The organism is Streptomyces xanthophaeus (genome assembly GCF_000725805.1).
GTDB lineage: Bacteria > Actinomycetota > Actinomycetes > Streptomycetales > Streptomycetaceae > Streptomyces > Streptomyces xanthophaeus.
This window is the reverse complement of the sequence record NZ_JOFT01000049.1, coordinates 1-57,671: the sequence shown is the minus strand read 5'-3', so window position 1 is coordinate 57,671 and position 57,671 is coordinate 1. Positions and strand designations below refer to the sequence as shown.

49 protein-coding genes and 2 pseudogenes are annotated in these 57,671 nt (G+C 71.2%); 35 read left to right on the top strand and 16 right to left on the bottom strand.

Annotated elements, in window-relative coordinates; genetic code table 11:
* Positions 1-12 precede the first annotated feature (12 nt).
* Both IO30_RS0126335 and IO30_RS0126330 read right to left on the bottom strand, forming a co-directional pair.
* Positions 13-2,418, bottom strand: a complete 2,406-nt coding sequence (locus IO30_RS0126335; protein ID WP_078904827.1) for a helix-hairpin-helix domain-containing protein — start codon at positions 2,416-2,418, stop codon at positions 13-15.
* A 158-nt stretch (positions 2,419-2,576) separates the two neighbouring features.
* Positions 2,577-3,560, bottom strand: a complete 984-nt coding sequence (locus IO30_RS0126330; RefSeq protein ID WP_031146786.1) for an aldo/keto reductase — start codon at positions 3,558-3,560, stop codon at positions 2,577-2,579.
* 101 nt (positions 3,561-3,661) lie between these two features.
* Between IO30_RS0126330 and IO30_RS0126325 the strand changes: the two genes are divergently transcribed.
* Both IO30_RS0126325 and IO30_RS0126320 read left to right on the top strand, forming a co-directional pair.
* Entirely contained in the window at positions 3,662-4,711 is a 1,050-nt protein-coding gene (locus IO30_RS0126325) for an LLM class F420-dependent oxidoreductase (protein ID WP_031146784.1), read from the top strand.
* Positions 4,712-5,090: 379 nt separating this feature from the next.
* Positions 5,091-5,879, top strand: a complete 789-nt coding sequence (locus tag IO30_RS0126320; protein ID WP_031146782.1) for a hypothetical protein — start codon at positions 5,091-5,093, stop codon at positions 5,877-5,879.
* 28 nt (positions 5,880-5,907) lie between these two features.
* On the opposite strand, the gene corA is transcribed toward IO30_RS0126320, so the two are convergent.
* Entirely contained in the window at positions 5,908-6,900 is a 993-nt protein-coding gene (corA, locus tag IO30_RS0126315) for a magnesium/cobalt transporter CorA (RefSeq protein WP_031146780.1), read from the bottom strand.
* A gap of 54 nt (positions 6,901-6,954) precedes the next feature.
* Between corA and IO30_RS0126310 the strand changes: the two genes are divergently transcribed.
* From IO30_RS0126310 to mshC, 4 genes are all read left to right on the top strand, one after another.
* Positions 6,955-7,656, top strand: coding sequence for a histidine phosphatase family protein (locus IO30_RS0126310; RefSeq protein ID WP_031146778.1), 702 nt, complete (start codon positions 6,955-6,957; stop codon positions 7,654-7,656).
* Between the two features lie 94 nt (positions 7,657-7,750).
* Entirely contained in the window at positions 7,751-8,341 is a 591-nt protein-coding gene (locus IO30_RS0126305) for a DUF3090 domain-containing protein (RefSeq protein ID WP_031146776.1), read from the top strand.
* The gene (locus tag IO30_RS0126300; protein WP_051902600.1) at positions 8,305-9,147 is read left to right on the top strand and encodes an SCO1664 family protein; all 843 of its coding nucleotides are present in this window, start codon (positions 8,305-8,307) and stop codon (positions 9,145-9,147) included. The genes IO30_RS0126305 and IO30_RS0126300 overlap by 37 nt, the downstream gene beginning before the upstream one ends.
* Positions 9,148-9,257: 110 nt before the next feature.
* Positions 9,258-10,487 carry a cysteine--1-D-myo-inosityl 2-amino-2-deoxy-alpha-D-glucopyranoside ligase gene (gene mshC / locus IO30_RS0126295; RefSeq protein ID WP_031146772.1) on the top strand — a complete coding sequence of 410 codons (1,230 nt, stop codon included), beginning with the start codon at positions 9,258-9,260 and terminating at the stop codon, positions 10,485-10,487.
* A 132-nt stretch (positions 10,488-10,619) separates the two neighbouring features.
* Here mshC and IO30_RS0126290 read toward each other — a convergent pair whose 3' ends face one another.
* The 5 genes from IO30_RS0126290 to IO30_RS0126270 all read right to left on the bottom strand — a co-directional run bounded on the left by IO30_RS0126290 (position 10,620) and on the right by IO30_RS0126270 (position 16,868).
* On the bottom strand, positions 10,620-11,621 hold the full coding sequence (locus IO30_RS0126290) for a PAC2 family protein (protein WP_031146770.1): 1,002 nt from the start codon (positions 11,619-11,621) through the stop codon (positions 10,620-10,622).
* 127 nt (positions 11,622-11,748) lie between these two features.
* A complete protein-coding gene (locus IO30_RS0126285; RefSeq protein WP_031146768.1) occupies positions 11,749-13,356 on the bottom strand; it encodes a glycerol-3-phosphate dehydrogenase/oxidase in 1,608 nt (535 codons plus the stop codon).
* Between the two features lie 40 nt (positions 13,357-13,396).
* Positions 13,397-14,923 (bottom strand): glycerol kinase GlpK, encoded by a 1,527-nt coding sequence (glpK, locus tag IO30_RS0126280; RefSeq protein WP_031146766.1) that lies wholly within the window; start codon positions 14,921-14,923, stop codon positions 13,397-13,399.
* Between the two features lie 79 nt (positions 14,924-15,002).
* Positions 15,003-15,785 carry an MIP/aquaporin family protein gene (locus IO30_RS0126275; protein WP_031146764.1) on the bottom strand — a complete coding sequence of 261 codons (783 nt, stop codon included), beginning with the start codon at positions 15,783-15,785 and terminating at the stop codon, positions 15,003-15,005.
* Positions 15,786-16,100: 315 nt separating this feature from the next.
* On the bottom strand, positions 16,101-16,868 hold the full coding sequence (locus tag IO30_RS0126270) for an IclR family transcriptional regulator (protein WP_031146762.1): 768 nt from the start codon (positions 16,866-16,868) through the stop codon (positions 16,101-16,103).
* Between the two features lie 267 nt (positions 16,869-17,135).
* Between IO30_RS0126270 and IO30_RS40825 the strand changes: the two are divergent.
* The 4 genes and pseudogenes from IO30_RS40825 (at position 17,136) to IO30_RS0126250 (ending at position 25,083) form a co-directional block, all read left to right on the top strand.
* Positions 17,136-20,445: pseudogene (locus tag IO30_RS40825) on the top strand (homocysteine S-methyltransferase family protein).
* Between the two features lie 112 nt (positions 20,446-20,557).
* Complete coding sequence (locus IO30_RS0126260; RefSeq protein ID WP_031146760.1) at positions 20,558-21,259, top strand: HAD family hydrolase; 702 nt, start codon at positions 20,558-20,560, stop codon at positions 21,257-21,259.
* 568 nt (positions 21,260-21,827) lie between these two features.
* The gene (locus IO30_RS0126255) at positions 21,828-23,432 is read left to right on the top strand and encodes an ABC transporter substrate-binding protein (RefSeq protein ID WP_031146758.1); all 1,605 of its coding nucleotides are present in this window, start codon (positions 21,828-21,830) and stop codon (positions 23,430-23,432) included.
* A gap of 73 nt (positions 23,433-23,505) precedes the next feature.
* Positions 23,506-25,083, top strand: a complete 1,578-nt coding sequence (locus IO30_RS0126250; protein WP_031146756.1) for an ABC transporter substrate-binding protein — start codon at positions 23,506-23,508, stop codon at positions 25,081-25,083.
* 100 nt (positions 25,084-25,183) lie between these two features.
* On the opposite strand, the gene IO30_RS0126245 is transcribed toward IO30_RS0126250, so the two are convergent.
* Positions 25,184-25,858, bottom strand: a complete 675-nt coding sequence (locus IO30_RS0126245) for a response regulator (RefSeq protein WP_031146754.1) — start codon at positions 25,856-25,858, stop codon at positions 25,184-25,186.
* A gap of 60 nt (positions 25,859-25,918) precedes the next feature.
* On the bottom strand, positions 25,919-26,869 hold the full coding sequence (locus IO30_RS0126240) for a RecB family exonuclease (RefSeq protein WP_031146752.1): 951 nt from the start codon (positions 26,867-26,869) through the stop codon (positions 25,919-25,921).
* Here IO30_RS0126240 and IO30_RS0126235 point away from each other — a divergent pair.
* The 3 genes from IO30_RS0126235 (at position 26,868) to IO30_RS0126225 (ending at position 30,019) form a co-directional block, all read left to right on the top strand.
* The gene (locus IO30_RS0126235) at positions 26,868-28,271 is read left to right on the top strand and encodes a site-2 protease family protein (RefSeq protein WP_373316422.1); all 1,404 of its coding nucleotides are present in this window, start codon (positions 26,868-26,870) and stop codon (positions 28,269-28,271) included. The two genes, IO30_RS0126240 and IO30_RS0126235, sit on opposite strands and share 2 nt — an antisense overlap.
* Positions 28,272-28,289: 18 nt before the next feature.
* Positions 28,290-29,186: a tRNA (adenine-N1)-methyltransferase gene (locus tag IO30_RS0126230; protein ID WP_030233594.1), complete on the top strand. Its 897-nt coding sequence runs from the start codon at positions 28,290-28,292 to the stop codon at positions 29,184-29,186.
* A gap of 218 nt (positions 29,187-29,404) precedes the next feature.
* Positions 29,405-30,019, top strand: coding sequence for a hypothetical protein (locus IO30_RS0126225; protein WP_031146747.1), 615 nt, complete (start codon positions 29,405-29,407; stop codon positions 30,017-30,019).
* A gap of 4 nt (positions 30,020-30,023) precedes the next feature.
* Here the strand turns inward: IO30_RS0126225 and IO30_RS0126220 are convergent, their stop codons facing one another.
* On the bottom strand, positions 30,024-30,344 hold the full coding sequence (locus IO30_RS0126220) for a ferredoxin (RefSeq protein ID WP_031146746.1): 321 nt from the start codon (positions 30,342-30,344) through the stop codon (positions 30,024-30,026).
* Positions 30,345-30,608: 264 nt separating this feature from the next.
* Between IO30_RS0126220 and arc the strand changes: the two genes are divergently transcribed.
* The 6 genes from arc (at position 30,609) to prcA (ending at position 36,779) form a co-directional block, all read left to right on the top strand.
* Positions 30,609-32,375 (top strand): proteasome ATPase, encoded by a 1,767-nt coding sequence (arc, locus tag IO30_RS0126215; RefSeq protein ID WP_031146744.1) that lies wholly within the window; start codon positions 30,609-30,611, stop codon positions 32,373-32,375.
* 248 nt (positions 32,376-32,623) lie between these two features.
* The gene (dop, locus tag IO30_RS0126210; protein ID WP_031146742.1) at positions 32,624-34,135 is read left to right on the top strand and encodes a depupylase/deamidase Dop; all 1,512 of its coding nucleotides are present in this window, start codon (positions 32,624-32,626) and stop codon (positions 34,133-34,135) included.
* 171 nt (positions 34,136-34,306) lie between these two features.
* The gene (locus tag IO30_RS0126205) at positions 34,307-34,519 is read left to right on the top strand and encodes a ubiquitin-like protein Pup (protein WP_030233608.1); all 213 of its coding nucleotides are present in this window, start codon (positions 34,307-34,309) and stop codon (positions 34,517-34,519) included.
* Between the two features lie 117 nt (positions 34,520-34,636).
* Positions 34,637-35,149: an endonuclease VII domain-containing protein gene (locus IO30_RS43785; RefSeq protein WP_078904391.1), complete on the top strand. Its 513-nt coding sequence runs from the start codon at positions 34,637-34,639 to the stop codon at positions 35,147-35,149.
* Complete coding sequence (gene prcB, locus IO30_RS0126195) at positions 35,101-35,940, top strand: proteasome subunit beta (RefSeq protein ID WP_031146737.1); 840 nt, start codon at positions 35,101-35,103, stop codon at positions 35,938-35,940. Before IO30_RS43785 ends, prcB begins: the two co-directional genes overlap by 49 nt.
* 74 nt (positions 35,941-36,014) lie before the next feature.
* Positions 36,015-36,779, top strand: coding sequence for a proteasome subunit alpha (gene prcA / locus IO30_RS0126190; protein WP_031146735.1), 765 nt, complete (start codon positions 36,015-36,017; stop codon positions 36,777-36,779).
* Positions 36,780-36,837: 58 nt separating this feature from the next.
* On the opposite strand, the gene IO30_RS0126185 is transcribed toward prcA, so the two are convergent.
* Complete coding sequence (locus IO30_RS0126185; protein WP_031146733.1) at positions 36,838-37,833, bottom strand: LacI family DNA-binding transcriptional regulator; 996 nt, start codon at positions 37,831-37,833, stop codon at positions 36,838-36,840.
* A 159-nt stretch (positions 37,834-37,992) separates the two neighbouring features.
* Between IO30_RS0126185 and IO30_RS0126180 the strand changes: the two genes are divergently transcribed.
* The 13 genes and pseudogenes from IO30_RS0126180 to IO30_RS0126120 all read left to right on the top strand — a co-directional run bounded on the left by IO30_RS0126180 (position 37,993) and on the right by IO30_RS0126120 (position 50,691).
* Complete coding sequence (locus tag IO30_RS0126180) at positions 37,993-39,255, top strand: MFS transporter (RefSeq protein WP_031146732.1); 1,263 nt, start codon at positions 37,993-37,995, stop codon at positions 39,253-39,255.
* Between the two features lie 129 nt (positions 39,256-39,384).
* On the top strand, positions 39,385-40,746 hold the full coding sequence (gene pafA / locus IO30_RS0126175; protein ID WP_030016332.1) for a Pup--protein ligase: 1,362 nt from the start codon (positions 39,385-39,387) through the stop codon (positions 40,744-40,746).
* Positions 40,747-40,873: 127 nt separating this feature from the next.
* A complete protein-coding gene (locus IO30_RS0126170) occupies positions 40,874-41,815 on the top strand; it encodes an FKBP-type peptidyl-prolyl cis-trans isomerase (protein ID WP_031146729.1) in 942 nt (313 codons plus the stop codon).
* A 28-nt stretch (positions 41,816-41,843) separates the two neighbouring features.
* Complete coding sequence (locus tag IO30_RS0126165; protein ID WP_031146728.1) at positions 41,844-42,239, top strand: FKBP-type peptidyl-prolyl cis-trans isomerase; 396 nt, start codon at positions 41,844-41,846, stop codon at positions 42,237-42,239.
* 128 nt (positions 42,240-42,367) lie between these two features.
* Entirely contained in the window at positions 42,368-43,324 is a 957-nt protein-coding gene (locus IO30_RS0126160) for a helix-turn-helix transcriptional regulator (RefSeq protein WP_031146726.1), read from the top strand.
* A 160-nt stretch (positions 43,325-43,484) separates the two neighbouring features.
* The gene (locus IO30_RS0126155; RefSeq protein ID WP_031146724.1) at positions 43,485-44,453 is read left to right on the top strand and encodes a helix-turn-helix transcriptional regulator; all 969 of its coding nucleotides are present in this window, start codon (positions 43,485-43,487) and stop codon (positions 44,451-44,453) included.
* 14 nt (positions 44,454-44,467) lie between these two features.
* Entirely contained in the window at positions 44,468-44,695 is a 228-nt protein-coding gene (locus tag IO30_RS0126150; protein WP_031146722.1) for a CpXC domain-containing protein, read from the top strand.
* Between the two features lie 26 nt (positions 44,696-44,721).
* Positions 44,722-44,922: a hypothetical protein gene (locus tag IO30_RS0126145; RefSeq protein WP_031146720.1), complete on the top strand. Its 201-nt coding sequence runs from the start codon at positions 44,722-44,724 to the stop codon at positions 44,920-44,922.
* A gap of 183 nt (positions 44,923-45,105) precedes the next feature.
* On the top strand, positions 45,106-45,402 hold the full coding sequence (gene tatA, locus IO30_RS0126140; RefSeq protein ID WP_031146718.1) for a Sec-independent protein translocase subunit TatA: 297 nt from the start codon (positions 45,106-45,108) through the stop codon (positions 45,400-45,402).
* 47 nt (positions 45,403-45,449) lie between these two features.
* A complete protein-coding gene (tatC, locus tag IO30_RS0126135) occupies positions 45,450-46,415 on the top strand; it encodes a twin-arginine translocase subunit TatC (protein ID WP_031146716.1) in 966 nt (321 codons plus the stop codon).
* A 28-nt stretch (positions 46,416-46,443) separates the two neighbouring features.
* A pseudogene (locus IO30_RS40820) lies at positions 46,444-47,009 on the top strand (sphingosine kinase); the annotation flags it as partial.
* Between the two features lie 100 nt (positions 47,010-47,109).
* Positions 47,110-49,950: a DEAD/DEAH box helicase gene (locus IO30_RS0126125; RefSeq protein WP_031146714.1), complete on the top strand. Its 2,841-nt coding sequence runs from the start codon at positions 47,110-47,112 to the stop codon at positions 49,948-49,950.
* Between the two features lie 90 nt (positions 49,951-50,040).
* Positions 50,041-50,691 (top strand): TetR/AcrR family transcriptional regulator, encoded by a 651-nt coding sequence (locus IO30_RS0126120; RefSeq protein WP_031146712.1) that lies wholly within the window; start codon positions 50,041-50,043, stop codon positions 50,689-50,691.
* A gap of 8 nt (positions 50,692-50,699) precedes the next feature.
* Here IO30_RS0126120 and IO30_RS0126115 read toward each other — a convergent pair whose 3' ends face one another.
* The 3 genes from IO30_RS0126115 to IO30_RS0126100 form a co-directional block, all read right to left on the bottom strand.
* The gene (locus IO30_RS0126115) at positions 50,700-51,665 is read right to left on the bottom strand and encodes a pseudouridine synthase (RefSeq protein ID WP_031146710.1); all 966 of its coding nucleotides are present in this window, start codon (positions 51,663-51,665) and stop codon (positions 50,700-50,702) included.
* A 358-nt stretch (positions 51,666-52,023) separates the two neighbouring features.
* The gene (locus IO30_RS0126105; protein ID WP_031146709.1) at positions 52,024-52,869 is read right to left on the bottom strand and encodes a siderophore-interacting protein; all 846 of its coding nucleotides are present in this window, start codon (positions 52,867-52,869) and stop codon (positions 52,024-52,026) included.
* 48 nt (positions 52,870-52,917) lie between these two features.
* Positions 52,918-53,823: a 5'-3' exonuclease gene (locus IO30_RS0126100; protein WP_031146708.1), complete on the bottom strand. Its 906-nt coding sequence runs from the start codon at positions 53,821-53,823 to the stop codon at positions 52,918-52,920.
* Positions 53,824-54,176: 353 nt separating this feature from the next.
* Between IO30_RS0126100 and IO30_RS0126095 the strand changes: the two genes are divergently transcribed.
* Both IO30_RS0126095 and IO30_RS0126090 read left to right on the top strand, forming a co-directional pair.
* Complete coding sequence (locus IO30_RS0126095; protein ID WP_031146707.1) at positions 54,177-54,725, top strand: helix-turn-helix domain-containing protein; 549 nt, start codon at positions 54,177-54,179, stop codon at positions 54,723-54,725.
* A complete protein-coding gene (locus IO30_RS0126090) occupies positions 54,722-55,450 on the top strand; it encodes a helical backbone metal receptor (protein WP_031146706.1) in 729 nt (242 codons plus the stop codon). The genes IO30_RS0126095 and IO30_RS0126090 overlap by 4 nt, the downstream gene beginning before the upstream one ends.
* Before the next feature lie 13 nt (positions 55,451-55,463).
* On the opposite strand, the gene IO30_RS0126085 is transcribed toward IO30_RS0126090, so the two are convergent.
* Positions 55,464-56,582, bottom strand: coding sequence for a TDT family transporter (locus IO30_RS0126085; protein ID WP_031146705.1), 1,119 nt, complete (start codon positions 56,580-56,582; stop codon positions 55,464-55,466).
* Between the two features lie 70 nt (positions 56,583-56,652).
* Here IO30_RS0126085 and IO30_RS0126080 point away from each other — a divergent pair, with 70 nt between their 5' ends.
* Complete coding sequence (locus IO30_RS0126080; RefSeq protein ID WP_031146704.1) at positions 56,653-57,576, top strand: LysR family transcriptional regulator; 924 nt, start codon at positions 56,653-56,655, stop codon at positions 57,574-57,576.
* The last annotated feature ends 95 nt before the right edge of the window (positions 57,577-57,671 follow it).

The window sequence follows — 57,671 nt, the reverse complement described above, 5'->3', positions numbered from 1 at the left end:
GGGCCACGGCCGTCACTCCGGCTGTTCCCGGGCGGAGGCCACCAGGGCCTTCAGCAGGCCCGTCAGCCGCGTCGTACGGGGCTTCGGCAGGACCTCCGCCACCGCGCGCGGCAGCGCCTGGTCCACGCCGTGCACCACGGACAGGTGCCGCTCGGCCCGCCCGAACGCCGTGTACACCCAGTCCCGCGACAGGGCCTCGGCCGCGTCCCCCGGCAGTACGACGACCACCGCGGGCCAACGCGCCCCCACGGCCTGGTGGGCGGTCACGGCCCAGCCGTGCCGGACCCGCGCCTCCACCTGTTCCTTCGGTACGACGGTCCGGGCGCCCGCACGCTCCAGGTGCAGCCCCTGCGCATCGGCCGACACCACCCGGGCCGGCACCGCCCGCCCGGGGGAGGGGACGTGGACGACCCGGTCGCCGGGGTCGAAGCCGCCGAACCGGCCCGGCCCGGGGTTCAGGCGCTCCTTGAGGGCGGCGTTCAGCGCCCGGGTCCCCGCCGAGCCGCCGTGGCCCGGGGTGATCACCTGCACCTCGTCCGCGGGGATCCCGAAGGCCCGCGGCACCGACTCGGCCACCAGCTGCACGGTGCGGTGCACGGCCTCCGCCGCATCCCGTACCGGAACGATGACGACCTCCTTGCCGGGGGCCTCCACCTGGTTCAGCTCCCCGATCCCGACCCCCGAGACGAGCTCGCCGACCGGGCCCGGGTCGGGGGTGCGGGAGACCACCTGGGGACAGGCACGGGCCGCCAGCACATCCGCGAACACCCGCCCGGCCCCGGCGGATCCCAGGACACCCGGGTCCCCGCTGAGCACGAGCCGGGCCCCGTCCGGCACCGACTCCACCAGGGCGGCGGCGGTCTCCACGTCCAGCTGGGGTGCGTCGAGCACCACGAGCAGGTCCAGCGCGAACTGCCCGTCCGCGTCCCGGCCCGGCCCCTCCGTCCCGGACAGCAGGCCCGCCACCGTCACGGAATCCGGTCCGCCGGGGGCGTGCGCGGCCAGGCAGGTCCGCAAGCCGAGTTCCCCGGCGGCCGCGAGCAGGGCGGCCGCTTCGGCGCGGGCGGCCTCGCCGCCGGTGTGGGTGACCAGGCCGTGGCCCGCGACGGCGCGGATCAGCTCCGCGGCGGAGGGGTTCGGCGCGGCGCCGACGGCCTTGTCCCAGTCCGCCAGGGCGTCGAAGGCGTTGGCGAGCCGGGCCAGGCCGTCGGCCAGGCTCTCCTCGGCCATGGCGGAACCCTCCAGGCCCACCAGGATGCGGACCGGCTCCTCCTCGCCCTCCTCGTACTGCGCGCCGGGCGCGCCGAGCGGTTCCTGGAACACCAGTACCGCCCCCTCCGCGATGGCCGTCTCAAGGGCCCCGGCCGGGTCCGGTACGGCGTACTGGGCCAGCGCCGAGCGCAGTACGGGCGCCTCCAGGGCGGTGTGGCCCTTGAGCGCGGCCTGGAGCAGAAGCCAGCCCACCAGGGCTCCGGTGCGGCGCTCGTCCCCGGGACCGGCCCCGGCGCCCAGCAGGGCCCGCGCGAAACCGTCCGCCTGCGTCGGGCGCACGGAGGCCACGGACAACAGCCGCCAGGGGTTCTCGGCGAGGGCCTCGGCGGCGTCCTCGCCCAGGGCCGCGGCGGTCTCGGCGGCGAGCGCCTCCGGGGCGCCACCGCGGGCCAGGACGACCCGTACCTCCTCGACGGTGCCGGGGGCGACCGCCACGGGCCGTGGGGCCGGGGTGCGCGGCTGCGGGGGCGCGGGGGCGGGCCTGCGGGGCGCGGCGGGCGCCTCGTCGAAGGTGGCGGCGGGGGGCTTCGCCCCGCTCTCGACGGCGCGTACGGCGGCCAGCAGGTCGGCGGCCTTCCCGCTGAGCTTCGCCCCGGCGTCGACGGGGGCCTCCCGCTCGGCCTTGCGCCGGGCGATCCGCTCCCGCTCGACCCGCTGCGCAGCCAACTCGGCCTGCGCCTCACTCAGCCCCGCAGGAACAACCCCGTCGACCGCAGCCCCGGCCCCGGCGTCGGCGCCGGTGCCAGCCCCGGCCTCAGCCCCCGACTCGGCGTCCGCCCCGGCCTCGACGTCGGCTCCGGCCTCAGCCTCAGCCTCGGCGCCAGCGTCGCCCCTGGCCCCAGCGTCGGCCTCGACGTCGGTCCGGGCCTCAGCGCCAGCCTCGGCCCCGGCGCCAGTGCCGGCTCCGGCCCCGGTGTCGGCCCCGGCCTTCGCGTCGGCTCCGGCGTTGCCGCCCGCTCCGGCCTCAGCCTCAGCCTCGGCGCCCGCTCCGGCCTCAGCCTCAGCCTCGGCGTCCGCTCCGGCCTCAGCCTCAGCCTCAGCATCGGCCCCGGCGTTGCCCTCGGCATCGGCATCGGGCTCAGCATCGGCCCCTGCCTCGGCGTCCGCTCCGGCCCCCGCGTCAGCTCTGGCCTCGGCTTCGGCCACGGTGTCCGGCGCTTCCGGCTCGGCCTCCGGTGCGGCCGGGGTGTCGGGGGTGGCCGCCTCGGGGGCGGGCTCCGTTTCCGGATCCGCCTCGGCGGGGGTGCGGGCCTCCGCTTCTTCCGCTTCCTCCGCGGCAGCGGGCTCGGCCTGACGGTCCGTACTCACAGCGTGCTCCAGTCCTGATCGGGATAGCGGTGCACCGGCGCCGAGACATCGTCCAGCGCCCGGCAGATCTCCTCGGGAAGACTAAGGGCCTCCACCGACAGGGCCGCCTCGAGCTGTGCGGCCGTCCGCGCGCCGACGATCGGGGCGACCACCCCCGGCCGGTCCCGGATCCATGCCAGGGCCACCTGGAGCGGGGTCACGGCCAGCCCCTGGGCCGCGGTCGCCACCGCGTCCACGATTAGGCCCGCCGTCTCGTCCAGGTACGGCTCCACGAACGCGGCCAGGGTCTGCGAGGCGCCCCTGGAGTCCGCCGGGACGCCGTCCCGGTACTTGCCCGTCAGCACCCCGCGGCCCAGCGGCGAGGCGGGCAGCAGCCCGATCCCCAGGTCCAGCGCGGCGGGCAGCACCTCTCGTTCCACACCCCGCTGGAGGAGGGAGTACTCCATCTGCGTCGACGCCAGCCGGGTCCGCACCCCGGGGGCCGCCAGCTGCCAGGTCGCCGCCTTCGCCAGCTGCCAGCCGCAGTAGCCCGCCACCCCGGCGTACCGGGCCCGGCCGCTGCTCACCGCGAGGTCCAGGGCCTGCAGGGTCTCCTCCAGCGGGGTCGACGGGTCGAAGGCGTGCACCTGCCAGAGGTCCACGTGATCGGTGCCCAGCCGCTCCAGGGACGCGTCCAGGGCGGCCAGCAGGTGCCCGCGCGAGCCGTCGAAGCGCCGGTCCGGGTCGCGGACGCTGCCCGCCTTGGTCGCGATGACCAGGTCCCGGCGCGGGACGAGCCCGCCGATCAGCCGGCCGAGGAGGTACTCCGCCTCCCCGCCGCCGTACGCGTCGGCCGTGTCGACGAGCGTGCCGCCCGCCTCCCAGAAGGCCTTCACCTGTTCGGCGGCGGCCTCCTCACCGGTGTCGCGGCCCCAGGTGAGGGTGCCGAGGCCGATCCGGGAAACGCGCAGTCCGGTGCGGCCGAGATGCCTCTGCTCCATGAGCGCTGAGACTACTGGGGCACTGACGCGGAGCACCCGGGCGCGCTACAGTCCCCCGCAGACCTACGTTACTGATCGGTAAACCGGTAAGGGGACGACACATGCGGCTCGGCATCAATCTCGGCTACTGGGGTGCGGGCATGGACGCCGACAACCTCGCCGTCGCACAGGAGGCCGACCGCCTCGGCTACGACGTCTGCTGGGCCGCCGAGGCCTACGGCTCCGACGCCCCGACCGTCCTGGCCTGGGTCGCCGCCCAGACCGAGCGCATCGACGTGGGCTCGGCCATCCTCCAGATCCCGGCCCGCCAGCCCGCGATGACGGCCATGACCGCCGCCACCCTGGACTCGCTGACCAAGGGCCGCTTCCGGCTCGGCCTCGGCGTCTCCGGCCCGCAGGTCTCCGAGGGCTGGTACGGCGTCAAGTTCGACAAGCCGCTCGCCCGGACCCGCGAGTACGTGGAGATCGTCCGCAAGGCGATGACCCGCGAGCGCCTCTCGTACGCGGGCGAGCACTGGACCCTGCCGCTGCCGGACGGCCCCGGCAAGCCGCTCAAGCTGACCGTGCACCCGGAGCGCGAGCACATCCCGCTCTACATCGCGGCCATCGGCCCGAAGAACCTGGAGCAGACCGGCGAGATCGCCGACGGCGCGCTGCTGATCTTCCCGGCCGCCGAGCACCTGGAGGCCACCGCGCTCACCCACATCCGGGCGGGCCGCGAGAAGGCGGGCCTGACCATGGAGGGCTTCGACGTCTGCCCGACCGTGCCGCTGGCCCTCGGCGAGGACGTGAACGCCCTGGCCGACATGTTCCGCCCGTACACCGCCCTGTACGTCGGCGGCATGGGCAGCCGGAAGCAGAACTTCTACAACCAGCTGGCCCAGCGCATGGGTTACGAGAAGGAAGCCGCCGAGATCCAGGACAAGTACCTGGCGGGCGACAAGGCGGGCGCCGCCGAGGCCGTCCCGCACTCGCTGATCGACTCGACCACGCTGCTCGGCCCCGTGGAGCGGATCGCGGACGGCATGCGGGCCTACGCGGAAGCCGGGGTCACCACGCTGACGCTGGCCCCGGCCGGATTCACCCTGGACGAGCGGGTCGCCGCCCTGCGGGCCGGCACCGAGGCCATGGAGCGCGCCGGACTGGCCTAGGCGGCCAGGCCGGTTACCGAGGCCATGGAGCGCGCCGGACTGCCACGCAAGTACGTCCAGTACGAGCCGTGGCCCTCCGCCTTGCGATGCACCGCACCGGACACCGCGACCCGGCAAACCTTTCCGGCCACAGCACTAGGCGGCCCGGGCCCAGGTGCCCCGGGTCCGCGGACCCCGCAGTGCGGGGTCCGCGTCCGGGCGGGGGGCCTGCGGCCGTGGTGGGGGCTCGGGGGGTCTTCCCCGCCACGGCCGACACCCGCAACAACGCCCGGAGCGCCCCCGGGGTTACGCACCCGGCCGCCGCCCCCGGTTCGTTCATTCGGACGAGTAGTGCGACCTATCGGTTGCCCCGTCCGGCGAGCGGAGTTTGACTCGGTGCATGCTCTCTGCCCGCAGCCTGTTCCAGGAGATCGTCGAGCACGACGACTCCTTCCAGCTGTTCTGCTCCATCGCCGCCAGCGGGGAGTCCCAGGGCGGCTGGGAGAACGCCCGCATCGCGGCCCTGGTGCCCGCCACCATGCGCGATCTCGCCCCCAAGATCACCCGGCACGGCGCCGACGAGGACAAGCACGGGCGGATCTTCAACGCCCTGCTCCGCAAGCGCGGCCTCGAACCCGTCCCCGTACCGCCCGAGACCGACTACACGATGCTGCTGGAACGGCGCGGCATCGGCCTCGCACACGACAAGCTGCGCCGCGAGGCGCCGCTGACGGAGCAGGACATCGTCGTCTACCTCTCCCACAGCCGCGTCACCGAGCAGCGGGCCGCCGACCAGATGGACATGCTGGTGCGCAACTTCGGCGAGCACCCCGAGCTCGGCAAGGCCATCCGGATGATCAGCCACGACGAGGACAACCACCTCGCCTACTGCCACGAAGAACTGCTGCGCCTGGCCCGGCAGGGGCACGGCCGCACCATCCAGCGGGTGCTGCGCGAGAGCGCGCTCGCCGAGATCGGCGTCTACCGCGACGTGAGCCTCGCCGTCATGGGCCACATGGGACGGCTGCTGCAGTGGCCCGCGCCCAAGGCCGCCGCCCTCGCCGCCGGCATCCGCGGCATGTACGCGTACGAACGCTTCAGCGGCTGGCACCGGATGATCAGCCTGCGCATGCCCGAACGGCGCGACGCACTCGGCGGCGCACCGGTCCCCGAGCCCGAGTTCGTCTAGAGGCCGGCCCGGCGGGGCCGCCGGGCCGCTACAGCCAGCCCCGGCGCTTGAACATCCGGTGCAGGCCCGCGCACAGCACCGCCATGAGCACGAGCAGGGCCGGGTAGCCCCAGGGCTGCCTGAGCTCCGGCATGTGATCGAAGTTCATCCCGTAGATCCCGGCGACCATCGTCGGGACGGCCGCCATCGCCGCCCACGCCGAGATCTTGCGCATGTCGTCGTTCTGCCGGACCCCCATCTGCGCCAGGTGCGCGGAGAGGGCGTCCGACAGCAGCCGGTCCAGGCCCTCGACGTACTCGTTCGCCTTCGTCAGGTGGTCCGCCACGTCGCGGAAGAACGGCTGGGCCCGCTCGTGCACGAAGGGGACCCGTCCGAAGGCCAGCCGGTCCATCGGCTGGAGCAGCGGGCTCGTCGCCCGGCGGAACTCCAGCACCTGCCGCTTGAACCCGTAGATGCGGGCGGCGGTGTTCTTGGTGTCCGAGGCGTTCGGGGCGAAGACGTCGGCCTCCAGCTCCTCCAGGTCGGCCTGGAGCTCGGCGGCCACCTCGATGTAGTGGTCCACCACTGCGTCCGACACCGCGTACAGCACCGCCGTCGGCCCGTGCCGCAGGACGTCCCGCTCCTGCTCCAGGCGGTGGCGCACCGCGGCCAGCGGGGCCCCCTCGCCGTGCCGGACCGTGACCACGAAGGAGTCGCCGATGAACACCATCAGCTCGCCGGTGGTCACCGTGTCGCTGTCGTCGTCGTACAGGACCGGCTTGAGGACGACGAAGAGGGAGTCGTCGTACACCTCCAGCTTCGGACGCTGGTGCGCGGTCAGGGCGTCCTCCACCGCCAGTGCGTGCAGCCCGAACTCCTCCCGGACGTAGTCGAATTCCTTCTCCGTGGGCTCGTACATGCCGACCCACACGAAGGCGTCGCCGGTCGCCCGGGCCTGGTCGAGGGCGTCCGAGAAGTCCTCGGGTCCCTCGGTGCGGCGGCCGTCCCGGTACATCGCGCAGTCCACAATCACGCGGTGCATTCTTCCCTGCCCGCGGCCCGCCCGCACGCGCGTGGCACCGCATACGCTGGCCCCATGGCCACGCTGATCCTCGTACGACACGGGCGGTCCACCGCCAACACCGCAGGGCTGCTCGCCGGATGGACCCCGGGGGTCGCCCTCGACGAGCGCGGCGCCGAGCAGGCCGCCGCACTGCCCGGACGGCTGGCGGGGGTGCCGCTCGCCGTCGCCGTCTCCTCCCCGCTGCAACGCTGCCAGGAGACCCTCGCACCGCTGCTGGCCGCCCGCCCCGGGCTGACCGTGCACACCGACGAGCGGATCGGCGAGTGCCACTACGGGGACTGGTCGGGCCGCAAGCTCTCCGAGCTCTCCGAAGAACCCCTGATGAAGATCGTCCAGCAGCACCCCTCGGCCGCCGCCTTCCCCGGCGGGGAGTCGATGCGCGCCATGCAGGCGCGCGCCGTGGACGCCGTACGGGAGTGGAACGCACGGATCGAGGAGGAGCACGGCAGCGATGCCGTCTTCCTGATGTGCTCGCACGGGGACATCATCAAGTCCCTTGTCGCGGACGCCCTGGGCATGCACCTGGACCTCTTCCAGCGGATCCACGTCGACCCCTGTTCGGTCACCGCCATCCGGTACACGCCGACCCGCCCCTTCGTGTTCCGGCTCGGCGACACCGGGGACTTCGGCTCGCTGGTCCCGCGCGCGCCGAGCGACAAGGCCGCCGAAGACGGAGGCAACGCCGTCGTGGGCGGCGGCGCGGGCGCGGCGTGATCGAACGGCGCAGTAGGGTGGACTGGCCCTAACCAACGCGCGCAGCCGTACCCCGGGCAGCCCTGCCCCTGCCGCCGAGACTTGGAGACTGGACGTGCCCCGTCAGGTGTTCCTCTACGACCCCCCGGACCGCTTCGTGGCCGGCACGGTCGGTCTGCCGGGACGCCGTACGTTCTTCCTGCAGGCCTCCTCCGGCCCCCGGGTCACCAGCGTCTCCCTGGAGAAGACCCAGGTCGCGGCGCTGGCCGAACGGATGGACGAGCTGCTGGACGAGGTCGTGCGGCGCACCGGGGGCAATGCCCCCGTACCGGCCGTCGCCCCCGCCGAGGCCACCGACACCGCGCCCCTGGACGTCCCCGTCGACGAGGAGTTCCGCGTCGGCACCATGGCCCTGGCCTGGGACGGCGAGGAACAGCGCATGATCGTCGAGGCGCAGGCCCTGGTGGAACTCGAGGCCGACTCGGACGAGGACCTCGCCGAGGCGGAGGAACGGCTCCTCCAGGACGAGGAGAACGGGCCGCCGATGCTGCGGGTGCGCCTCACCGGCGCCCAGGCCCGCGCCTTCGCCAAGCGGGCCCTGGACGTGGTCAACGCGGGCCGCCCGCCGTGCCCGCTGTGCAGCCTGCCGCTGGACCCCGAGGGCCACGTGTGCCCGCGCCAGAACGGCTACCGGCGCCAGGCGTGAGCGCAGCGGGGGGAATCGAAGAGCTGCTCGCCCTGGGTGAGCTCACCGTCGTCGGCCGGATCCGCGAGGCCTCCAACGCCGTCCTGCTGTGCACCGTCACGCACGAGGGCGTGAGCGCCGACTGCGTCTACAAGCCGGTCAAGGGCGAACGGCCGCTGTGGGACTTCCCCGACGGGAACCTCGCCCAGCGCGAGGTCGCCGCCTACCTGGTCTCCGAGGCCACCGGCTGGGGCCTGGTGCCCGCCACCGTGCTGCGTGACGGGCCCTACGGCGAGGGCATGGTCCAGCAGTGGATCGAGAGCGCCCCGCAGGAGCAGCCCGGGGCGGGACTGCTCGCGCTCGTCGAGGGCGAGGAGCCGGGCGAAGGCTGGAAGCCGGTGGCCTTCGCCGAGGTGGGCGAGGGCCGCACCGCCCTGCTCGTGCACGCCGACGACCCGCGGCTGCGCCGCCTCTCCGTCCTCGACGCAGTGATCAACAACGGTGACCGCAAGGGCGGTCACCTGCTGCCCGCCCCCGACGGCCGGCTCTACGGCATCGACCACGGCGTGACCTTCCACACCGAGGACAAGCTGCGCACCCTCCTGTGGGGCTGGGCGGGGGAGCCGCTCACGGACGAGGCCCGCCAGGTGCTGGCCTCCCTCGCCGAGGGCCTGGCCGCGGGAGCGCCGCTCGCCACCCGTCTGGCCCAACTGATCACGACCGTCGAGCTGGCCGCCGTACGGGAGCGGGTGGCGCAGCTGCTGCGGACGGGAACCCACCCGGAGCCCTCCGGACAGTGGCCCTCGATCCCCTGGCCGCCGGTCTGAACCAGCCATGGCCGATACGCATAGTTCCGGCCGGACCGCAAGAGTGCCGATCAAGACAACAGTGCAGGTCCGGTTCGTTACCGGAACATCCGTCCGGTTAGGCTCGACACATGCATGCCTGGCCCGCTTCTGAGGTCCCCGCCCTTCCTGGCAAGGGCCGCGACCTCAAGATCCACGACACCGCGACCCAGGGGACGATCACCCTCGCCCCCGGTCCCGTCGCCCGAATCTACGTCTGCGGCATCACTCCGTACGACGCGACCCACATCGGTCACGCGGCGACCTACAACGCGTTCGACCTCGTACAGCGCGTGTGGCTCGACACCAAGCGGCAGGTCCACTACGTCCAGAACGTCACGGACGTGGACGACCCGCTCCTGGAGCGGGCGCTGCGCGACGGCCACGACTGGACCGAGCTCGCCGAACGCGAGACGGCCCTCTTCCGCGAGGACATGACCGCCCTGCGGATGCTGCCGCCGCAGCACTACATCGGCGCCGTCGAGGCCATACCCGGCATCGTGCCGCTGGTCGAGCGGCTGCGCGACGCGGGCGCCGCCTACGAGCTCGAAGGCGACGTCTACTTCTCGGTGGAGTCCGACCCGCACTTCGGCGGGGTCTCGAACCTCGACGCCGAGGCGATGCGCCTGCTCTCCGCGGAGCGCGGCGGCGACCCCGACCGGCCGGGGAAGAAGAACCCGCTCGACCCGATGCTGTGGATGGGCGCGCGCGAGGGCGAGCCGAGCTGGGACGGCGGCTCGATGGGCCGCGGCCGGCCCGGCTGGCACATCGAGTGCGTGGCCATCGCCCTGGACCACCTGGGCATGGGCTTCGACATCCAGGGCGGCGGCTCCGACCTGGCGTTCCCGCACCACGAGATGGGCGCCTCGCACGCGCAGGTCCTGACGGGCGAGTTCCCGATGGCCAAGGCGTACGTGCACGCGGGCATGGTGGCCCTGCACGGCGAGAAGATGTCGAAGTCCAAGGGCAACCTGGTCTTCGTCTCCGCGCTGCGCCGCGCCGGGGTGGACCCGGCGGCGATCCGCCTGGCCCTGCTCTCGCACCACTACCGGGCCGACTGGGAGTGGACGGACGCGGTGCTGGCCGACGCGGTGGCCCGCCTGGAGCGCTGGCGCGCGGCCGTGTCCCGGCCGGACGGCCTGGCGGCCGACGCACTGGTCGAGGAGGTCCGCGAGGCCCTGGCGGACGATCTGGACGCCCCGGCCGCGCTGGCGGCCGTGGACCGCTGGGTCGAGTGCCAGCTCGCCTCGGGCGGCGACGACGAATCGGCCCCGGGCCTGGTGTCGCGGACCGTGGACGCGCTGCTCGGCGTGGCCCTGTAGAACAGCGAAACCGGAGGGGCCGGGTTGCGCGCGAAGCGCAATCCCGGCCCCTCCGGCGTGTGCGGAGCGGGACGGGGGCCGAGGCCCCACGAAGCCCGGGCGCACCTGCGCGGCGCCGCCGCACCCGGCCGGCTAGGCCTCCGGCGGGGTGTCGTCCTCCTCCGGAGGAGCCACGGCCGGAGGCTGCGGATCCTCGCCCGAGACGTCCGGCTTGCGCTTCGGTGCGCGGGGGAGCCCGCTGGACGGGTCCCGCAGGTACGAACCGTCACCCGCCTCCGGCGCCGGGCCCGCCGCCGGATCCCGGCGGCGCAGGTACCGTTCGAACTCCCGCGCGATGGCATCGCCCGAGGCCTCCGGGAGGTCCGCGGTGTCCCGCGCCTCCTCCAGCGTCTGCACGTACTCCGCGACCTCGCTGTCCTCGGCGGCCAGTTGGTCCACGCCCAGCTGCCAGGCCCGTGCGTCCTCGGGCAGTTCGCCCAGCGGGATCCTGATGTCGATCAGGTCCTCCAGCCGGTTCAGCAGGGCCAGCGTCGCCTTCGGGTTCGGCGGCTGCGAGACGTAGTGCGGCACCGCCGCCCACAGCGACACCGCCGGCACGCCCGCGTGCGTGCAGGCCTCCTGCAGGATCCCGACGATGCCGGTCGGGCCCTCGTACTTCGTCTCCTCCAGGTCCATCGTCCGCGCCAGGTCCGCGTCCGAGGTGACCCCGCTCACCGGCACCGGCCGGGTGTGCGGGGTGTCCCCGAGCAGCGCCCCCAGGATGACGACCATCTCCACGCCCAGTTCGTGGGCGAAGCCCAGGATCTCGTTGCAGAACGACCGCCACCGCATGGACGGTTCGATCCCCCGGACCAGCACCAGGTCGCGCGGCTTGGCGCCGCCGATGCGGACCACCGACAGCCGTGTGGTCGGCCAGGTGATCTTCCGTACCCCGTTGTCCAGCCACACCGTCGGCCGGTTGACCTGGAAGTCGTAGTAGTCCTCGGCGTCCAGAGCCGCGAAGACCTCGCCCTTCCACTCCCGGTCCAGGTGCGCGACCGCACCGGAGGCCGCGTCACCCGCGTCGTTCCAGCCCTCGAACGCGGCCACCATGACCGGGTCGATCAGCTCGGGCACGCCCTCAAGCTCGATCACCCAGGTCTCCTTCCGAAGTTCCCTTGTGTACGTGGGTCAGCCTAAGCCTTGTTGAGGCACCGGCCACAGCCCACGGCAGAGGGGCGGTTCCCCTCGGAACCGCCCCTCTTCCCCACCTGCGTGACAGCTATGCCTTGCGGCCCAGCATCTCCTCGACCCGCGCGCGTACGGACGCGTCGTCCAGACCGCGGACCGTCACCGTCGTGCGCCGGCGCAGTACGTCGTCGACGGTCTGCGCCCACTCGTTGTCACGGGCGTAGGCGACCTGCGCCCAGATCTCCGGACCGTCGGGGTGGATCCGCTCCGCCAGTGCCGGGTCCTCGTTGGCGATGCGGGCGATGTCGAAGGCGAGCGAACCGTAGTGCGAGGCAAGGTGGCGGGCCGTCAGCGGGTCCATGCGGGCGCCGGGCTCGCGGTCCACCAGCAGCCGGTGCGCGACCGCGTTCGGGTTGGCGACACCGGGCAGCGGGATGCGGCGCACGAGCGACTTCGCCGGCTCCATGTCCTCGGTCAGCGGGCTGCCCGGGAGCTTCGCCAGCTTGTCCATGACCACACGGCCGATGTGGCGGTACGTCGTCCACTTGCCGCCGGCCACCGACAGCATGCCGCCCGCACCCTCGGAGACCACCGTCTCGCGCTTGGCCTTCTCCACGCCGCCGGGGCCGCCGGGCAGCACCCGCAGGCCCGCGAAGGCGTACGTCATCAGCGAGCGGTCCAGATCGGCGTCCTTCACCGAGAAGGCCGCCTCGTCCAGGATCTGCTGGATGTCGGACTCGGTGGCGCGCACGTCGCCCGGGTCGCCCTCGTACACCTCGTCGGTGGTGCCCAGCAGCAGCTGGTCCTCCCACGGCAGGGCGAAGGTGATGCGGTACTTGTCGATCGGGGTGGCCATGGCGGCCTTCCACGGCGACTTGCGCTTCATCACGATGTGCGCGCCCTTGGAAAGGCGGATGGACGGCATCGAGTGCTTGTCTTCCATGCGCCGCAGGTGGTCCACCCACGGGCCGGTGGCGTTGAGCACGACGCGCGCGTCCACCCCGAACTCGGTTCCGTCGAGACGGTCCTTGAGCTCGGCGCCGCTGACCCGGCCGCGCGTCGTGCGCAGGCCGGTGACCTCGGCGTGGTTCAGGACGACCGCGCCGGACTCGACGGCCGCGCGGACCGTCATGACGGCGACGCGGGAGTCGTTCATCTGGTGGTCGTAGTAGACCGCGACGGCCTTGAGGTTGTCCGTCTTCAGGCCCGGGTTGTCGGCGACGGCACGGGCCGGGGATATGACCTTGCCGATGCCGTCACCGAAGGCGGAGAGCGCCGAGTACGCGAACACGCCCGCGCCCAGCTTCGCGGCGCCGACCGGACCGCCCTTGTACACCGGGAGGTAGAAGGTGAGCGGGTTGACCAGGTGCGGGGCCACGTCCTTGGCCAGCACCCGGCGCTCGTGGTGGTTCTCGGCCACCAGCTTGACCGCGCCGGTCTGCAGGTAGCGCAGACCGCCGTGGACGAGCTTGGAGGAGGCGGAGGAGGTGGCGCCGGCGAAGTCGCCGGCGTCCACCATGGCAACCCGCAGACCCGACTGCGCGGCGTGCCAGGCCACCGAAGTGCCCAGGATTCCACCGCCGATGACCAGCAGGTCGTACGTGGCCTTGGCCAGCTGCTCGCGGGTCTCGGCGCGGCTCGGGTTCGAACCGGCGGTCGGGTGCGCGCCCAGCGCGGGGACGCTCTGCAGGCTGCTCATATCTCTCTTAGCTCCTCGTCGATTGACTCAGCTGGTGCGGTCAGCTGGCGTCTTCGTCGTCGACCCAGCCCATGGAACGCTCCACGGCCTTGAGCCAGCTCTTGTACTCGCGGTCCCGCTGCTCGGCGGGCATCCGCGGGGTCCACTCCGCCGCGCGGCGCCAGTTGGCGCGCAGGGCGTCGGTGTCGGGCCAGAAGCCGACGGCCAGGCCGGCGGCGTAGGCGGCGCCGAGACAGGTGGTCTCGGCGACCATCGGGCGCACCACGGGGGCGTCCAGGAAGTCCGAGAGCGTCTGCATCAGCAGGTTGTTGGAGGTCATGCCGCCGTCGACCTTGAGGGCCGCGAGCTCGACGCCCGAGTCCTTGGTCATGGCGTCGGTGATCTCGCGGGTCTGCCAGGCGGTGGCCTCCAGGACGGCACGGGCGATGTGCGCCTTGGTGACGTACCGGGTGAGGCCGGCGATCACACCGCGGGCGTCGGAGCGCCAGTACGGGGCGAACAGGCCGGAGAAGGCCGGCACGAAGTAGGCGCCGCCGTTGTCCTCGACCGAGGAGGCGAGCGTCTCGATCTCGGCGGCGGACTTGATCAGGCCCATCTGGTCGCGCATCCACTGGACGAGCGAGCCGGTGACGGCGATGGAGCCTTCCAGCGCGTAGACCGGCTTCTGGTCGCCGATCTGGTAGCCGACCGTGGTCAGCAGGCCGCTGTAGGAGTTGATGATCTTGTCGCCGGTGTTCATGAGCATGAACGTGCCGGTGCCGTAGGTGGACTTCGCCTCGCCCTCGGCGAAGCAGGTCTGGCCGAAGAGGGCGGCCTGCTGGTCACCGAGCGCCGAGGCGACCGGGACGCCGGCGAGGACGCCTTCCTTGACGTGGCCGTAGACCTCGGCGGAGGACCTGATCTCGGGGAGGACGTTGAGCGGGACGCCCATGGACTCGGCGATCTTGTCGTCCCAGGCCAGGGTGTGCAGGTTCATCAGCATGGTGCGCGAGGCGTTGGTGACGTCGGTGACGTGCACGCCGCCCTCGGCGCCGCCCGTGAGGTTCCAGATGACCCACGAGTCCATGGTGCCGAAGAGGATGTCGCCCGCCTCGGCGCGCTCGCGCAGACCCTCGACGTTGTCGAGCATCCAGCGGATCTTCGGGCCGGCGAAGTAGCTCGCCAGCGGCAGGCCGGTCTCGCGGCGGAAGCGGTCCTGGCCGACGTTGCGGCCGAGCTCCTTGCACAGGGCGTCGGTGCGGGTGTCCTGCCAGACGAGCGCGTTGTGCACGGGCTCGCCGGTGTGGCGGTCCCACAGGAGGGTGGTCTCGCGCTGGTTGGTGATGCCGACGGCCTTGACGTCGGCGGCGGTGATCTCGGCCTTGGCGATGGCGCCGGCGACGACCTCCTGGACGTTGGTCCAGATCTCGGTGGCGTCGTGCTCGACCCAGCCCGGCTTCGGGAAGATCTGCTCGTGCTCCTTCTGGTCGACGGCGACGATGCGGCCGTCGCGGTCGAAGACGATGCAGCGGGAGGAGGTGGTGCCCTGGTCGATCGCGGCGATGAAGGGGCCGGTGCTGCTGGTCATGATGGCTGCTCCTGGCAGGTCTGGTGAGTAGGCGGAATCAGGAGTGCGGTGCGGATCTTACGAGCGCTGCAAATGCTGATCAGGCGAACGCGATGTTGTACAGACCGCCGGCGATGACGGCACCGACGAGCGGGCCGACGACCGGGATCCAGGAGTATCCCCAGTCGGAGCCGCCCTTGTTGGGCAGCGGGAGCAGGGCGTGCACGATGCGCGGACCGAGGTCGCGGACCGGGTTGATGGCGTAGCCGGTCGGGCCGCCGAGAGAGAGGCCGATGCCGACGACGACGAAGGAGGTGATCAGGACGCCGATGACGCCGAGGCCCTTGCCGTTGTCCTGGAGGCCCTGGGTGAGGATCGCCAGGATCAGGACGGCCGTGCCGATGATCTCGGTGGCCAGGTTCTGCACCACGTTGCGGATCTCGGGGCCCGTGGAGAAGACGCCGAGCACGGGGCCCGCCTGGTCGTGCGGGTGCGGGTCCTCCGGGCCGAGCGTGGCGTCCTTGATGTGCTCCGGGTCGGACAGGTGCACTCGGAACTGGCCGTAGTAGGTGACCCACATCAGGACCGCGCCGAGCATGGCGCCCAGCAGCTGGCCGGCGAAGTAGACGGGCACGTCACCCCACTCGCCGGTCTTGACGGCGATGCCGACGGTGACGGCCGGGTTGAGGTGGGCGCCGGAGAGGGGGGCCGAGACGTAGGCGGCGATCAGGACGGCGAAACCCCAGCCGAAGGTGATCGCGAGCCAGCCCGCATTGCGGGCCTTGGAGCTCTTGAGGGTCACGGCGGCGCACACGCCACCACCGAGCAGGGTGAGCAGGGCGGTACCGATGGTCTCGCCGATGAAGATGTCGGAGCTGGACACCCGCGACTCCTTACGTACGTCCAGGGGTGGGCGGAAACCGGGTCCCTCCGGTGGTTCCGCGCACTCGGTGAGTGCTGCACCGGTCCTTGGCCTTGCCACACCTTAGCGCGTATTGCCGGTAGGTGTTCGACAATGCCGACCGATGAACGGCAGTTTTCCGCCCAAGTGAAGAACGCGTCAAGGGTCGACCAGGTCAAAGTGTCGGATCGTTACCACCACGGAGGATCGAACGAAACCAGCCATCACACGGTCGCGATATGGCGAAAAGAGGGCAGAAGGTGCCCAGGGTGTGGCCGAGAAGGGCCTACAAGGGGGTCAGAACCGGCCCGCGCCGAGATCGCGTGAAACAGCGCGCGCACAGTCCCGCACGGACGCCACGAGGGCAGCACGGGGCTCTCCCGGCTCCCCGCAGACCCGCTCCACGGCGCCCGCCACCGCCACCGCGCCGACCGGCATCCGCCGCCGGTCGTGGATGGGTGCGGCCACCGAGGCGATGCCGTCCCAGGTCTCCTCGACGTCACTGGCCCAGCCGCGCGCGCGGGTCAGGGCCAGCACGTCCTCGAAGCCGGCGGCATCGGTGACCGTCCGCGGGGTGAACGCCTCGCGCTCCACCTCCAGGACCTGGGTGTGCGCCACCGGGTCGTACGCGGAGATCACCTTGCCCAGCGCGGTGGAGTGCAGCGGCTGCATGGCCCCGACCTCCAGCACCTGGCGGCTGTCGTCGGGCCGGAACACGTGGTGCATGATCAGCACCCCGCTCTTGTGCAGGACGCCCACGTACACGCTCTCGCCGCTCGCCCGGGCCAGGTCGTCCGTCCAGACGAGGGCGCGGGCGCGCAGCTCGTGCACGTCGAGGTAGCTGTTGCCCAGGCGCAGCAGTTCCGCGCCGAGCTGGTAGCGCCCGGAGGCCGGGTCCTGCTCCACGAAACCCTCCGCCTGGAGGGTGCGCAGGATGCCGTGGGCCGTGCCCTTGGCCAGGCCAAGGGAAGAAGCCACGTCCGACAGCCCCAGGCGGCGCTCGCCGCCCGCCAGGAGTCGCAGCATCGCAGCGGCTCGTTCGAGCGACTGGATGTTCCGTGCCATCGCGCAGCCTCCTGCTGACCTTGCTCACTCATGCGGTTCGACAATGCTGAACAGTATCGGTCGATGCCGACCTCGTGCGAGGGCGGGGAAGTGTTCGAGACACTGTCGACGACCGGAAGCCCCAGGTGAACCCCCGCCACAGAATGCCGTCCGCCACGTGGGACGACCCATCCGGGTCCCGGGCCGCGCGGTTACCCTGACCGCGTGCACCCTTGACATAGGAGGGGGTGCAAAGCCGACAGCCGTCGCATCCCAGGGAGCATAACCATGGCCTCGTTGCCGAACCCGCCCGCAGACACCCAGACCCGGGCCGACGCCCTCCGAGAGGCGCTCGCCACCCGTGTGGTCGTGGCCGACGGGGCCATGGGGACGATGCTCCAGGCGCAGGACCCGAGCATGGAGGACTTCCAGCAGCTCGAGGGGTGCAACGAGGTCCTCAGCGTCACCCGCCCCGACATCGTCCGCTCGGTGCACGAGACCTACTTCGCTTCGGGCGTCGACTGCATCTCCACCAACACGTTCGGCGGAAACTACTCGGCCCTCGCCGAGTACGACATCGCGGACCGCAACTTCGAGCTCAACGAGGCCTCCGCCCGCATCGCCCGCGAGGTCGCCGACGAGGTCACCGCCTCCACCGGCGAGCAGCGCTGGGTCCTGGGCTCCATGGGCCCCGGCACCAAGCTCCCCACCCTCGGCCACATCGGCTACGACACCCTCCGCGACGCCTACCAGATCAACGCCGAGGGCCTCCTCGCCGGCGGCGCCGACGCCCTCCTGGTGGAGACCTCCCAGGACCTCCTCCAGGCGAAGTCCGCGCTCATCGGCGCCCGCCGCGCCATGGACGCGTACGGCGTCTCCGTGCCGCTGATCTGCTCCGTCACGGTCGAGACCACGGGCACGATGCTGCTCGGCTCGGAGATCGGCGCGGCCGTCACGGCGCTGGAGCCCCTCGGCATCGACATGCTCGGCCTGAACTGCGCCACCGGCCCCGCCGAGATGAGCGAGCACCTGCGCTACCTCGCGCGCCACTCCCGGCTGCCGCTCTCCTGCATGCCCAACGCCGGCCTGCCCATCCTGGCCAAGGACGGCGCGTACTACCCGCTGACCGCCGACGAGCTCGCCGACGCCCAGGAGACCTTCGTCCGCGAGTACGGACTCTCCCTGGTCGGCGGCTGCTGCGGTACCACCCCGGAGCACCTGCGCAAGGTCGTGGAGCGCGTGCGCGGTGCCCAGATCACCGAGCGCCACCCGCAGGCCGAGCCCGGCGCGGCCTCGCTCTACCAGACCGTGCCCTTCCGCCAGGACACCTCGTACATGGCGATCGGCGAGCGCACCAACGCCAACGGCTCCAAGAAGTTCCGCGACGCCATGCTGGAAGCGCGCTGGGACGACTGCGTGGAGATGGCGCGCGACCAGATCCGCGAGGGCGCGCACATGCTCGACCTGTGCGTGGACTACGTGGGCCGCGACGGCGTCGCCGACATGGAGCAGCTCGCAGGCCTCTTCGCGACCGCCTCCACCCTGCCGATCGTCCTGGACTCCACCGAGGTCCCGGTCATCAAGGCGGGCCTGGAGAAGCTCGGCGGCCGCGCCGTCATCAACTCCGTCAACTACGAGGACGGCGACGGACCCGAGTCCCGCTTCGCGAAGGTCACCCGGCTGGCCCAGGAGCACGGCGCCGCACTGATCGCGCTGACCATCGACGAACAGGGCCAGGCCCGCACCGTCGAGCACAAGGTCGCCATTGCCGAACGCCTCATCGACGACCTCACCGGCAACTGGGGCATCCATCGAGGCGATCCGCGAGCTCAAGCGCCGCCACCCCGACGTGCAGACCACCCTCGGCCTGTCGAACATCTCCTTCGGCCTCAACCCGGCCGCCCGCGTGCTCCTGAACTCCGTCTTCCTCGACGAGTGCGTCAAGGCGGGCCTGGACTCGGCCATCGTCCACGCGAGCAAGATCCTGCCGATCGCCCGCTTCGACGACGAGCAGGTCACCACCGCCCTGGACCTGATCTACGACCGGCGAGCCGAGGGCTACGACCCGCTGCAGAAGCTGATGGCCCTCTTCGAGGGCGTCAACACCAAGTCCCTCAAGGCCGGCCGCGCCGAGGAACTCCTCGCGCTGCCGCTGGACGAGCGCCTGCAGCGCCGGATCATCGACGGCGAGAAGAACGGCCTGGAGGCCGACCTCGACGAGGCCCTCCAGACCCGCCCCGCCCTCGACATCGTCAACGACACCCTCCTGGAGGGCATGAAGGTCGTCGGCGAGCTCTTCGGCTCCGGCCAGATGCAGCTCCCGTTCGACATCGGCAAGAACCTCGTCGACATCATCCTGTCCAACAACGGCTACAACGTCGTCAACATCGGCATCAAGCAGCCGGTCTCGGCGATCCTCGAAGCCGCGGTGGAGAACAAGGCCGACGTGATCGGCATGTCCGGCCTCCTCGTGAAGTCGACCGTGATCATGAAGGAGAACCTGGAGGAGCTCAACCAGCGCAAGCTGGCGGCCGACTACCCGGTGATCCTCGGCGGCGCCGCCCTCACCCGCGCCTACGTCGAGCAGGACCTCCACGAGATCTACGAGGGCGAGGTCCGCTACGCCCGCGACGCCTTCGAGGGCCTGCGCCTGATGGACGCCCTCATCGCCGTCAAGCGCGGAGTCCCCGGCGCCACCCTCCCCGAGCTCAAGCAGCGCCGTGTCGCCAAGCGGGACACCCCCGCCCTCCAGGTGGAGGAGCCCGAGGAGCCGGGCGGCCGCTCCGACACGGCCACCGACAACCCGGTCCCCACCCCGCCGTTCTGGGGCACCCGCGTGGTCAAGGGCATCCCGCTCAAGGACTACGCGTCCTGGCTGGACGAGGGCGCCCTGTTCAAGGGCCAGTGGGGACTCAAGCAGGCCCGCGCGGGCGGGGCCACGTACGAGGAGCTCGTCGAGACCGAGGGCCGGCCCCGGCTGCGCGGCCTCCTCGACAAGCTGCACACCGAGAACCTGCTCGAAGCCGCCGTCGTCTACGGATACTTCCCCTGCGTCTCCAAGGGCGAGGACCTGATCATCCTCGACGAGGCCGGCAACGAGCGGACCCGCTTCACCTTCCCGCGCCAGCGCCGCGGCCGTCGCCTGTGCCTCGCGGACTTCTTCCGCCCCGAGGAGTCGGGGGAGACCGACGTGGTCGGCCTCCAGGTCGTCACCGTCGGCTCGAAGATCGGCGAGGCCACGGCCAAGCTCTTCGAGTCCGACTCCTACCGCGAGTACCTCGAACTGCACGGGCTGTCCGTCCAGCTCGCCGAGGCCATGGCCGAGTACTGGCACGCACGCGTCCGCGCCGAGCTCGGCTTCGGCGGCGAGGACCCCGCCAAGGTGGAGGACATGTTCGACCTCAAGTACCGCGGCGCCCGCTTCTCGCTCGGCTACGGCGCCTGCCCCGACCTGGAGGACCGCGCGAAGATCGCCGACCTCCTCCAGCCGGAGCGGATCGGCGTCCACCTCTCGGAGGAGTTCCAGCTCCACCCGGAGCAGTCGACGGACGCGATCGTGATTCACCACCCCGAAGCGAAGTATTTCAACGCACGCTGAGGCGGACCGACGTACACTTGTCGGTCCCATACAGGCCGGTCACCTGTTCCCCGGGGAATACCCCGTGGAGCTGGGTGACCGGCCTTCTCGTCCCCAGAGAGAGGTGTGCCGGATGACCAGCACCGTACCCGCGCCCGTGACCCGTACGGCCGACGGGCATGCCCTGCAGGCGGTGCTCCTCGACATGGACGGCACCCTCGTCGACACCGAGGGATTCTGGTGGGAGATCGAGGCCGAGGTCTTCAGAGAGCTCGGACACCGGCTCGAGGAATCCTGGAGGGACATCGTCGTCGGCGGCCCCATGACCCGCAGCGCGGCCTTCCTCATCGAGTCCACCGGCGCGGACATCAGCGTCGGCGAGCTGAGCGTCCTGCTCAACGAGCGCTTCGAGGCGCGCATCGCCGACCAGGTGCCCCTCATGCCCGGCGCCGAGCGGCTGCTGTCCGAGCTCGCCCGGCACAACGTGCCCACCGCCCTGGTCTCCGCCTCCCACCGCCGGGTCATCGACCAGGTGCTGCTCACCCTCGGCCGGGACCGCTTCACCATGACGGTCGCCGGGGACGAGGTGCTCCGCACCAAGCCGCACCCGGACCCGTACCTGCTCGCCGCCCGCACCCTCGGGGCGCACCCCTCGCGCTGCGCGGTCATCGAGGACACCGCCACCGGCGTGGCCGCCGCCGAGGCCGCCGGCTGCCGGGTCGTGGCCGTCCCCTCCGTCGGCCAGATCCCGCCGGCCCCCGGGCGCACCATCGTCGGCTCGCTCGAGGACGTGGACCTGCCGTTCCTGCGCTCCCTGATCGCCTCGATGAACTGAGCGCGCCCACCCGGCACGGCCCGACACCGGCCGGCACGGCGGCGCCGGCCGGCACGCCCGACACGGCCCGACACGGTCCGGCATGCCCCGTACACGCTCCGTACCGAACGGAACGCCCGCCGGATCGAGGTCCCACGGAAGGATCTTCCGCCAACTGCCCCGGAGGCTGAAATTCCATCCTCTCCGGGGCGGTTGTCCCGGGTGACGTTCGTCACGCGTCAGAGCCCCGACACACCTGTCCGAGGGCCCCGATCGGTTCCCTTGTGTCCGCATTGATCAGCTCGTGACCGAATCTCCGGCGACCTCCGCATGGACAGCCAGTCCGCGCCCATCACCGTGCGATTACGCCCCAAGTCCGGCCAGTTCCAGCCATCCCGCCCCGGGCCACTAGTGTCGACGCCGGGCACTGCGCCGCACCTCAGCCGTACCGGACACACACCCCTGTGCCCGGCACCGCGTGGACCGATCGTCACAACACCGGCCCGATCGTTCCGCCCTGAACGGGCGACGCCGCGAAGTGCCCTTCACGCCGCTTTGAGCAAGTGCCGGTCAAGGGAGTACTTCCAGCATGAACCGCAAGACCCTGGTGCTGACGGCCGCGGCCGGACTGCTCACCCCCGCCCTGGCCGCATGCGGCAGCGCGAGCGGCGGAGGAGCGGGATCCGGAGCGATCGTCGTCGGGACCACCGACCGGTTCGAGGCAGCCGACTACGCTCCCGCCCCCTTCGACCCCGCCTACGCCTACGACGCCGGCGCCTGGAACGTCCTGCGCCAGACCGTCCAGACGCTGATGCACACCCCGCGCGGCGGCGGCCAGCCCGTCCCCGAAGCGGCCTCCGACTGCCGCTTCACCGACGCCGGCAACGAGAGCTACCGCTGCACCCTGCGCCCCGGTCTGAAGTTCGCCAGCGGCGACCCGCTCACCGCGAAGGACGTCAAGTTCTCCATCGACCGCGTCCGCGGCATCAAGGACGAGAACGGCCCCTCCTCGCTGCTCTCCACCCTCGACACCGTCGAGGTCAAGGGCGCCGACACCGTCGTCTTCCACCTGAAGACCCCGGACGCCACCTTCCCGTCCAAGCTCTCCACCCCCGCCGCCGGCATCGTCAGCGAGAAGGACTACGACGCCAAGAAGCTCCGCGCGGGATTCTCCGTCGACGGCTCCGGCCCGTACACGATGAAGGCGGAGGTCAAGGACAACCAGCTCGTCCGCGCCGTCTTCAGCAAGAACCCGAACTACAAGGGCGACCTGAAGGTCCAGAACGACAAGGTCGAACTGCGCACCTACGCCGACTCCGCAGCCATGGGCAAGGCGCTCACCGACGGGTCCATCCACATGGTCTCCCGCACCCTGTCGCCCGCCCAGATCACCGAGTTCGCAGCCAAGGCCCCCAAGGGCGTCAAGCTCGTCCCGATGCCCGGCCTGGAGATCCGCTACATCGGCTTCAACACCGACGCCCCGGTCGTCAAGGACAAGGCCGTGCGCCAGGCCCTCGCCGCCGCCGTCGACCGCAACGCGATCATCTCCAAGGTCTACGGGAAGTCCGCGCAGCCGCTGTACTCGCTGGTCCCCACCTCCGTGAACGGCCACGTCAACTCCTTCTTCAACAAGTACGGCGAGGCCAATACGGCCAAGGCCGCCGCCCTGCTGAAGGACGCCGGGATCAAGACCCCGGTCAAGCTGACGCTGAACTACACCAAGGACCACTACGGCGACGGCACCGCCATGGAGTTCGAAGCCCTCAAGACCCAGCTGAACTCCACCGGGCTCTTCGACATCACCGTCCAGGGCGGCGAGTGGGCCGACTTCCGCCCCGCCCAGAAGAAGGGCGACTACGCCGCCTACGGGCTCGGCTGGTTCCCCGACTACCCGGACGCCGACAACTTCCTCGCCCCGTTCCTGGAGCAGGACAACTTCCTGGGCACGCCGTACGCCAACAACACGGTGCGCACCAAGCTCATCCCCGAATCCCGGCGCGCGGTCGACCGTAACGTCGCCGTCCCCGCGATCACGGAGATGCAGGACATCGTCGCCGAGGACGTGCCCGTCCTGCCCCTGTGGCAGGGCAAGCAGTACGTCGCCGCACGCGACGGGATCACCGGAGTGGAGTGGTCCGTCAACGCCATCTCCGACCTCCAGCTGTGGGAACTCGGCCGGGGTGTCAGCGGCTGAGACCGGCAGTATCCGGCGGCGGGTGTCGCAGGCCGGCGCAACGATTAGTGAGACTGTGAAGGACGTTCGCGTGATGAGACGTAACCAGTGGCTGACGGCCCCGCTCGGTGCAGCCACCGCCGCCGCGCTGCTCAGCGGTTGCGGTTCGACCGATGGCGCCAATGCCGGCAGCGGCAAGGGCGTCGTCATGGGGATATCCGACAGGGTGAAGGCCACCGACCCCGCGTCGGGCTACGACCCGGGCTCCTGGCTGCTCTTCAACAACGTCTTCCAGTCGCTGTTGAGCTTCCCCAAGGGCGGCACCACGCCCGAGCCCGACGCCGCGCAGACCTGCGGCTTCGAGGGCCCCGACAGCAAGCTGTACAAGTGCACCCTGCGGGCCGGCCTGAAGTTCAGCAACGGCAACGCCCTCACCTCGAAGGACGTCAAGCACTCCTTCGAGCGCACCCTGAAGATCAACGACGACAACGGCCCCGCCGTGATGCTGTCCTCGATCGCCGGCATCGACGCGCCGGACGACAAGACCGTGATCTTCCGCCTCAAGACCTCCGACGCGACCTTCCCCAGCAAGATCGCCTCGGGTGCGGGCTCCATCGTCGACCACACCGAATACCCGGCCGACAAGCTCCGCACCGACGGCAAGGCCTTCGGCTCCGGCGTCTACAAGCTCGACTCGATCAACGACAAGAGCGCCAACTTCTCCGTCAACAGCTCCTACAGCGGCCGCGCCAAGCCCAAGAACACCGGCGTGACCATGAAGTTCTTCAACGAGGACCAGGCCGCCCTCAAGAAGGTCCTGGAGAGCGGCGACGTCGACTTCGCCTTCCGCGGCCTCGCCGCCAAGGACATCGCCGGCCTCGCCAACAAGACCGGCGAGCAGAAGGTCGAGGTCGTCCAGGGCACCGGAGCCGAGGTCGAGCACCTCGTCTTCAACATGAACGACCCGGTCGCGGGCAAGCTCCCCATCCGCAAGGCCATCGCCTACCTCGTCGACCGGGAAGCCCTGGTCAAGGAGGTCTACGACGGCACCGCGACCTCGCTGTACTCCATCGTCCCGGCCGGCATCGCAGGGCACACCACGCCCTTCTTCGACCGCTACGGCGGCAGCCCGCAGCCCGACAAGGCGAAGGCCGTCCTGCGCGCGGCCAACATCAAGGACAAGGTCAAGATCACCTTGTACTCGACGCCCTCGCGCTTCGGCCCGTCCACGGACCAGGAATTCCAGCTCATCGCCAAGCAGCTCAACGAGAGCGGCCTGTTCGAGGCCGACGTCAAGTCCGTCGAGTTCGAGCAGTACGAGAAGGACATCCAGGACGGCAAGTACGGCGTCTACGTGAAGGGCTGGGTGCCGGACTACCCGGACGCCGACAACTTCACCCAGCCGTTCTTCGGCCCGGACAACGTCCTGCGCAACAACTACGACAACAAGGAGATCACCGGGAGCATCATCCCGTCGACCTCCGCGAAGTCCGACCGCGCCGCCGCCAACTCCGACTACGTCCGCCTCCAGGACATCGTCGCCGACGAGATCCCGATCCTCCCGCTCTGGCAGGGCAAGCAGTACGCGGTCACCCGCCCCAACGTCACCGGCCTCCAGTGGTCCCTGGACGCCTCCACGGTCTTCCGGTTCTGGGAGATCAGCAAGGGCTGATCCCCCCACAGGACCGGCTCGACCCGCAGGACCGCACCGACACAGCAGCCCCGGCCGTACGACGGCCGGGGCTGCTGCTGCGTCACGCGCGGCGACGGACCTACTGAGGAGCGCCGGGGCGCACCAGCCCGCTCTCGTACGCGTACACCGCCGCCTGCACCCGGTCCCGCAGGCCCAGCTTCGTCAGCACGTGCCCCACATGCGTCTTCACCGTCGTCTCGCTCACGAACAGGTCCGCCGCGATCTCCGCGTTCGACAGGCCCCGCGCCACCAGCTTCAACACCTCCACCTCGCGCTCGGTCAGCGTCCCCAAGGTGTCCGGGAGGCTCTCCTCGCCCGACGGCAGATGACCCGCGTACTTGTCCAGCAGCCGCCGCGTGATGCTCGGCGCGAGCATCGCCTCGCCGCCCGCGACCACCCGGATCGCCTGCACCAGCTCGTTCGCCGGCGCATCCTTCAGCAGGAACCCGCTCGCCCCCGCGCGCAGCGCCTCCACCACGTACTCGTCAAGGTCGAAGGTGGTCAGCACCAGCACCTTCGCCGGACCGTCCCGGCCCGGCCCGGTGATCTGCCGTGTGGCCTCCACCCCGTCCATGCGCGGCATCCGGATGTCCATCAGCACCACATCGGGCTGCAGCGCCCGCACCTGGTCCAGCGCCTGGAGACCGTCCCCGGCCTCACCGACCACCGCCAGGTCCTCCTCGGCCTCCAGGATCATCCGGAAGCCGGTGCGCAGCAGTGGCTGGTCGTCGACCAGCAGGACGCGGATCGCCACAGGGTCTCCCTCAATTCGTCGGACGGCTTCGGCGCCGCCCATTCTGCCCTGGCCCGACGATCAGGAATCAGCCCGGTCCTGCGCACGCGACGACGGCACCTCCGCGCGGGGACCGGAGGAGATCGTCAGCGGATACACCGGGGGAGTCCCGCCGAACTCCGGGCACACCGACTGATGATCACACCAGCCGCACAGCTTCGTCGGCCGCGGCCGCCACTCCCCGCTCTCCGTCGCCTCCCGGATCGCCTCCCACAGCGCCAGCAGCTTGCGCTCCACCCGCTCCAGATCCGCGACCACCGGGTCGTACGTCAGCACGTCCCCACTGCCCAGGTACACCAGCTGCAGCCGTCGCGGCACCACCTGCTTCAGCCGCCACACCACCAGCGCGTAGAACTTCATCTGGAACAGCGCACCCTCGGCGTACTCCGGCCGCGGGGCCTTGCCCGTCTTGTAGTCGACGATCCGCACCTCACCCGACGGCGCCACGTCCACCCGGTCGATGATCCCGCGCAGCCGCAGACCCGAATCCAGCTCCGTCTCCACGAAGAACTCCCGCTCCACCGGCTCCAGCCGCGTCGGGTCCTCCAGCGTGAACCAGCGCTCCACCAACGCCTCGGCCTCCGTCAGCCAGCGCGCCAGCCCCGCCCCCTCGTCACCCTCCGGGAACAACTGCGACAGCTCCGGCTTCGCCTCCAGCAGCCGGTCCCACTGCCCCGGCACCAAGGCCTTCGCCCGCGGAGCCGTCCGCTCCTGCGCCGGATGGTCGAAGAGCCGCTCCAGCACCGCATGCACCAACGTCCCGCGGGTAGCCGCAGCACTGGGCTTCTCCGGCAGCTTGTCGATCACCCGGAACCGGTACAGCAGAGGACACTGCATGAAATCGCTCGCCCGCGAAGGGGACAGCGAAGCGGGCCGCACCGCACCCGGTACTCCCGGTACTGCACCCGGTACCGCACTCGGCACTGCATCGGCATCGGCTGCGCCTGGCACGGCACCGGAGCTCGTCGTCATGGACAAAACCCTACGGCCCACGACCGACAGCACGCGCATACCATCGACTCCGGGCACCCTCGCACTGCATGATCGGTGCATCACACCGCGCTACCGCGCACCCGGGACCACACTGGAACCAGAGCCGCACCGCACCCCACCGGAGCGGAAACCGCCGACGGACCCCAACCGCCGGACCAGCACCGAACGAAGGACAGCCGTGGCAGACACCGACGAAACCGGCGAGCGCGCAGACCGCCGCTCCGGCCCGGGCGGCGGACTCCTCATGGGCCGCCCCTTCGGCGTCCCCGTCTACGTCTCGCCCAGCTGGTTCCTCGTCGCCGCCCTCATCACCTGGGTCTTCGGCGACCAGCTCGACCGCGTCCTGCCCGGCCTCGGCCCCGTCCGCTACCTCGTCTCCCTCTTCTTCGCCGTCGCCTTCTACGCCTCCGTCCTCGTCCACGAACTCGCCCACACCGTCGCCGCCCTCCGCTTCAAGCTCCCCGTCCGCCGCATCCAGCTCCAGTTCTTCGGCGGCGTCTCCGAGATCGAGAAGGAATCTGAGACCCCCGGCCGCGAATTCGTCCTCGCCGCCGTCGGCCCCCTCCTCTCCCTCGTCCTCTCCGGAGCCTTCTACCTCGGCATGAAGGCCGTCGACCCGGCCACCGTCCCCGGCGTCCTCCTCGCCGGCCTGATGATCTCCAACCTCCTCGTCGCCGCCTTCAACCTCCTGCCCGGCCTCCCCCTCGACGGCGGCCGCATGCTCCGCGCCGTCATCTGGGGCATCACCGGCAAACCCATGACCGGCACCGTCGCCGCCGCCTGGATCGGCCGCGCCCTCGCCGTCGCCGTCCTCCTCGGACTGCCCCTCCTCACCCACACCGGCGTCGTCGGCCCCGGCGGGGACATCGAACGCTCCGGCATGGACACCGTCCTCGACGCCCTCCTCGCCGCGATCCTCGCCGCGATCATCTGGACCGGCGCCGGAAACAGCCTCCGCATGGCCCGGCTGCGCGAACACCTCCCCGAACTGCGCGCCCGCACCCTCACCCGCCGCGCCATCCCCGTCGAGCACACCACCCCGCTCTCCGAAGCCCTGCGCCGGGCCAACGAGGCCGGAGCCCGCGCCCTCGTCGTCGTCGACGGCAACGGCGACCCCACCGCCATCGTCCGCGAGAGCGCCATCGCCTCCGTCCCCGAACACCGCCGCCCCTGGATCGCCGTCAGCACCCTCGCCCAGGACCTCACCGACGGCATGAAGGTTTCAGCGGCACTCACCGGAGAAGAACTCCTCGACCACCTCCGCGCCAACCCCGCCACCGAGTACCTCGTCCTCGAACCCGGCGGCGAGATCTACGGCGTCCTGTCCACCCTCGACGTCGAAAAGGCCTTCGTGAAGGCCATGGCGCGGCCCCAGTCCTGAAGCCAATACACTGGTCACATGTCCGAACCGACCGGTGCCGCCCGCCGACGCGGGCCCTTCGAGGTCGGGGACCAGGTTCAGCTCACCGACCCCAAGGGCCGCCACTACACGTTCACGCTCGAAGCCGGGAAGAATTTCCACACCCACAAGGGTTCCTTCCCCCACGACGAGCTGATCGGTGCCCCCGAGGGCAGTGTTGTCCGTACCACGGGCAACGTCGCCTACCTCGCGCTGCGTCCCCTGCTCCCCGACTATGTCCTGTCCATGCCCCGCGGCGCCGCCGTGGTCTACCCCAAGGACGCGGGCCAGATCCTGGCCTTCGCCGACATCTTCCCCGGCGCCCGCGTCGTGGAAGCAGGAGTGGGCTCCGGCTCCCTGAGCAGCTTCCTGCTGCGCGCCATCGGCGACCAGGGCATGCTCCACAGCTACGAGCGCCGCGCGGACTTCGCCGAGATCGCCACCGCCAACGTCGAGCGCTACTTCGGCGGCCCGCACCCCGCGTGGCAGCTGACCGTCGGCGACCTCCAGGACAACCTGTCCGACACGGACGTCGACCGCGTCATCCTCGACATGCTGGCCCCCTGGGAGTGCCTGGAGGCCGTCTCCAAGGCCCTGGTCCCCGGCGGCATCCTCTGCTGCTACGTGGCCACCACCACCCAGCTCTCGCGCACCGTCGAGTCCATCCGCGAGTTCGGCTGCTACGCCGAGCCGCAGCCGTGGGAATCGATGATCCGCAACTGGCACGTCGAGGGCCTCGCGGTCCGCCCCGATCACCGGATGATCGGACACACCGGCTTCCTCGTCACCGCCCGCCGTCTCGCCGACGGGGTCGAGCCCCCGATGCGCCGCCGCCGCCCCTCCAAGGGCGCCTACGGCGAGGACTACGACGGACCCGGCAGCGACCGCTCCGCATAACGGCCCCACCGGAGCCGATCCAACACGCAGGCGCTGTGGTGCAGTTCCCCGGACCACCCGGGAACTGCACCACAGCGCCTTTTCGTTGTCCCGGCCCCGACCCCGGCGAAGCCGCCGGCCACCCGCGGGCACCCCGCCCGGACCCGGGCGTTCCACCCCGGTGTGAGGTGTGGCACGATGCTGGCTCCCCGTCACCCTTCACACAGGAGACACCCCGCGTGCCGCACAGCACCGCCGAGCAGGCCCCGGCACGGGTAGACCCGGCGCACCACAGCCGCACCAGGCCCGTCCACTGGCTCGCCACGGCCACCGCCCTGGCCGCCGTCATAGCCGCCGCGGGACTCGTCCAGCCCGCCACCGGCACCCCCGCCGGGGAACCCGCCCCCGACGCCCCCCGGGCAGCCTCCGCCCCGGACGCGCCGGCCGCCCCCGACGCAGCCGGGGTCACCTACCCCCTGGACTGCCGCGGCGCCCCTCAGAAGGTCACCGCCACCGCCCACGGCGACCTCGACGGCGACGGCCTCCCGGAGACGGTCGCGGCGGTCCGCTGCGACGCCGGCTCGGGCACCCCGCCCCACGCGATCTACGTCCTCACCCGCGACCGGGGACCCGAAGCAGGCCCCCGCATCGTCGCCACCCTCCTCGACGCAGCCCGCAGGCAGACCGCCGTCGACCTCACCGTCCGTGACGGGATCGTCACCGCGAGCCTCCTCGGCTACTCCTCACCCGAGGTGCCGCGCTACAGCCCCGACACGAAACAGCTCGCCAAGTGGCGCTGGAGCGGCGGAAAATTCCGCCAGGAGCTGACGGACTCGGCCGCCAAGAGTGTTTGAAGCGTCACTCCGCGTCGGGACCGAAGACTTCCACCCTGTCCGAAACCCGCCGCACGTGGATGCAGTCTCCCGGACATTCCTTGGCCGAATCCACCACGTCCTGGAGCAGCGTCAGCGGAACCGGAGTGGTCGCCCCCGCGTCCTGCAGCAGCTCGTCCTCCGCGCTCTTCACGTACGCCAGACCGTCGATGTCCAGCTCGAACACCTCAGGCGCGTACTGCACGCAGATCCCGTCCCCGGTGCAGAGGTCCTGATCGATCCACACCTCGAGCGGCTCGCCGGCCTCGCCGGCACCGCCTGCCGGAGCCTCCTGCTGCACGGTCATATCTCCTGCCGTTTCCTGCGCTGAGTGATCCATCCCAGTCACAACTCGCAGCAAGTCGCGCGAGCCCTGACGGGTGTTGAACAGTTCGACCTTACAACCGGCCGCTTCCCGAGTTTGATGGGTGGGTATTTCCTTGGCGTGAGGGAGTACGCAAGGGTGAAGATCGGACACACCCCTACCGTCTTTGTGATCTAGGGGTTTCAATCACCACCAGCCCAGGTAGGGTCAGGAAGCGTCCAGCTCCCCTTGGAGGAGGTGAGGACCGTGGCAGCCCACGACGACGACATCAACCGCGGCATCCGGCCCGGGCGAGGGTCTGAGGACCCCGCTGGCCAGGTTGCCTATCTCGAGCAGGAAATCGCCGTCCTGCGACGTAAGCTCGCCGACTCTCCGCGACACACGAGGATTCTCGAAGAGCGGATCGTCGAGCTACAGACAAATCTGGCCGGCGTCTCCGCTCAGAACGAACGACTGGCGAATACCCTCCGTGAGGCCCGCGACCAGATCGTGGCCCTCAAGGAAGAAGTCGACCGGCTCGCCCAGCCGCCGGCCGGTTTCGGTGTCTTCCTGCAGTCGAATGAGGACGGCACCGTCGACATCTTCACCGGAGGCCGGAAGCTCCGCGTGAACGTCAGCCCCAGCGTCGACCCGGAAGACCTCCGGCGAGGCCAGGAGGTCATGCTCAACGAGGCCCTCAACGTGGTCGAGGCCATGGAATTCGAGCGGGCCGGGGACATCGTCACCCTCAAGGAGATCCTCGAGGACGGCGAGCGCGCCCTGGTGGTCGGGCACACCGACGAGGAAAGGGTGGTGAGGCTCGCCGAGCCGCTCCTGGACATCACCATCCGCCCCGGCGACGCCCTGCTGCTCGAACCCCGCTCCGGCTACGTCTACGAAGTGGTCCCCAAGAGCGAGGTCGAAGAACTCGTCCTCGAAGAGGTCCCCGACATCGACTACGACAAGATCGGCGGTCTGGGCGACCAGATCGAGCTGATCCGCGACGCGGTCGAGCTCCCGTACCTCTACCCGGACCTCTTCAAGGAACACGAACTGCGGCCCCCGAAGGGCATCCTGCTCTACGGCCCGCCCGGCTGCGGCAAGACGCTCATCGCCAAGGCCGTCGCCAACTCCCTTGCCAAGAAGGTCGCCGAGGTCACCGGCCAGCCCGCCGGGAAGTCCTACTTCCTGAACATCAAGGGCCCCGAGCTCCTCAACAAGTACGTCGGCGAGACCGAGCGGCACATCCGCCTCGTCTTCCAGCGTGCCCGGGAGAAGGCGAGCGAGGGCACCCCCGTCATCGTCTTCTTCGACGAGATGGAATCCCTCTTCCGCACCCGCGGATCCGGAGTCAGCTCGGACGTGGAGAACACCATCGTCCCGCAGCTGCTCGCCGAGATCGACGGCGTGGAAGGCCTGGAGAACGTCATCGTCATCGGCGCCTCCAACCGCGAGGACATGATCGACCCGGCCATCCTCCGGCCCGGCCGCCTCGATGTGAAGATCAAGATCGAGCGCCCGGACGCCGAGGCCGCGAAGGACATCTTCGCGAAGTACCTCAAGGCCACGCTGCCCCTGCACACGGACGACCTGTCCGAACACCAGGACTCGCGGCCCGGCACCGTCCACAGCATGATCCAGACCGTCGTCGAGCAGATGTACGCCGAAACCGAGGAGAACCGCTTCCTCGAGGTCACGTACGCCAACGGCGACAAGGAAGTCCTCTACTTCAAGGACTTCAACTCGGGCGCCATGATCCAGAACATCGTGGACCGTGCGAAGAAGATGGCCATCAAGGCCTTCCTCGAGCACAACCAGAAGGGCCTCCGCGTCTCCCACCTCCTCCAGGCCTGCGTGGACGAGTTCAAGGAGAACGAGGACCTGCCCAACACCACCAACCCCGACGACTGGGCCAGGATCTCCGGAAAGAAGGGCGAGCGGATCGTATTCATCCGCACGCTCGTCACCGGGAAGCAGGGCGCAGACACCGGACGCTCCATCGACACGGTGGCGAACACCGGTCAGTACCTCTGACGAAGCGGAGCGGCTGCGGATGCCCTCCGGGCATCCGCAGCCGACTGCTTTACCGACTGCATTTCAGCCGTGACAGCGCGCAGTCAATGACTGAAATGATCTCCCCACCAGCGCGTGGTGGTCCTAGGCTCATCCGTACCGCCTCATCCGCAGTGCGGGGACGGACACCGCACAGCACACGCACCGGAGCACCAGCGGTACTTGAGCGCCGCTCCCGAACAGGAGCGCCGCCGGGCAAGGAGGGCCGCATGACCGTACGGCGAGTAATGGGAATCGAGACGGAGTACGGGATCTCCGTCCCGGGACACCCGAACGCCAATGCCATGCTCACCTCGTCCCAGATCGTCAATGCCTACGCGGCGGCGATGCACCGGGCGCGACGCGCCCGCTGGGACTTCGAGGAGGAGAACCCGCTGCGGGACGCCCGAGGCTTCGACCTCGCCCGCGAGGCCGCCGACAACAGCCAGCTGACCGACGAGGACATCGGCCTGGCCAACGTGATCCTGACCAACGGCGCACGGCTCTACGTCGACCACGCCCACCCCGAGTACAGCTCCCCGGAGATCACCAATCCGCTGGACGCCGTGCTCTGGGACAAGGCCGGCGAGCGGATCATGGCGGAGGCGGCCGTACGGGCGGCCCAGCTGCCCGGCGCCCAGCCGATCCACCTCTACAAGAACAACACCGACAACAAGGGCGCCTCCTACGGCACGCACGAGAACTACCTGATGAAGCGGGAGACCCCCTTCTCGGACATCGTGCGCCACCTCACCCCCTTCTTCGTCTCGCGCCAGGTCGTCACCGGCGCCGGACGCGTGGGCATCGGCCAGGACGGCCGCGAGCACGGCTTCCAGATCAGCCAGCGAGCGGACTACTTCGAGGTCGAGGTGGGCCTGGAGACCACCCTCAAGCGCCCCATCATCAACACCCGCGACGAACCCCACTCCGACGCCGAGAAGTACCGCCGCCTGCACGTGATCATCGGCGACGCCAACCTCTCCGAGATCTCCACCTACCTCAAGCTCGGCACCACGGCCCTGGTCCTCTCGATGATCGAGGACGGGTTCATCAACGTCGACCTCGCCGTCGACCAGCCCGTACGCACCCTGCACCAGGTCTCCCACGACCCGGACCTCCAGCACCTCATCACGCTGCGCAGCGGCCGGACGCTGACCGCCGTGCAGCTCCAGATGGAGTACTTCGAGCTGGCCAGGAAGTACGTGGACGAGCGCTTCGGGTCCGACGTGGACGACCAGACCAGGGACGTCCTCGCCCGGTGGGAGGACGTGCTGGGCCGGCTGGAGACGGACCCGATGAGCCTGTCGGGAGAGCTCGACTGGATCGCCAAACGGGAGATCCTCGAGGGCTACCGCAGGCGCGACGGACTCGAGTGGGACGCGGCCCGGCTGCACCTGGTGGACCTCCAGTACGCGGACGTACGCCCCGAGAAGGGCCTGTACAACCGCCTGGTGGCCCGCGGCAAGATGAAGCGGCTGGTGGACGAGCAGGACGTGGAACGGGCGCAGAGCAAGCCCCCGGAGGACACCAGGGCGTACTTCCGCGGCCGCTGCCTGGAGCAGTACGCGGACGACGTCGCGGCGGCCTCCTGGGACTCGGTGATCTTCGACCTGCCGGGCCACGACTCGCTCCAGCGGGTCCCGACGCTGGAGCCCCTGCGGGGCACCCGGGCGCACGTCAAGGAGCTCCTGGACCGCTGCCGTACGGCGGAGGACCTGGTGCGGGTGCTTTCGGGGCGCTGAACGCGGCTGAAAGGCCTCCGGCCCGGGAATCATGGAGAAAGCCGGACTTGTGAAAGTGCGGGGACGAATGCCGGGCCCTCCTTGTAGGGTCCGACGTAGGGTCTGATCTTGAGAGATCCCGATCCGGGATCTCTCTGTGTGAGCGTGCGAACCGAGCGGGGTGAGGTAGACATGGCGACCAAGGACACCGGCGGCGGACAGCAGAAGGCGACGCGCTCGACCGAGGAGGTCGAGGAGGCGGCGGTCGAGGAATCGACCGACCTCAAGGAGCGCCAGGAAAAGCTCTCCGACGACGTCGACTCCGTACTTGACGAGATTGACGATGTCCTGGAGGAGAACGCCGAGGACTTCGTGCGGTCCTTCGTTCAGAAGGGTGGAGAGTGATTTCACCTTCTAATCGAAGGTGAAGCTCTTCGGGGAGGGTGAGTGTCGGAGGCCGAGAAGCGCTGTGTGAGATGTGGCGAGACGAAGCCACATAGTGCCTTTGCTTCGAACCGGGCGATGCGCGACGGCTTGCGGGTCTACTGCAGGCCGTGCGTAGCCGACTATCACCAGGAGCGGCAGAAGGCCAAGGGCCGGAATGTGCGTCCACGCGTTCCCGCTCCGGAAGGGCACAAGTATTGCCGCCGGTGCGGGGAGGTCAAACCGCATTCGGCATGGGACCGCAACAAGACGGCGTCGGACGGGTTGTCCACGCGCTGCAAGACGTGTCGTGCGGCAGAGGGCCGGGCGGGCCATCTCAAGCGTTCCTATGGCATGACAGAGGCTCAACGTGACGAAATGATTGCAGCTCAAGGCGGGCTTTGCCTGATCTGCCTAAAGGCTCCGGCCGTGCATGTGGATCACTGCCACGCGACGGGTAAGGTCCGAGGCGTACTGTGCTTCAACTGCAACTCGGCCATCGGCAAGTTGGGAGAGGATCCCGACACTCTGCGTCGGGCCATCTCATACCTGGAGGGACACGCGTGGAAGCCAACAATCTTGGCACAGGGCGTCTACCGGCAGCCTTCCTGACGCCGGGGTCGTCGTCCTTCATGGACTTCCTGGGCGCGCACTCGCCCGAGATGCTGCCGGGCAACCGCAAGCTGCCCGAGGGTGTCGTCGAGGCGCCGCACGGGACGACCATCGTGGCCGCCACCTTCCCCGGCGGGGTCGTGCTCGCCGGTGACCGGCGGGCGACCATGGGGAACATGATCGCGCAGCGGGACATCGAGAAGGTGTTCCCGGCCGACGAGTACTCCGCGGTGGGCATCGCCGGTACGGCCGGCCTGGCCGTGGAGATGGTCAAGCTGTTCCAGCTGGAGCTGGAGCACTTCGAGAAGGTGGAGGGGGCGACCCTCTCCCTGGAGGGCAAGGCGAACCGGCTCTCCACCATGATCCGGAGCAATCTGGGCATGGCCATGCAGGGTCTGGCCGTGGTCCCGCTGTTCGCGGGCTACGACGAGGCCAAGGAGAAGGGCCGGATCTTCTCCTACGACGTGACGGGCGGCCGCTCCGAGGAGCACGGCTACGCCGCCACCGGTTCGGGTTCGATCTTCGCCCGGGGCTCGATGAAGAAGCTGTTCCGTCCCGACCTGACGGAGGAGCAGGCCACCACGCTGGTCGTGCAGGCGCTGTACGACGCGGCCGACGACGACTCGGCGACCGGTGGGCCGGACCTGTACCGCCACATCTATCCGATCGTCACCGTCATCACGGACGAGGGCTTCCGCAGGCTGACCGACGACGAGTCGCAGGAGCTCGCCCGTACGGTCACCAACCGTCGTCTGGAGCAGCCCGACGGCCCGCGCGCCGCCCTGCTCTGACCATCCGCCGCCCTTCCCCCAGGCTCCGTCCGGGGGGACCCCCCCTCCGCCCAGAAGAAAGGGACGGACAGCCGGTGTCGACTCCGTTCTATGTGTCACCCCAGCAGGCCATGGCCGACCGGGCGGAATACGCCCGCAAGGGCATCGCCCGCGGTCGCAGCCTTGTCGTGCTGCAGTACGCCGACGGCATCGTGTTCGTCGGCGAGAACCCCTCCCGTGCCCTGCACAAGTTCAGCGAGATCTACGACCGGATCGGCTTCGCGGCCGCCGGCAAGTACAACGAGTACGAGAACCTGCGGATCGGCGGTGTGCGCTACGCGGACCTGCGCGGCTACACCTACGACCGCGACGACGTGACGGCGCGCGGGCTGGCGAACGTCTACGCGCAGACGCTGGGCACCATTTTCTCCTCGGCCGGCGAGAAGCCGTACGAGGTGGAGCTGGTGGTGGCCGAGGTGGGTGCCACCGCGGCCGGGGACCAGATCTACCGGTTGCCGCACGACGGCTCGATCGTGGACGAGCACGGCTCGGTCGCGGTCGGCGGGAACGCCGAGCAGATCAGTACCTTCCTGGATCAGCGGCACCAGGACGGGATGACCCTGTCCGAGGCGCTGAAGCTGGCGGTGCAGGCGCTGTCCAGCCAGGCGAACGGTGCGGACAAGGCGATTCCGGCGGAGCGGCTCGAGGTCGCCGTGCTGGACCGGACGCGGGCGCAGCAGCGCAAGTTCAAGCGGATCCGGGGCCGGCAGCTGTCGCGGCTGCTGGAGGCGGACGTGACGGCAGCGGTGCAGGCCGATGCCGTGTCGAACGACGAGGCGCCCGACGAGGAAGCCGAGTAGGGATCGCGTGCGAAGTGCCCCGGTCCGCCCTTGTGGGCGGGCCGGGGCACTTCTGCGTTCAGGCGGGGGCGGGTCCGGAGGAGTCGCGGACGACGAGTTCGACGGGGAGGTCGGGGGCGGTCCAGGTGCCTCCGTCGAGGACGGTGAGGAGGGCGGTCATGCCCTGTTCGCCGACGCGTTCGGCGGGGAGGTGGACGGTGGTGAGCTCGGGGTCGACGGCGGTGGCGAGGGCGAGGTCGTCGAAGCCGGTGACGGAGAGGTCCTCGGGGATGCGCAGGCCGAGGCGGCGGGCGGCCTTGCAGGCGCCGGCGGCGAGGATGTCGTCGTCGCAGACGATGGCGGTGGGCCGGTCCCGGGGGGTGGTCAGGGCGGCTTCTGCGGCTGTGCGGGCGGCGTCGACGGTGAGGTGGGCCCGTGCGGTGCGCAGGGTGGCGTGGGGCTCCAGGAGGGCGGCCAGGGCGTGGGCGCGGACGTCGAAGGTCCAGGAGTCGACGGCGGAGGCGAGGTGGAGGAAGCGGCGGTGGCCGTGGGTCAGGAGGTGTTCGGTGACCTGGCGCATGCCGTCGGCCATGGCGAGGTTGACGTGGGCCGCGGCGGTGGTGGCGGTGGGGTCGCTGTCGAGCATGACGAGGGGGAGTCCGTCGCCGCCGAGGGCGTCGAGGGCGTGGGCGGCCATGGAGGAGGCGATGACTCCGTCGAGGGCGGCGCGGGCCGAGGCGAAGGGGTCGCGGGCGGGGCCGGTGCCGTCGGGGGAGGGATAGAGGACGACGCCGAAGCCGTGTTCGGCGGCGATGCGGGCGGCGCCGGTGTAGACGCGGGCGAAGAATTCGTTCGTGAGGGCGGGGACGACGAGGAGGGCGGTGCGGGTGGAGCCGAGGCGCAGGTTGCGGGCGGCGAGGTTGGGGCGGTAGCCGAGGCGGGCGGCGCTTTCGCGGACGAGGCCGGCGGTGCGTTCGGAGACGCGGCCGCGCCATTTGTCGCCGAGGACGAGGGAGACGGTGGCCTGGGAGACCCCGGCGGCGGTGGCGACGTCCCGGCTGGTGGGTCTCGTCACAGGGGTGCTCCTGGAGTGCTGGTTCTTCGGGGGTCCGGGTCCGCCCGGGGTCCGTGGTGGTGTCGTGCGTGTGGACGGGCGGAGTGTGGCCATGGTACGTATGACCTCGTCAAGTTATACGTATTACCCCGGGCGGGTTCCGGGCAGGAGGGGGCAGACATGGCCGCGGGATACGCGGAGCTGCTGCGGACCAGGCATGCCGCGAGGCTGCTGGTGGGCACGCTCATAGGCCGGCTTCCGAACGGCACGGCACCGATCGCGATCGTGCTGTTCACGCGGGCCGAGGGCGGCAGCTACAGCCTGGCGGGGGCGCTGGCGGCGGCGTACGGGCTGGCGAATGCGGTGGGTCAGCCGCTGCTGGGCCGGGCCGTGGACCTGTACGGGCAGCCGCGGGTCCAGCTGCCGGCGGCGGTGGTCTCTGCCCTGGGGATGGTGTGGCTGGCCTTCGCGGGCACCGGTTCGGTGGTCGCCGCGTACGGGGCGGTCGTGGTGGCGGGGCTGTTCACGCCGCCGCTGGAGGGCGGGCTGCGGGCTCTGTGGCCGAGCGTGCTGGGCGGCAAGGAGGAGCGGGTGCACGCCGCGTACGCCATGGACGCGGTGGCCCAGGAGGTCATGTTCACGGTCGGCCCGTTGCTGGTGACGCTGTTCGTGTCGCTGTGGGACCCGGCGGCGGCGCTGCTGGTGATCAATGCGATCGGTGTGCTGGGCGCGCTGTCCGTGGTGGTGTGCGAGCCCTCGCGCACGTGGCGGTCGGAGCCGCGCGAGGCGCACTGGCTGGGCGCGCTGCGCTCGCGCGGTCTGCTGGCGCTGCTGGGGGCGTTCTTCTTCGTGGGGACGGCGCTGGGGTCGATCACGGTGGCCGGTGTGGCGTACGCGGACGACCAGGGGAGCCAGGCGGTGTACGGCTGGCTGATGGCGGCCCTGGGGCTCGGTGCTCTTGCAGGCGGTGTGGTCTACGGCGGCCGGTCGTGGGCGGGTGCGCCGGAGCGGCGGCTGCGGGTGCTGGTGGCCCTGCTGGCGGTGTGCTATCTGCCGTTGATGCTGACGCCGGGTCCGGTGGCGATGACGGCGCTGAGTGCGCTGGCGGGCGTGTTCCTGGCGCCGGCGATCGCGTGTGCGTTCATCGTGGTGGACCGGCATGCTCCGGCGGGCACGGTGACGGAGGCCTTCTCGTGGCTGGTCACCTTCTTCGGGGTGGGTGCGGCGATGGGTACGGCCGTGGCGGGGCCGGCGGTGGAGCTGGGCGGTACGGCGGCGAGCTTCGGGGTGGCGAGTGTGGCGGGGGCGGCGGCGTTGCTGGTGCTGACGCTGACTCAGCGGGTGCTGGCAACTCCCGGGCGCAGCCGGGAGGTGGCGGGTTCGGCCGAGCGGGCGCAGGAAGGCTCCTCCGGTGCGGTGTCCGAGGTGCCTTCCGCGGGCTGACCGGGGGCCGCTGTGCGGGCTGATCGGCAGTCACTTGTGCGGTGTTGCGGGGGCCGGTTGCCGGGAACTGATCGGAACGGCATGGGCGAACCCGGTTTCAGAAGAGGGCAGAAGGCGTAATGTTCAGTCATGGACCGCCGCATTTTCGGGCTGGAGAACGAGTACGGCGTCACGTGCACGTTCAGGGGACAGCGCCGACTGTCTCCTGACGAAGTGGCGCGCTACCTCTTCCGCCGTGTTGTGTCATGGGGCCGCAGCAGCAATGTCTTCCTGCGGAACGGCGCCCGCCTCTACCTCGACGTGGGTTCGCATCCGGAATATGCAACACCGGAATGCGACAACGTGACGGAACTCGTCACGCACGACAAGGCCGGCGAGCGCATTCTCGAAGGCCTGCTCGTCGACGCCGAACGCCGCCTGCACGAGGAGGGAATCGCGGGCGACGTCTATCTCTTCAAGAACAACACCGACTCTGCGGGAAACTCGTACGGATGCCACGAGAACTATCTGGTGGCCCGGCACGGGGAATTCTCCCGCCTGGCGGACATCCTCATCCCGTTCCTCGTCACGCGCCAGCTGATCTGTGGTGCGGGCAAGGTACTGCAGACCCCCCGGGGTGCGGTCTACTGCGTGAGCCAGCGGGCCGAGCACATCTGGGAGGGCGTCAGTTCCGCGACGACCCGGTCCCGGCCGATCATCAACACCAGGGACGAGCCGCACGCGGACGCGGAGCGGTACCGGCGGCTCCACGTCATCGTCGGTGACTCGAACATGTCCGAGACGACCATGCTGCTGAAGGTCGGGGCCACCGATCTCGTGCTGCGCATGATCGAGGCGGGCACGGTGATGCGGGACCTGACGCTGGAGAACCCGATCCGGGCGATCCGTGAGGTCAGTCATGACATCACCGGCCAGCGCAAGGTGCGTCTGGCGAGCGGCCGGGAGGCCTCGGCGCTGGAGATCCAGCGGGAGTACTACGACAAGGCGGTGGACTTCGCGGAGCGCCGGGGGATCCGTACCGGTGTGGTGGACCAGGTGCTGGAGCTGTGGGGCCGCACGCTCGACGCCATCGACGCCGAGGACCTGGACCGGATCGGGACCGAGATCGACTGGGTCATGAAGTACCAGCTGATCGAGCGGTACCGGGCCAAGCACAACATGACGATGTCGAACCCGCGGGTGGCTCAGATAGACCTCGCCTACCACGACATCCACCGCCGGCGCGGGCTGTACTACCTGCTGGAGCGCAAAGGACAGGCGGCGCGGATCTGCAACGACCTCAAGATCTTCGAGGGCAAGTCGGTGCCCCCGCAGACGACGAGGGCGCGGCTGCGCGGTGACTTCATCCGCCGGGCGCAGGAGCAGCGGCGGGACTTCACGGTGGACTGGGTGCACCTGAAGCTGAACGACCAGGCGCAGCGGACCGTGCTGTGCAAGGACCCGTTCCGGTCGGTGGACGACCGGGTGGAGAAGCTGATCGCCGGGATGTGAGTGTGTCGTGTGACACCGCACTGACCTTCTGATCTTGGCCAGGGGCCCCGTACGTTACTCGTACGGGGCCCTCTGCACGGCTTAGAGTGGCGGGCGACCGCCTTGCCGTCTGAGATCTGAGGAACCCGTGCGCCGACTTGCCGGCCTGCTTGTCGTACCCCTCCTGCTGCTGTCGACAGCGGCTTGTGGCGATGACAGCGGCTCCGACTCCGCCCAGATGAAGAACGGGGCGCCCGCGATCACCGAGGGTGCCAAGTTCGGGGAGAAGCCCACCCTGTCGCAGGGGAAGGGCGAACCGCCGAAGGAGCTCAAGGTGGTGAGCATCAGCGAGGGCGACGGCCCGGCGCTGAAGAAGGGCGACGTCGCCCAGGTCAACTACTACGGCCAGGTGTGGGACGGCAAGGAGCCGTTCGACGAGAGCTTCGGCAAGGGCAAGCCCTTCGACGTGACCGTCGGCGCGGGCGCGGTCATCAAGGGCTGGGACCAGGGCCTTGAGGGCCAGAAGGTCGGCAGCCGCATCGAGCTGGTGATCCCGCCGGAGCTCGGTTACGGCGCGCAGGGCTCCGGCGAGAAGATCAAGGCGAACGCCACGCTGGTCTTCGTCGTCGACATCGTCAAGGGCACCTCCGTCCCGGTCTCGGCCACGGGCAAGGAAGTCGCCCAGGACAACAAGGACCTGCCCAAGGTCGGCACCAACGTGGACGGCAAGGAAGTGCCCGTCACCGTCCCGAAGGACGTCGCTCCGCCGGCGAAGCTGGTCTCGAACTACGTCATCGAGGGTGACGGCCCGGTCGTGAAGGACGTCGACAGCGTCGTCGTCAAGTTCAACGGCAAGACGTGGAAGGACGACAAGACCTTCGAGTCCACGTACACCGCCGACACGTCGGTCACCTGGCCGATGGACCAGCTCTCGGTCAAGGGTCTGAAGGACGGCATCATCGGCAAGAAGGCCGGCAGTCGCATCCTGCTGGTCATCCCGCCGGACATGGGCTTCGGCGACAAGGAGCAGGGGACCATCCCGGCCAATTCGACGCTGGTCTTCAGCCTCGACATCCTCGCCGTGATGTAAGACTGTTCCGGTTGACCGTTTCGTACGTATGAGGAGAAGTTCCGTGAGCGACAAGCTCGAGAAGCCCGAGATCGACTTCCCCGAGGGCGAAGCCCCCGAGGACCTCGTCTCCGAGGACATCTGGCTGGGCGACGGCGACGAGGCCAAGGCCGGCGACCGGGTTTCCGTCCACTACGTGGGCGTGGCCTTCTCCACCGGCGAGGAGTTCGACGCTTCCTGGAACCGCGGCTCCGCGCTGCAGTTCCAGCTCGGTATCGGCCAGGTCATCTCCGGCTGGGACCAGGGCGTCCAGGGCATGAAGGTCGGCGGCCGCCGCAAGCTGACGATCCCCGCCCACCTCGCCTACGGCGACCGTGGCGCGGGCAGCGCGATCGCCCCGGGCGAGACGCTGATCTTCGTGTGCGACCTGGTCAAGGTCGGCTGATCCGGACACCCGCGATCCGCTGAGGGGCCCCCGCCGGTACGGCGGGGGCCCCTCGCTTTTGCCCGGACGTCCCGGGACGGTACGGTCAACGGTCACGGGTGTTCGCGGAGAAGGGCGGAAGGGCGTCGATGGCGATTGCCAAGGCCGAGCGGCTGATGAATCTGGCGCTGTGTCTGCTGGGGACCCGTCGGCCGCTGAGCAAGCGCGAACTGCGCGGCTCCATCGAGGCGTACATGGAAGCCGGCAACGACGAGTCCTTCAACCGGATGTTCGAGCGCGACAAGGACGATCTGCGCGAACTCGGCCTGGTCATCGAGACGGTGGAGAACCTGGAGGGCGAGACGGGCTACCTGGCCCGCCGGGACAGCAACCGGCTGCCGCCCGTCGCCCTCGACGCCGAGGAGGCCGCCGCCCTGGGGCTGGCGGCCAAGGTCTGGCAGCAGGCCCGCCTCGCCGGGGCCGCGAGCGGCGCCCTGCAGAAGCTGCGCGCGGGCGGGATGCCGGAGGCGGGTGACCCCTACGAGGGCCAGCACAGCGCCATCGAGCCCCGCATCCCGGTCCACGAGGCGGCTTTCGAGCCCCTGATGCTGGCCTGCCGGGACCGCCGGCCGGTGGTGTTCGACTACCGCAAGTCCAACGCCGCCCGGCCCGAGACCCGTCAGGTGGAGCCCTGGGCGCTGGAGTGCTGGCGCGGCCACTGGTACCTGGCCGGCTTCGACCGCGACCGCGGGGCGGAGCGGGTGTTCCGGCTCTCCCGGATCACCGGCAAGGTTCGCTCCCGCGCCGCGAAGTACACCGCCGAGGTGCCCGACGTGGTGACCGTGCGCGAGACCGTGGCGAGCTGGGCCGGGGAGAGCGCGGACCGTTCCGCGCTGATCCGGCTGCGCAGCGGCGCGGGTTACCCGCTGCGGGCCAAGGCCACCGCCGTGCGCGAGGGCGGGGACGGCTGGGACGAGCTGGAGATTCCGTACGGGCACGGGCTGGACGCCTGGCTGGTGGAGTTCGGGCCGGACGTCGTGGTGGTGGAGCCCGCCGATCTGCGGGCCGACGTCGTGGACCGGCTGCGGGCCGTGGCCAAGGGCTGACCGGGCCGCCGCCGCAGCGCCCGCCGGCACCGCACCGCACCGCACCGCACGACCGCCGGGCGCCTTCGCACCACCGCGCTTCTGCACCACCACCGCGCCGCACCACCACCGCGCTGCCGCACCACCTGCCGAGCACGCCCTGAGGGGGAGACGTACCAGCATGGCTGCCAACGCCATCGACCAGACCCGCCGCATGCTGTCCCTGGTGACCTACCTGCGCGAGCGCCCCGGGGCGCACGTCGCCGACGTCGCCCGAGCCTTCGGGATCACCGAGGACGAGCTGATCTCGGACCTCGACGTGCTCCCCATGTGCGGGACCAGCTTCCGCGGCGGGGACCTGCTCGACATCGACACCGACGGGGAGCGCATCTGGTGGCGCAACCCCGACGCCTCGGGGGAGTCAACCGCCGAGCCGCTGCGGCTCGCCGCCGACGAGGCGACGGCGCTGCTGGTCGCCGCCCGTGCGGTGGCGACCCTGCCCGGGCTGCGCGAGAGCGACCGGGACGCCCTGCTGCGGGCCACCGCCAAGCTGGAGGCGGCGGCGGGCGAGGCCGCCGGGGCCAGCTCCCGGCTCTCGGTGACCTTCGAGGCCGAGGGCGGGGTCTTCGCGGACGTCGACCGGGCCATCGCGGAACGCCGCCGGCTGTGGCTGCGCTACTACTCGCCCGCGCGCGACGAGCTCACCGAGCGCAAGGTCGACCCGATCCGGCTCTTCGCCGTGGGGCACACGTACATGGAGGGGTGGTGCCACCTCTCGGAGGCCCGGCGCACCTTCCGCCTCGACCGGGTCGCGGAGATCCGGCTGCTGGACGAGCGGGCCGAGCCGCCCGCGATCGAGCCGCGCGATCTTTCCGAGGGCCTGGTCCAGCCCGCCGCCGAGGACCCCGAGGTCGTCGTCGAGGTGGGTCCGGGCGGGCGCTGGGTCGCCGAGTACTACCCGCACGACAGCGCCGAGGAGCTGGCCGAAGGGGGCCTGCGGATCACGCTGCGCAGCCCGGACCCGGCCTCGCTGCGGCGGCTCGCGCTGCGGCTGGGACGCGAGGGGCGGATCGTGGCTCCCGCGGAGCTGGCGGAGAGCGCGCGCAGCGCCGCCCGCGAAGCGCTCGCGGGGTACGGGGAACAGGTCTGAGGGAGGTTCGGCCGATGTCGCCAACGTCCGGACCCGTGGCCTTCAAGGCCTCCTGTCCCGACTGCCGGGCCCGCTTCGAGCTGGACGCGGCCGCCCTGCGGCTGGCCATCGGAGGCAGCAGGCGGACCACCTTCTACTCCTTCACCTGTCCCGAGTGCGGTGCCTCCGTACGCAAGCCCGCCGGCGAGCGCATCGTGGAACTGCTGACCGGTGGCGGCGTGAGCACCCTGCGCAGCATCTGAGGCGGCCGGTGGCCTAGGCTCGCCCCATGCTGTGGCCGATGCTCGCAATTGTCCTGGGCTTCCTCGGGGTCGCCGTCCTGTCCGTCCTGGCCGTGCGGGTCTTCGTGGAGGTCCGCAGACTCGCCGGGCAGGTCGAGCGGGCCAGCCGCCGGATCACGGACGCCTCGGGGGACCTGGAGCGGGCCGCTGCCGACCTGGCCCGCGCGGGCCGGATCGCGCGTCCCTGAACCGGGACGAAACCGGCAGTCCGCCGCCGTCGTGACCCGGCCGTACGCAATCGGGGGTACCCCGGGGGATTGCCGGGCGTTAACCCCCGGGGGTTACGATCCTTGTCTGAGCGGTTACCGGATGGGTGTCCGAACCGCCCGGAGCCACCACAACCAGCCGTTTCGGTGAGAAGGAAGACACACATGATCGGCAATCTGAAGCCCCTTGAGATCCTTCTGATCATCGCTGTGATCGTGCTGCTGTTCGGTGCCAAGAAGCTTCCGGAGATGGCGCGCTCCCTCGGCAAGTCGGCCCGCATCCTCAAGAGCGAGGCCAAGGCCATGAAGAAGGACGGCGAGGCGGAGGACGCGGCCGCGGCCCCCACCGCCGCCGACCAGGCCGCCCAGCAGCCCGTCGCCCCGCGCACCATCCAGGCCGCGCCCGGTGACGTCACCAGCTCCCGGCCCGTCAGCGAGCCGAACCGCACCACCCAGGGCTGACACCCGCCGGACACGCCAGTCATCTGCAACGAGACAAGGGACGTGGGTTGCTCAAGTCTGCCCGCAAGCAGGGGAAGCCAGAACGACAGGCCAAGGACGCCGAAGGGCGCATGCCTCTCGTCGAGCACCTGCGCGAACTGAGAAACCGCCTGCTGAAGTCGGTCCTGGCGATCCTCGTGATCACCGTCGTGGCGGCCTTCTTCTACAAGGACCTCATCGACTTCATGCTGAAGCCGATGCTGGACTCCGTCGGCTGCACCGACGGGGTGGTCTCGCAGCGCAACGGCCGCCCCTGCGCCGACATGACGGTCAACGGCCTCATCGCGCCGTTCTCCATCGCCCTGAAGGTCTCGCTGACCGCCGGCATCGTGATCTCCGCGCCGGTGTGGCTCTACCAGCTCTGGGCCTTCACCGCCCCCGGGCTGCACAGCCACGAGAAGAAGTACGCGATGAGCTTCGTCGCGGTCGGTGCGCCGCTCTTCGGCGCCGGCGCCGTGCTCGCGTACAAGGTCCTCCCGCAGACCGCGACCATCCTGCTCGAGTTCACGCCCGAGCACGCGCGTAACCTGCTCCCGGTCGACGACTACCTCGACCTGATCACCCGCATGGTCGTCGTCTTCGGTCTCGCCTTCGAGCTGCCGCTGCTGCTGATCCTCCTCAACTTCACCGGGGTCCTCACCGCGAAGCGGCTGGCGGGCTGGTGGCGCGCCATGGTCCTGGGCATCACGGTCTTCGCCGCGTTCGCCACGCCCACCGGTGACCCGCTGACCATGCTGGCCCTGGCCGGTCCGATCATCGCCCTGTACTTCATCGCGCTCGGCGTCTGCCTGGTCAACGACCGGCGGCGACGGCGCAACGACCCCGACGCGGGCCTGGACGACGACGAAGCAGCCGAGCTGGACCTCACCCCCGCGCCGATCGGCTCCATGGACCCGGTCGCGGCACCCGCCGCCCTCCCCGGGCAGGACGACGGCGGACGCCAGCGGATCAACGGTTACGACGACGCCACCTGAGGAGATCACCCTCCGGTACATTCCGGGGGTGAGCTCTGAGGTCACCCTCTTCGTCAATCCCACCGCGGGCCGCGGGCCTCTGCGTGCGGACCGTCCTCGGCGGCGACGGGCCCGACGCCCTGGCCCGGCTGCGCACCGCCGTCCGTGAGGGCACCGGCGCGGTGATCGCGGTGGGCGGGGACGGCATGGTCTCTCGACCTCGGGCGCGCGGACGGCACCTGGTACGGGACCGTGCTGTGCTCCGGCTTCGACTCCCGGGTCAACGACCGGGGCAACCGGATGCGGCTGCCGGCCGGCCGCTTCAAGTACGACCCGGCGATGGTCGCCGAGCCGGCGGCCTTCCGGCCCTTCCCCTACCGGATCACCCTGGACGGCGGCGGGGTCATCGAGACCGAGGCCACGCTGGTGGCCGTGCAGGGGGGCCCCCGGACGGAGTTCGGGGGAGGGTCCTCGTACGGGGGCGGCATGCGGATCTGCGCGGACGCGGTGCCCGACGACGGGCTCTTCGACGTCACGGTGGTGGGCGACTGCAGCCGGGCCACCCTGCTCAAGGTCTTCCCGCAGGTCTACAAGGGGACCCGCCTCGGCCACCCGCGGCCCTGCGCGTCCTGGTATGACCGTCCGACGACCGTCCGCGTACTCGTATAAATGATCGCGACTGTTGTCAGAGGTGGCGGGTAGGCTCGATCTCAAGATGACCGAAGAACTCTCTCCCGCCGAGCGGTACGCCGCTGCCCGGATCCGCGCCGCCGAAGAGGCCACCGCGCTGCACCCCTTCCGCGAGATGTACGCATTCGATCTGGACCCCTTCCAGATCGAGGCCTGCAAGGCACTGGAGGCCGGCAAGGGCGTCCTGGTGGCCGCCCCCACGGGCTCGGGCAAGACCATCGTCGGCGAGTTCGCCGTGCACCTGGCGCTCCAGCAGGGCCGCAAGTGCTTCTACACGACGCCCATCAAGGCCCTGTCGAACCAGAAGTACGCGGACCTCGTCAAGCGTTACGGCGCCGACAAGGTGGGCCTGCTCACCGGCGACAACAGCGTCAACTCCGATGCGCCCGTGGTCGTGATGACCACAGAGGTGCTCCGCAACATGCTGTACGCGGGCTCGCAGGCGCTGCGCGGCCTGGGCTACGTCGTGATGGACGAGGTGCACTACCTCTCCGACCGGTTCCGCGGAGCCGTCTGGGAGGAAGTGATCATCCACCTCCCCGAGTCGGTGACCCTGGTCTCGCTCTCGGCCACGGTGTCCAACGCGGAGGAGTTCGGCGACTGGCTGGACACCGTCCGCGGCGACACCGAGGTGATCGTCTCCGAAGAGCGGCCCGTACCGCTGTGGCAGCACGTCATGGCCGGCCGGCGGATCTTCGACCTGTTCGAGGAGGAGTCCGACCACGGCGGCCGCAGCTCCGCGCGCCGCGAGGTCAACCCCGACCTGCTGCGGATGGCGCGCGAGGAGAACAGCCGCTCGTACAGTCCGAAGGACCGGCGGCGCGGGAAGATGGTCCGCGAGGCCGACCGCGAGCGCGAGCGGCGCTCCCGCGGCCGGATCTGGACCCCGTCGCGGCCCGAGGTCATCGCCCGCCTCGACAACGACGGGCTGCTGCCCGCCATCAACTTCATCTTCAGCCGGGCCGGCTGCCAGGCCGCCGTCCAGCAGTGCCTGTACGCGGGCCTGCGGCTCAACGACGACGCGGCCCGCCTTCAGGTCCGCGAGATCGTCGAGGCGCGCACCGCCTCCATCCCCACCGAGGACCTGCACGTCCTCGGGTACTACGAGTGGCTCGAAGGCCTGGAGCGGGGCATCGCCTCGCACCACGCGGGCATGCTGCCCACCTTCAAGGAGGTCGTGGAGGAACTGTTCGTCCGCGGCCTGGTCAAGGCCGTCTTCGCCACCGAGACCCTCGCGCTGGGCATCAACATGCCCGCGCGCACGGTGATCCTGGAGAAGCTGGTCAAGTGGAACGGCGAGCAGCACGCCGACATCACCCCCGGCGAGTACACGCAGCTCACCGGCCGGGCCGGGCGGCGCGGCATCGACGTCGAGGGCCACGCCGTCGTGCTCTGGCAGCGCGGCATGGACCCGGTGGGTCTCGCCGGGCTCGCGGGCACCCGTACGTATCCGCTGCGCTCCAGCTTCAAGCCCTCGTACAACATGGCCGTGAACCTGGTCAGCCAGTTCGGGCGGCACCGTTCGCGCGAGCTGCTGGAGACCTCCTTCGCGCAGTTCCAGGCCGACCGCTCGGTCGTCGGGATCTCCCGGCAGGTGCAGCGCAACGAGGAAGGCCTGGAGGGCTACCAGGAGGGCATGACCTGCCACCTGGGGAACTTCGAGGAGTACGCGCAGCTGCGCCGCGACCTCAAGGACCGCGAGACCGACCTGGCCAAGCAGGGCGCGGCCCAGCGCCGGGTGCAGGCCGCCAGCTCGCTGGAGAGGCTCAAGCCGGGCGACATCATCCACGTGCCGAGCGGCAAGTTCGCCGGGCTGGCGCTCGTCCTGGACCCGGGCGTGCCGGCCGGGCGGGTCAACGGGCACCGCGGGCACGAGTACACCGAGGGGCCGAGGCCGCTGGTGCTCACCGCCGAGCGGCAGGTCAAGCGGCTCGCCGCGATCGACTTCCCGGTGCCGGTGGAGCCGTTGGACCGGATGCGGATCCCGAAGACCTTCAACGCCCGCTCCCCGCAGTCGCGTCGGGACCTGGCATCGCAACTGCGGACCAAGGCGGGCGACTTCAGGCCCGGGCGGGCGCCCCGCGGGCGCGCCGCGGCGGCCGACGACCGCGAGATCGCCCGGCTGCGCGCCGAGCTGCGGGCGCACCCGTGCCACGGCTGCGACGAGCGCGAGGACCACGCCCGCTGGGCGGAGCGCTACCACCGGCTCAAGCGGGACACCCAGCAGCTGGAGCGCCGCATCGAGGGGCGGACGAACACCATCGCCCGCACCTTCGACCGGATCCACGCCCTGCTCACCGAGCTGGACTACCTGCGCGAGGACGAGGTCACCGAACACGGGAAGCGGCTCGCCCGGCTCTACGGCGAGCTCGACCTGCTGGCCTCCGAGTGCCTGCGCGCCGGGGTCTGGGAGGGCCTGAGCCCGGCCGAACTGGCCGCCTGCGTATCGGCGCTGGTCTTCGAGGCGCGGCAGTCCGACGACGCCGTCGCACCGAAGGTGCCGGGCGGCGCGGCGAAGGAGGCGCTGGGCGAGATGGTCCGGATCTGGGGCCGCCTCGACGCGCTGGAGGAGGACCACCGCATCAACCAGGCGGAGGGCGTGGGCCAGCGGGAGCCGGACCTCGGCTTCGCGTGGGCGGCGTACCAGTGGGCTTCCGACAAGAGCCTGGACGAGGTGCTGCGCGAGGCGGAGATGCCGGCCGGTGACTTCGTGCGCTGGTGCAAGCAGGTCATCGACGTCCTGGGGCAGATCGCCGCGGCGGCTCCTTCGGCCTCCGGTGACAGCGGGAGCACGGTGGCGCGAAATGCCCGTAAGGCCGTGGACGCGCTACTTCGGGGTGTAGTGGCCTACAGCTCGGTCGGCTAGGCGCTTTTGGGGCTTCCTCCGAGTGTGGGTGTGGCTCGATCTCATCTCTTGCCATGATCGGTTCGTCGTGCGCTGTGCGACGATCGGGCCATGGGTGGGGAAGCAGATGCAGGACCGAGACGGGTCGGTCGGCCGCGCGCCGACCAGGTGAGACCGGTGAGCGGCCGGCCGCCGCGTGAGGAACTCCTCTGCGCGGCGGCCGAGTTGTTCACCGTCCGGGGATACGCGGCCACCACCACGCGGGCGGTGGCCGAGCGGGCCGGGCTGCGCCAGGCCACGATGTACCACTACTTCGGCGGCAAGGAGGAACTCCTCGCCGAACTCCTGGAGTCCACGGTCGCCCCCTCGCTGCTGCTGGCCCGCAGGCTCCTGGCCGACACCGGGCGGCCGGCCGCCCGGCGGCTGTGGGAGCTGTGCCGCTCGGACGTGCTGCTGCTGTGCGGGGGGCCGTACGACCTGGGCGCGCTGTACCTGCTGCCCGAGGTGGGCGGGGCCCGGTTCGGCCAGTTCCGCCGGATGCGGGCGGAACTGCGGCACATCTACCGGGAGTTGCTCCAGGGAGCCTGCGGCGGGGCGGAGCTGGCCGGGGACCGGGCCGGGCTGGCCCTGCGCAACGACCTGGTGTTCGGGCTGATCGAGGGCGTGATGCTGATCCACCGCGCGGATCCCGGGCGGCCGGCCACGGTCTTCGCGGAGGCCACGGCGGACGCCGCGCTGCGGATCGCGGGCGTCGGCGCCTGACGCCCGGCCTAGCTCCCGGGGCCGGACTCCCAGCCCGGGAGGTCGTCCCAGGCCTGGAGGGCGAGCCCGCTCTCGAAGCGGTGGACGGCGCCGGTGACCGGGTCGGTGAAGGCCAGCACCCGGGCCAGGAGCTGGAGAGGGCGCCGGTAGTCGTCCGGAGCCGGGTCGGTGACCTGCGGATACACCGGGTCCCCGAGGATGGGCAGGCCGAGGCCGTTCATGTGCACCCGGAGCTGGTGGGTGCGGCCGGTGTGCGGGGTCAGCCGGTAGCGTCCCAGGCCGCCCCGGGTGGCGATGAGCTCGACCAGGCTCTCGGCGTTCGGCTCGCCGCCCGGCACCTCGGCCGCCGCGATCACCCCACGGGTCTTCTCGATCCGGCTGCGCACCGTGCGTGGCAGGGCGAGCTGCGGATCGTGGCGCGCGAGGGCCTCGTACTCCTTGTGCACCTGCCGCTGCTGGAAGAGGAGCTGGTAGGCGCCGCGGTCCGCGGGCCGGATGCTGAACATGACCAGTCCTGCCGTCAGCCGGTCCAGGCGGTGCACCGGGCTGAGCTGGGGCAGGTCCAGTTCCGCGCGCAGGCGGGCCAGGGCGGTCTGCGTGATGTGGCTGCCGCGCGGGGTGGTCGCCAGGAAGTGCGGCTTGTCCACGACCAGGAGGTGCGGGTCGCGGTGCACGACGCGGATCGCGAAGGGCACGGCCGGTTCCGCCGGCAGGTCCCGGTGGAACCACAGGTAGGCGCCCGCCTCGTACGGGTCCTCGGCGCGCAGGACGCGCCCGCCGGGGCCGAGCACCCGGCCGGCCGTCAGCAGCCCGGCGATGGCCGCGGCTCCGGGCCCGCCCGCGTAGTGCGCGGCGAGGTAGCTGCCGAGGTCGGGCCAGGCGCCGTCGGGGTCCGCGGGCAGGCGCAGCCGGACGGGGTCGATACCGGCGCGCTGGGGCAGCGGCGAGGGGGGTAGCGGGGCTCTGCGTCTCATCGCAGGACAGGCTATGCGGCTCCTGCCGGGTGGGGGTGCCCAGGTGTCGGTGATCCAGAGGTCCTTGAGGGAGGACCCGGGCAGGGTGGAGTGCCGGTCGAACGCGTCGGGGTGGTGAGGGCGCCGGCCGCGACCGTCGAGGAGAGCGGCTCGGACAGCGAGGCGATCTGGCCGCGGCCGCCCCGGAGGCCGCCGCCGTCGCGGTCAGCAGGACCGCGGCTCCGGCCGTGCCCGGTGCGCGGAGCGTACGCACGGGGACGTCCTGCCGCCGGACGGCTGACGGGCGCGCGGCCGGAACGCCGGACAGCCCGGGCCCGAGGGCTCGGGCTGTCCGGGGTGTCCGGGTGTTCCGGAGGGGTCAGGCCGCGGCTTCGTGGCGGAGTTCCTGCTCGGCCTCCACCGTGGCGTTCCAGTCGCGCTTGATCGCGCGCCAGCCCTCGTCCGTCTCGCCCAGGCGCCAGTAGCCGGAGATCGACAGGCGCTCGCGCGGGATGCCGCGTTCCAGGCGCAGGTGGCGGCGGAGTTCCTTGACGAAGCCGGCCTCGCCGTGGACGAAGGCGTGCACGTCCGGGGACGGGAACCGCAGGGCGGTGACCGCTTCGACCAGCGCCTCGCCGACCGGGCGGTCGCCGCGGTGGATCCAGAAGGGCACGGTCCCGTCCGCGGCGGCGATCTTCAGCTCGTCGGCCGGGCCCTCGACCTCGATGAAGGCGTGGACCCGGGTACCGGCCGGGACCGCCTCCATCGCCGCGGCGATCGCGGGCAGTGCGCTCTCGTCGCCGACCAGGAGGTGCCAGTCGGCCGTCAGGTCCGGGGCGTAGGCGCCGCCCGGGCCGAGGAACCGTACGAGTTCACCCGGCTGGACGCGGGCCGCCCACGGCCCGGCCAGGCCCTCGTCGCCGTGGACCACGAAATCGAGGGTCAGTTCGAGGTGTGCCGCATCCCAGGCCCGGACCGTGTACGCGCGCTGGCGCGGCCACTGGGCGCGGGGGAAATCGGCCCGGATCTGCTCGAGGTTCCACGGCGAGGGGTAGGAGACGCCCTGTGGGGGGAAGAGGAGCTTGACGTAATGGTCCGTGAACTCGCCCGCGCCGAATCCCGCCAGTCCCTCACCGCCCAGCACGATCCGCACCATGTGCGGTGAAAGCCGTTCGGTGCGTACGACGACGGCGGCGGCGACTGTACGGGCGCGTCCTTCTGCCACGGTTACTCCCTGACTCCCCTGGTACTTAGGATTACCTAAGTTAGCACCTCAGGGCCGCAGCGCGCTGCTCAGGCGCGACACGGCCCCGCCGAGACCCCACCGATGGGCGAGGGCGTCGACCAGTTCGGGCTGCGCCGCGACCGCGGGCAGAGCCGGGTTGAACTGCGGCAACGGCACGTCCGAGGCCACCTGGACCACCTTCGGAGCCACCGCCAGATAGGGCCGGGACTCGTCCAGGCGCTTGCGCTGGGTGGGGGTCAGCTTCGACTTCGGGTCGTCGATCGCCGCGATGATTCCGGCGAGCGTGCCGTACGCGTCGAGGAGCTTGGCCGCGGTCTTCTCGCCGATCCCCGGCACGCCCGGCAGGCCGTCGCTCGGGTCGCCGCGCAGCAGCGCCAGGTCCGCGTACCCGGGGCCGTCCACCCCGTACTTCTCGCGCAGCCAGGCCTCGTCCGTCACCTGGAGGGTGCCCACGCCCTTGAGGGGGTAGAGCACGCGCCGCCGACGGGCGTCGTCCACGAGCTGGTACAGGTCCCGGTCGCCGGTGACGATGTCCACGGGGCCGCTCGCGCGGGCCGTGAGCGTACCGATCACGTCGTCCGCCTCGAAGCCCGCGACCCCCACGCGGGCGATGCCGAAGGCGTCCAGGGCCGCCTCGATGATCGGCACCTGCGGGGCGAGGGTGTCCGGGGTCTCCTCCACGTCCGGGCCCGCCTCGGTCTCCACGGCGACGCGGTGCGCCTTGTAGGAGGGGATCAGCTCCACCCGCCAGTGGGGCCGCCAGTCGGCGTCCATGCACGCCACGAGGTCGTCCGGGCGGTGGTCCTGGACCAGCCGTCCGATGAAGTCGAGCAGCCCGCGCACGGCGTTCACCGGGGTGCCGTCGGGGGCCTTCACGGAGTCCGGCACACCGAAGTAGGCGCGGTAGTAGAGGGAAGCGGTGTCCAGGAGCATCAGGCGTCGTGTCGTCACGGACACGATGATGCCGCAACGCGCTGCGCGCCCCGGCGACCCCGGACCGCCCTTGGCGGGCCCGCCCGACGGGTCACGGACGGTGAGCGCGCGCATACACCACGGCAGCGTTCGGGGGGACGGGTCCACCCGTGAGCGCGATACCGGAGGCGGTTGCTGCGTAAGGTGCTTACAGCACACCGATGTGCGACGGACAAGGGGAGGGCAGCCCCCACATGAACGACAGGGACGGCACGGACGGCCCGCACGGCTTGGACCGCGAGCACGGCAAGAGCGGGAACAAGGCGACGGACAAGGAAAAGGACAAGGACAAGGACGCGAAGGAACCGCTGCGGGTGGGCGTGGCCGTCCGCAAGCGGCGTCGCGCCCTCCACCTGACCCTGGCGGCCGTCTCGGCGCGCAGCGGCCTGTCGGTCCCCTTCCTCAGCCAGATAGAGAACGAGCGGGCCCGGCCCAGCATGCGGTCCCTGGAGCGGGTCGCGGACGCGCTGGAGACCACGGCCGTCGAACTGCTGGCCGCCTCCGACACGGCGCGCACGGTGGACCTCGTACGGGCCGGTGACGCGTCCGGGCTCACCCCGGTGCCGGGCGTACGGCCCCTGGTGCGCGGCCATCACCAGCTGCACGCCCTGGAGTTCACCGGGGACCAGGACGCGGGCCGCGAGTACCAGCACCGCAACGACGAGCTGATGTACGTGATCTCGGGCGCCTGCCAGGTGGAGGCGGAGGGGCGGGCGTACCGGCTGGAGAGCGGGGACGCGCTGTTCCTGTCGGGCGGTGTGCGCCACCGCTGGCGGGCCGTCACCGAGGACACCCGGCTCCTGGTCGTCGCCGTCGCGGACCACATCCACGCCACGTCCGAGCCGCCGTCGCCCGGCCGGTGAGCGCCGCGCGGCGGGTCGTCTCGCTGGTGCCGTCCCTGACCGAGGCGGTGGCGGTGAGCGCGCCGGGGCTGCTGGCCGGGGTGACCGACTGGTGCACGCACCCCGCCGACCTCGGGGGCGCGGTGCGGATCGGGGGGACGAAGAACCCCGACGTCCGCCGGATCGTCGGGCTGCGTCCGGACCTGGTGATCGCCAACGAGGAGGAGAACCGGGCCCCGGACCTGGCGGAGCTGCGCGCCGCCGGGGTGGAGGTGCTGGTCACCGAGGTCCGGGACCTGCCGCAGGCGCTACGGGAACTGGACCGGGTGCTGGTGGGGGCGCTGGGGCTGAAGAGGCCGGGCTGGCTGGTGGACGCGGAGCGCGCCTGGGCCGGGGTGGAGCCGGTCGGCGCGCTCACCGCCTTCGTGCCGGTCTGGCGGCGGCCGTGGATGGTGCTGGGCCGGGACACCTTCGCGGGGGACCTGCTGGCGCGGCTCGGGGTCCGCAACGCGTACGCCGGGCACCCGGAGCGCTACCCCCGGGTGCCGGTGGAGGAACTGGCGGCCGCCGGCTGCGATCTGGTGGTGCTCCCGGACGAGCCGTACCGCTTCTCGGCCGAGGACGGGCCGGAGGCCTTCCCGGGCCTGCCGGCCGCCCTGGTCGACGGCCGGTACCTGACCTGGTACGGCCCCTCGCTGGCCGAGGCTCCGGCGGCCCTGGCGGCCGCCCTGCACGCGGCGCGCTGAGCGGTTGCCCGCCCTAGGCGAGGAGGCGGCCCGAGAGCAGGCCGCGGAGGGTGTGGGCGGCGGCCAGGAGCCAGGCCGTCAGCAGGGCCAGGAACAGGGCCGTGGCCAGCCAGGAGAAGGCGGTCAGGCCGGTGTGGTGGGCCAGGCCGGTGGCGCCGGTGACGCAGGTGCCGACGGGGAAGGTCAGGGCCCACCAGGTCATGGCGAAGCCCATGCCGGCGCGGGCCGCCCGGACCAGCATGGCCGCGGCCAGGGCCAGCCACAGCAGCGCGAAGCCCATGACGGGGACCCCGTAGACGACCGCGAAGGCGCTCAGCGCTCCGGCGTAGGGGGCGCCGATCGACTGGTGGGCGACGTCGGCGAGCTGGTTCACGGCGGTGGTCGACTGGCCGAGCGGGCCCAGCACCAGGAAGAGGGTGGGGGTCAGGGCCAGGGGGAGGGGGCCGCCCACGATCAGCCGGCCGAGGATCAGGGGGAGCATCAGCAGGGTGGCGAGCAGACTGATGCCGAACATGGCGTAGCAGGCGAGCAGCAGGGCCTCGCGGGGCTGGCCGGCGGGCAGGTGGGGTATGAGCACCGGGCCCAGCGCGGCGGAGACCATGGGGGCGACCAGGGGGAGCAGCCACACGGGGGTGGCCTGCCGGGCGTCGACCTTGTGGCGGACGATCATCAGGTAGGGCACGGCCACGGCCATGACCAGGCCGACCGCGGTGCCGGCGGTGAAGAGCACGGTGTCCACGGCGACGGCCGCGCCGGTCCCGATCAGGTCCTTGCCCACGATGAGGGTGCCGCCGCCGACGGCCAGGAGGGCCATCGAGAGGCAGCCGTAGAACGGGGCCACGGCCGGGTCGAGGAGATGGGCGCGGGCCTGGTCGCGGTGGTGGATCCAGTGCCCGGCCCGGGCCGTCAGCACGGCGGCGAGGGCGAGCGCGGACAGCGCCCAGACGATCTGGCAGGCCACGCGCTGTCCGGGGAGCTGGTACGGGAGGGTCGCGCCGGCGTTGGCGACGATGGCCGTGCCCATGACGGAGGCGTACCAGTTGGGGCCGAGGTTCCGCAGCGCGGGGGCCTTGTGGGCGCGGGGCGCGGGCTCGTCGGGGAGGGTGCGGGGTCGCACGAGGGTGGTGGCCATGGACCCAGCCTCCCGCCGGTCCGTCCCGGTCGGCAGAGGTGATCTCCCTATGAGGCCATAAACTGATGTTATGGGCAATGAAGAGTGGGTTCCGCTGGCTCACCGGGTGCCGGACCTGGGCGCGATGGAGCTGCTCCTCGCGGTGGCGCGGGTGGGCAGCCTCAGCGGCGCGGCCCGGCGGCTGGGCATCACCCAGCCCGCGGCCAGCAGCCGGATCCGGGCCATGGAGACCCGGCTGGGCGTGGCACTGGTCGACCGCTCGCCCCGGGGGTCGACGCTGACGGCGGAGGGTGCGCTGGTCACGGACTGGGCCCGGCAGGTGGTGGAGGCGGCGGAGGCGTTCGACGCCGGGGCGCAGGCGCTACGGGGCCGACGCGATTCGAGGCTGCGGGTGGCCGCCAGCATGACCATCGCGGAGTACCTGCTGCCGGGCTGGCTGATCGCCCTGCGCGGGCAGCGGCCCGACACGGCGGTGTCCCTGCACGCGGGGAATTCGGCGGTGGTCGCCGAGCAGGTCCTCGCGCACGAGGCGGACCTCGGCTTCGTGGAGGGCCTGACCGTGCCCGAGGGCCTGGACTCGGCGGTGATCGCGCAGGACCGGCTGGTCGTGGCCGTGGCGCCGGGGCACCCGTGGGCGCGGCGCACGCGCGGGGTGGCCGCGGCGGAACTGGCGTCGACGCCGCTGATCCTGCGCGAGCGGGGCTCGGGCACGCGGCAGGTGCTCGACGCCGCACTGGCCGGATGCGGGGGACTGGCCGAACCCCTGCTGGAGCTGGCGTCGACGACCGCGGTGAAGGCGGCGGCGCTGAGCGGCGCCGGGCCGTGCGTGCTGTCGGCGCTGGCCGTGGTGGACGAGCTGGCGGCGCGCCGCCTGGTCGCGGTCCCGGTCGACGGGGCGGCCCTGGACCGCGCCCTGCGGGCCGTCTGGCCGACGGGCGCCCGCCCGGCCGGCCCAGCCCGCGACCTCCTCTCCCTCACCAGGGGCAGGAGCTAGTGCTGTGACCGGAAAGGTCCACCGGGTCGCGGCGCCCGGCACGGCACCTCCCCGCGTTGTCGGACCACGCAAGTACGTCCAGTACGAGCCGTGGC

Coding starts and splice junctions, on each gene's coding strand:
- IO30_RS0126330 (WP_031146786.1), bottom strand. CDS start 3,560: ATGGAGCAGAGGCATCTCGGCCGCACCGGACTGCGCGTTTCCCGGATC.
- IO30_RS0126325 (WP_031146784.1), top strand. CDS start 3,662: ATGCGGCTCGGCATCAATCTCGGCTACTGGGGTGCGGGCATGGACGCC.
- IO30_RS0126320 (WP_031146782.1), top strand. CDS start 5,091: ATGCTCTCTGCCCGCAGCCTGTTCCAGGAGATCGTCGAGCACGACGAC.
- corA (WP_031146780.1), bottom strand. CDS start 6,900: ATGCACCGCGTGATTGTGGACTGCGCGATGTACCGGGACGGCCGCCGC.
- IO30_RS0126310 (WP_031146778.1), top strand. CDS start 6,955: ATGGCCACGCTGATCCTCGTACGACACGGGCGGTCCACCGCCAACACC.
- mshC (WP_031146772.1), top strand. CDS start 9,258: ATGCATGCCTGGCCCGCTTCTGAGGTCCCCGCCCTTCCTGGCAAGGGC.
- IO30_RS0126285 (WP_031146768.1), bottom strand. CDS start 13,356: ATGAGCAGCCTGCAGAGCGTCCCCGCGCTGGGCGCGCACCCGACCGCC.
- glpK (WP_031146766.1), bottom strand. CDS start 14,923: ATGACCAGCAGCACCGGCCCCTTCATCGCCGCGATCGACCAGGGCACC.
- IO30_RS0126270 (WP_031146762.1), bottom strand. CDS start 16,868: ATGGCACGGAACATCCAGTCGCTCGAACGAGCCGCTGCGATGCTGCGA.
- IO30_RS0126260 (WP_031146760.1), top strand. CDS start 20,558: ATGACCAGCACCGTACCCGCGCCCGTGACCCGTACGGCCGACGGGCAT.
- IO30_RS0126255 (WP_031146758.1), top strand. CDS start 21,828: ATGAACCGCAAGACCCTGGTGCTGACGGCCGCGGCCGGACTGCTCACC.
- IO30_RS0126250 (WP_031146756.1), top strand. CDS start 23,506: ATGAGACGTAACCAGTGGCTGACGGCCCCGCTCGGTGCAGCCACCGCC.
- IO30_RS0126235 (WP_373316422.1), top strand. CDS start 26,868: ATGGACAAAACCCTACGGCCCACGACCGACAGCACGCGCATACCATCG.
- IO30_RS0126240 (WP_031146752.1), bottom strand. CDS start 26,869: ATGACGACGAGCTCCGGTGCCGTGCCAGGCGCAGCCGATGCCGATGCA.
- IO30_RS0126230 (WP_030233594.1), top strand. CDS start 28,290: ATGTCCGAACCGACCGGTGCCGCCCGCCGACGCGGGCCCTTCGAGGTC.
- IO30_RS0126220 (WP_031146746.1), bottom strand. CDS start 30,344: ATGACCGTGCAGCAGGAGGCTCCGGCAGGCGGTGCCGGCGAGGCCGGC.
- dop (WP_031146742.1), top strand. CDS start 32,624: ATGACCGTACGGCGAGTAATGGGAATCGAGACGGAGTACGGGATCTCC.
- IO30_RS0126205 (WP_030233608.1), top strand. CDS start 34,307: ATGGCGACCAAGGACACCGGCGGCGGACAGCAGAAGGCGACGCGCTCG.
- IO30_RS43785 (WP_078904391.1), top strand. CDS start 34,637: ATGCGCGACGGCTTGCGGGTCTACTGCAGGCCGTGCGTAGCCGACTAT.
- IO30_RS0126180 (WP_031146732.1), top strand. CDS start 37,993: ATGGCCGCGGGATACGCGGAGCTGCTGCGGACCAGGCATGCCGCGAGG.
- pafA (WP_030016332.1), top strand. CDS start 39,385: ATGGACCGCCGCATTTTCGGGCTGGAGAACGAGTACGGCGTCACGTGC.
- IO30_RS0126165 (WP_031146728.1), top strand. CDS start 41,844: ATGAGGAGAAGTTCCGTGAGCGACAAGCTCGAGAAGCCCGAGATCGAC.
- IO30_RS0126160 (WP_031146726.1), top strand. CDS start 42,368: ATGGCGATTGCCAAGGCCGAGCGGCTGATGAATCTGGCGCTGTGTCTG.
- IO30_RS0126155 (WP_031146724.1), top strand. CDS start 43,485: ATGGCTGCCAACGCCATCGACCAGACCCGCCGCATGCTGTCCCTGGTG.
- IO30_RS0126150 (WP_031146722.1), top strand. CDS start 44,468: ATGTCGCCAACGTCCGGACCCGTGGCCTTCAAGGCCTCCTGTCCCGAC.
- IO30_RS0126145 (WP_031146720.1), top strand. CDS start 44,722: ATGCTGTGGCCGATGCTCGCAATTGTCCTGGGCTTCCTCGGGGTCGCC.
- tatA (WP_031146718.1), top strand. CDS start 45,106: ATGATCGGCAATCTGAAGCCCCTTGAGATCCTTCTGATCATCGCTGTG.
- IO30_RS0126125 (WP_031146714.1), top strand. CDS start 47,110: ATGACCGAAGAACTCTCTCCCGCCGAGCGGTACGCCGCTGCCCGGATC.
- IO30_RS0126120 (WP_031146712.1), top strand. CDS start 50,041: ATGGGTGGGGAAGCAGATGCAGGACCGAGACGGGTCGGTCGGCCGCGC.
- IO30_RS0126115 (WP_031146710.1), bottom strand. CDS start 51,665: ATGAGACGCAGAGCCCCGCTACCCCCCTCGCCGCTGCCCCAGCGCGCC.
- IO30_RS0126100 (WP_031146708.1), bottom strand. CDS start 53,823: ATGCTCCTGGACACCGCTTCCCTCTACTACCGCGCCTACTTCGGTGTG.
- IO30_RS0126085 (WP_031146705.1), bottom strand. CDS start 56,582: ATGGCCACCACCCTCGTGCGACCCCGCACCCTCCCCGACGAGCCCGCG.
- IO30_RS0126080 (WP_031146704.1), top strand. CDS start 56,653: ATGGGCAATGAAGAGTGGGTTCCGCTGGCTCACCGGGTGCCGGACCTG.